Origin of the sequence: Staphylococcus sp. 8AQ (assembly GCF_902506595.1) — a bacterium.
Lineage (GTDB): Bacteria > Bacillota > Bacilli > Staphylococcales > Staphylococcaceae > Staphylococcus > Staphylococcus pasteuri.
On the sequence record NZ_LR733871.1, the window covers coordinates 1,499,461 to 1,557,131 of the forward strand.

The window sequence follows — 57,671 nt, forward strand, 5'->3', positions numbered from 1 at the left end:
CTATTAATATGCTCACACCCTTGAAATGCGAATGAAACACCTGTCTGTTGTTTCACTTTTTCTAACTCTTTAAATATTGATTCAGCCACTTCCATTGATCCAACAGAACCAATTCGCTGACCAATAACTTCAGAAGTTGAACAACCAATCAAGCATATCTCATTTTCATTAAAAAAGGACATTGCTTTTAATTCGTCTAACAACATTGAAAAATCTTGCATTTGAAACCCACCCCCCTAAAAAAATAAAAAGGAACATAGCAAAATTGCTATACTCCCTTATTATAACGTATTTAAAGCGTAACATATACTAATTATATATAATTCTCTAACAGAACTTTTGGGTCGATTTTCATAATTAAGTCATAAATTTGGTTAAATGTTTGTTGATAAGTAAACTTGTCTCCACCATAAGGATCATAAATATCATCTACTTCCCCTACAAATTCACTCAAAGTAAATACATTTGGAAGAGCATCAGTACCATATTGAGACAATATAATGTCCTTATGCGATTTAGACATTGTTAGAATAATATTAGCATCTATATCTTCTCTAGAAAAACTCTGTGTTAATGAAGGTTGAGGCAAATCATTTTCAGTTAATATTTCTTCAGATAACTTTGAAATAGGTTGTTGTTCCATAGCAAATATGCCTCTTGACTCAATGGTAATGTCTAATTTATTAAATACTGATTGTGCAGTACTTTCAGCCATGGGACTACGACAAGTGTTACCAGTACATACAAATATTAATTTCATAAAGACACCTCATTAACAATCTGATTTCCAGCAGCTTTTAACATTCTATTCATGATAGCTTCAGTGTTATCATTTTTTTCAAAACCAAAAATATATGCTTGAACAATATCATCTCGCTGATCTATATCATGTAAAATACTATATATTAAATGATTTGCTTGTTTGATATCATCTTTATCTTCACATAATTTAATAAAAATAGATTCTTTAGGTAAATAATGACTTAAACTTTTAGGAACAACGAAAGCTGTTTGATTCCATTTATCATTATCTGGAATTTTCTGGCTTAATCCTTCAAGAATAGTTATCGGAGTATCTGGTGAATAATGTTTATATTTCATACCAGGTGCGATAGGTTTAGCACTTTCATTAAAATCTGATTGTGCAATACTATGAGGTATAATTGTTTCAATCATAGATTGTGTAACTGATCCTGGACGTGCAATTCTAAAAGGATACTGTGTACAATCTAATACAGTGCTTTCTAATCCTTCTTCACTTTGATCACCATTTATAATGCCATCAATTCTACCATTTAAATCATTAAATACATGGTCAAAGGTTGTAGGAGATGGTCTACCACTAATATTTGCACTTGGTGCAGCTATAGGCTTATTAATTAATTGTAATAAACCCCTACCAATCAAGTGGCTAGGCATTCTTACAGCAATAGAATTTAGTCCACCTGTTACTTTTTCACATAAATATCCTGATTTTAGAGGTAAGATAAATGATATAGGTCCCGGCCAAAAAGCATCCATTAATTGTCGTACTTTTGGGTCTAACTTATCAATGAAACGATCCATTTGAGAAATATCATGTATGTGTACAATTAACGGATTATCTGATGGTCTTCCTTTAGCTTGATATATTTTACTAACCGCTTCTTGATTAGTAGCATCAGCACCTAAACCATATACTGTCTCTGTTGGTAGTGCTACAAGACCACCATTTAACACGACATCTTTGATCTCTTTTATATATGGATATTGTTCGATATTTTTACTATATTCTCTTAAATCCCATATCTTAGTTTCCAATTTCAAATCACACCTCTTTCCCATAGTTAAATTAAAAATAAAAAGGAGTGGGATAGCTTTATGTCTTTCATTTTATACATGAAAGAATGCTCATTCCCACCCCATTAATAACGACGTTTAATATACATCAAGTTTTGATTAACCTTGCATATTTATATTAAAACGAATAAAAATAACAACGAAACTTATCTATTATCACTTTTATTTACCATTTTATTTCTAAAATTCTATCAAGTTGATTGATATCTTGATAAACTGCTACTTCTTTATCGGGATACATGTTATGAACGATTTCTTTTAAAGTTTGCCCTTGATTATAGCCAATTTCAAAAACAACATGTGCCTTTGGAAGTAACACTTTAGGTAAATCTTCTAATATAGACTTATAAATTGCATAACCTTCACTTTTAGCAAATAAAGCTTGATGCGGTTCATAATCGACAACTGTTTTAGACATATCTTTTACATCTTTCACATCAATGTATGGTGGATTAGAAATAAGGCCGTTTAGTTTAATGTTTTGTTCAATCAATGGTTTCAAAGCATTTCCTTGCATTAAATTAATATACACATCAAATTGTTCTGAGTTACTGCGAGCTACATCTAGTGCATCCTCATATAAATCTGTAGCGATAACTTTTAAAGAAGGCTTTAACATTTTCAAACTAATGGCTATAGCACCACTACCAGTACCAATATCAGCTATAGTATCGTCATTTTGACATAAATTTAAAAAGTGGAGCATGACTTCTTCTGTTTCTGGTCTTGGGATTAAACATTGATCAGAAACTTTAAAACGTTGTCCATAAAACGATTGAAAACCAACAATATATTGTATTGGTTCACCTAATAACATTCTTTGTAAATTCAATCCGAATTTAGCTTTATCAGCCTCAGACATCTCATCATTCATATGTATGAGATAATCTGTTCGTGTCCAATTAAATGTATCTAATAATAACCACTCAGCTCGTGTCTGTTCAAAACCCTTCTCTTTTGCTAAAGAAATAGCGTTTGCCAAATAATCTTTATAACTCACCATTGTTTAATTCTTTCAATTTATCTGTTTGTTCAGACAATGTTAAAGCATCAATAACTTCATCTAAATTTCCTTCCATGATTTGACTTAATTTTTGTAAAGTTAAGCCAATTCTATGGTCAGTTACACGGCTTTGAGGATAGTTATATGTTCTGATACGTTCTGAACGATCTCCTGTACCTACTGCTGATTTTCTTTGTGAAGCATATTTTTGTTGTTCTTCTTGTAACTTCATGTCATATAATCTTGCTTTTAATACTTTTAAAGCTTTTTCTCTGTTTTGTATTTGTGATTTTTCTGAAGAAGTAGCTATAATACCTGTTGGTAAGTGAGTAATACGTACTGCTGAATCGGTAGTATTGACGTGTTGTCCACCTGCACCACTAGAACGATACGTATCAATTTTCAAATCTTCATTTCTAACTTCAATTTCAACATCTTCTACTTCTGGCAATACTGCAACGGTTGCTGTGGAAGTATGAATTCTACCACCTGATTCTGTTTCAGGTACACGTTGAACACGGTGTGCGCCATTTTCAAATTTTAATTTACTATACGCACCATTACCTGATACTGAAAAACTAACTTCTTTATAACCGCCATGATCACTTTCAGAAGCTTCAACAATTTCAGTTTTGAAGTTATGCATTTCTGCGTACTTAGAATACATTCTCATTAAATCACCAGCAAAAATTGCCGCTTCATCCCCCCCAGCTGCTGCTCTAATCTCAACGATAACATCTTTCTCATCATTAGGGTCTTTAGGAATTAGTAATAATTTAAGTTGTTCTTCCATTTCTGGTAATTCATTTTTCAATGTTGCACTTTCTTCTTTTAACATTTCAACTTCTTCTTTATCCGAAGTTTCATTCAACATTTCTTCAATATCACTTAATTCTTCTTTTTTGCTTTTGTAGCTTCTGTAAACATCTACAGTTTTTTGTAAATCTGCTTGTTCTTTAGAATATTTACGTAATTTATCTGAATCATTAACGACATCAGGGTCACTTAACATTTCATTTAATTGTTCATATCTTTCCTCTACAATTTCTAATTGATCAAACACTACATTTCCTCCTTCTCATTTTCACTTGGAGCCACTATGTGATGTGCTCTACATCTAGGTTCGTAACTTTCATTTGCACCGACTAGAATTATTGGATCATCTGCTTTAGCCGGTTGCCCATCTATAAGTCTTTGTGTTCTACTTGAAGGGCTACCACATACTGCACAAACAGCTTGTAATTTAGTCACGTGCTCACTTAAAGATAATAATTTAGGTATAGGTTCAAAGGGTTCTCCTCTAAAATCCATATCTAATCCGGCTACAATAACCCTGTGACCATTATCTGCAAGTTGTTGTATGATACTTACAATATTTTCATCGAAAAATTGAACTTCATCAATCCCTATAACATCTACGTGTGATACATCATGAATGAGTATTTCTCTAGCTGTTGCAATATTGATTGCTTCAATAGCATTTCCATTATGTGAAACTACCTTTTCTTTATGATAACGATCATCTATAGCTGGTTTAAAAACAATGACTTTCTGTTTAGCATAAATACCTCGTCTTAAACGACGAATAAGTTCTTCTGATTTACCACTAAACATACTTCCGGTAATACATTCGATCCATCCGGAATGATAAGTTTCATACATTAAACGTTCCACCTTTTTTCAAAACATAATCGCTTAATTATATCATATTTTGAAATTTCATAAATGCTATTTTAACAATTGATTCGTTAAATCATTTTTGAAAATTTGCTTATAACTTATTTACTGGACTGGCTTATTTAAATGTTATATTAACAATCATACTTTTTCACTCACTTTAAGTTATATATTAATTACGGTAAAAATGCATTATTAACATGATTGATTTCTCACTATAAAATAAAAAAACTGCCTACAAATCCATTACAATGGCGTAGACAGTCTAAACTTAAATTAGTTATTATTTGATTTAAGACCAAATTTTTTGTTGAAGCGTTCCACACGACCATCCGCAGCAGCGAATTTTTGACGTCCAGTATAGAATGGATGTGAATCAGAAGAAATATCTAAACGAATAACTGGGTATTCATTTCCATCTTCCCACTCCATTGTTTCTGAAGATGTTTTAGTAGAACCACTTAAAAATTTAAAATCTGTAGTAGTATCTAAAAAGATAACTTTATGATACTCAGGATGAATTCCTTGTTTCATTGTTTTCAGCTCCTTTGCCCTGAACCATCTGGAACAGAGTTATTTGTGAGTTTTTTACCCAATACTGTGTAATTATAATAGTATTTAATGTAAAACGCAACCCTTTGTAACATTAAATAATAGGTTTACCTGTTTTCGTACTTTCTTCAGCTGATTTTTGTAATTGTTCAAAGAAATCTTTATTATTTTTTGAACGTTTTAACTTACGAATAAATCTTTCTGTAAAATCAGTAGAATCAGTAAATAGATTTCGAAGTTGCCATAATGTATCTAGTTCTGCTTTGCTAATTAATAATTCTTCTTTACGAGTTGAGCTTCTACCAATATCAATGGCAGGGAAAATACGACGTTCAGATAATTTACGGTCTAGATGTAATTCCATATTTCCAGTTCCTTTGAACTCTTCATAAATCATATCGTCCATTCGTGAACCTGTATCTACTAGTGCTGTAGCTAAAATAGTTAAACTACCACCCGCTTCGATATTTCTAGCTGCACCAAAAAAGGCTTTAGGTTTGTGTAGTGAAGCTGGATCAAGACCACCAGATAAAGTACGACCACTTGGAGGAATAACTAAGTTATAAGCTCTAGCTAAACGTGTGATAGAATCCATTAAAATAATAACATCTTCACCAATTTCTACTAGACGCTTTGCTCTTTCTAATAATAGCTCTGCAACTTTAACATGATGTTGAGGTGGTTCATCAAACGTTGAATGTACAACTTCTGCAGATTCTACAGAACGTTCAATATCTGTAACCTCTTCGGGTCTTTCACCTACTAATAAAACAAATAATTTAGCATCTGGTTTATTTGTAATAATTGCGTTAGCTATTTCTTTTAGTAAGGATGTTTTACCAGCTTTTGGTGGCGCTAAAATAAGACCACGTTGACCTAAACCAATAGGCGTAACTAAATCCATAATTCGTGTGGAATAATTCTTAGGTTCTGTTTCTAGTAAAATTCTTTCATCTGGATACAAAGGCGTCAACGCTTGGAAGTGAGGACGTTTTTTTACTTCTTCAGCATTATGATCGTTTACAAAGTCGACCTGTAACAAACCATAATATTTTTCATTATCTTTTGGCTTACGGACTTTTCCTGTTACTTTATCGCCTCTTTTTATTTCAAATCGACGAATTTGACTTGCTGAAATGTAGATGTCTTTTTCACCCTTAGAATAGTTTACAGTTCTTAAGAAACCATAACCATCGGGTTGGATATCATCTAAAATACCCTCCATATAATAATTGCCATCTTTCTCCATTTGAGCTTCCATGATAGCTAGTACAAGTTCTTTCTTATTTAATTTGCTGTAATTAGTTAATTTTAAAGATTTCGCTTTTTGAGTGAGTTCTTTTGTAGTGTTGTTCTTGTATAGTTCGTGGAAAGATTCATATTGAGGAGATGTTCGTTCTCTTTCAGGCATAGACTTGCACCCATTTCCTTATTTTTTGTGGTAAAAAGATGATGATAGAACAGTGAACGAAAATGATTTCAAAGTTTTTCGTTAATGTAATTCATTACCTTCTAAATACTAGAATAACTATAGCAAATTTTTAATTTAAATACAAAATGATTTTTTGAAAAGTTAATATAAAAATGCCAATGCACAAATATTCTTCAATATTGTACATTGGCATGATTGATATTAAACCTTATTCAGATTTAACTTTATTTATTTATAATAACCTGCGATTGATTTAACTTCTAAGAATTCTTCGATACCATAGTCGCCCCATTCACGACCTAATCCAGATTGTTTATAACCACCAAATGGTAGATCTGGTTTACGACCTGCTTCGTTAATTTCCACTGTACCAGCTTCAATTGAACGAGCCACTTTGTGTAATGTGTCTTTGTCTTTACCAATAACATATCCAGCTAAACCATATTTAGTATCATTTGCAATTTCAATAGCTTCGTCTAAATCGTTATAAGTGATAACTGACATTACTGGTCCAAAGATTTCCTCTTGAGCTATAGTCATATTATTATCTACATTGATGAAAATAGTTGGACGTGCGAAATATCCTTTTTCTAATCCTTCTGGTTTACCAGGGCCACCATAGAATAATTCAGCACCTTCTTCAATACCTTTATCAATATATGATTGAACTTGGTCAAATTGTTTTTTACTAATAATAGGACCAACTTGAGTACCTTCTTCTCTAGGGTTACCTACTTTAACAGAACTGAATTGTTCTTTAACCGCTTTTAAGAAGTCTTCTTTAATACTATTAGGTACTAAAACACGTGTACCTGCAGTACAAACTTGTCCTGTATTATTAACAACTTTACCAGTAGTTGCTTTAGCTGCGGCTTCAATATCTACATCGTCTAATACGATATATGGTGATTTACCACCAAGTTCTAGTGATACTTTTTTGAAGTCTTTAGCTGCTTTTTCCATAATTTTTGAACCTGTAGGACCAGAACCAGTAAATGACATCATTCTTACTTTTGGATGTTCACTAAGTGGATTACCTACGCCTTCACCATCACCATTTACTAAGTTAAATACGCCTTTTGGCATACCTACTTTATCGAAAATTTCAGCTAAAATTACTGCTGCGAATGGTGTTTCTTCAGATGGTTTCAACACTACTGGACTACCTGCTGCAAAAGCTGCAGCTAGTTTAAGTGATGTTTGGTTTGTAGGGAAGTTCCAAGGTGTTACTAATCCTGACACACCAATCGCTTCTTTAACAACTAAATCATCACCACGACGTTCTTCAAATTCGAAATTATCTAAAGCGTCTCTTGCTGCTGTAAAATGGTTAAGACCCATTTGGTAGTGTACATTTTCAGAAACTGATAATGGTGCACCTAATTCATCAGTAATCGCTTGAATTATATCTTCTTTTCTATTTTCATATTCTTTAACGATTTTATCTAATAAATCTCTTCTATATTCAACCGTACTATGACGGAAATCTAAATATACATTATCAGCTGCTTCTACAGCTTTGTTGACATCTTCTTCATTACCTTTGGCTACTGAGCCAATAACTTCTTCAGTTGCAGGGTTAATTACATCTATTGTTTCACCGCTAGTACTATCAACCCATTCACCATTTATATATTGTTTAGTGAATTGTCTCATCAAACTTCACTCCTTAGAATTGTTATACAACTATTCTAACCACTTTTATTAAAAGTTAAACATATCTGCTCATCATATTAAATTGAACTTGATTTGTTTTGTTTTCACTTTTTATTTAAATTAAGTAACAAAAAAAGAGATAGAGACATAAAAGTTCAACACTTCAGACAACCAATCAATGCTTTCCGAAGCAGGATTTTTAACAAACACTCAATAATGTTGTTCTAATCCTAAACGTTTATGTCCCAATCTCTTTCAAAAATCAATCACACCATCAAATACTATATGCAATTAAGTATTTTAACGGTTTAGAAACTATACGTAGTACAATTTATAAGTACTATTTAACAGTTTCAGGTTCTGGTTCAAGATTTATATTATTTTGAGCCCATTCTTCAATTGGTTTTAAAGATGCGGCTAATGAACGTCCTTTATCAGTTAGTTCATAAATAATAGTAACCGGACTAGTAGAAATTATTCTTTTTTCTACTAAACCCCAATCTCCTAATTCAGTCAATTTTATACTTAGTGCACGAGGCGTGATTGTTTTTAAGTCTCTTTTCAAATCGGAAAAATGTGCAGATTGATCTTCACATCTTGATAAATAATTAATAATCAAGCCATTCCAACTGCGTCCTAAAATTTTAAAAGTTTCTTCTAAATAAGGACAAACTTCCATGATACTCACCTCTCACTCTAATATCTTAATACTAATGCACTTAAATAAGTGCTTATAATTTTAAGTATATTAATTATACCACATTTTTTAAATAGTTTCAGTCCAAATATCTGCACCTAATTGTTTTAAATGCTCAACGATTTGTGTATAGCCACGATAAATATGTTTCACATTATAAATAGTCGTTACACCTTCGGCAATTAAACCTGCTACTATTAAGCAAGCCCCTGCTCTTAGGTCACTTGCATATACTTCTGCTCCTTTAAGTTTTGAAGGTTTAATCGTCGCAGTACCATTATCTTTATTAATGTCCGCTCCCATATGTTGTAACTCCTCAACATGCTTAAATCTCTCAGGATAAATCGTATCAGTTACAAAAGATGGCCCTTTAGTCATAAATAATAAAGGTGTGATGGGTTGTTGTAAATCCGTTGCAAAACCAGGATATACTAATGTTTTAATATCAACGCTTTGGTAAGGTTCATTCTTTCTGATAATAACCTTTTCGTCGTTCAACTCAATATCGACACCCATTTCCTTTAATTTAGAAGTTAAAGCTTCTACGTGTCTTGGAACTATATTATTGATGACTACTTCTTCACCAGCAGCTGCTGCCATACACATATATGAGCCTGCTTCTATACGGTCAGGAATCACTTGATATTCAGTACCATGTAATGTATCAACACCAGTTATTTTAATTGTTGTTGTACCTGCTCCTTTAATTTGTGCTCCCATACTAATCAAGAAGTTAGCTACATCCACTACTTCTGGTTCTTTTGCTGCATTTTCTATAACCGTTTGCCCCTCTGCATGTACTGCAGCTAGCATAATATTAATAGTGGCACCAACACTTACCATATCTAAAAAGATATTTGCACCTTTTAATTGTTTAGCTTCAATTTTCATTGATGTATTACTTGATTCATCTATTTCAGCACCTAAAGCTTTAAATCCTTTTATATGCTGATCAATTGGACGGGGACCTAAAGGACATCCACCCGGAAGACCAATAACGCATTTTTTAAAACGACCGAGCATCGCACCCATCATATAATATGAAGCTCTTAAAGATTCAACTTTGTTATTTGGAAGTGGCGCGTTTTCTATTTCAGTGGTATCAATATCTAATTTTTTACCATTTAATTTAGTTTTAATATTTAAATCTTCTAGCAAGCTTACAAGTGTTTCTACATCAGAGATTTGTGGTAATCCATCTAAATTTACTTGCCCTTGAGCTAATAAAGTAGCCGGAATAATTGCTACTGCACTATTTTTCGCACCACTTATCTCTACTTCACCATTAAGCTTCTTTCCACCTCTAATTTTGATTACTTCTTGAGCCATATTTTTATCTCCTTTGTTTCTATCGTTTATTAAAATTTCACATTATTTGCATTATAAAATAGTTTTACTTTATTTGTAAAATAGTTCATAAATATTAAAACATCATAGCCATTTTATTCAATATACACCATTGAATATGATTAAAATGTTATTTACTTTTACCTCATGCGATTTACTTGTTTTTATTTAAAAATGACGTTTGCCTTATAAAATACGTAATAATTATAGCATAAAAAACAAGCCATTAAACCTAAGTTTAATGGCTTGTTCATTGATATTAATTATTTAGCACGGTTTGAAGTACCGAATTCTTTAATTTTACCTTTAACTGTTGCTTTAATAGCTTCACGAGCAGGTCCTAAATATTTACGTGGGTCGTAAACTTCAGAATCATTGTTTAATACATCGCGAACAGCTTTTGCTGAAGCAATTTGGTTTTCAGTGTTTACGTTAATTTTAGCTGTACCGTAAGGAATTGCTTTTTGAATGTCTTTAGTTGGGATACCAGTACCACCATGTAATACTAATGGTAATCCAGTTGATGCACCAATTTCTTCCATTTCTTTGAATCCTAATTTAGGTTCGCCTTTATATGGACCGTGAACTGAACCTAAAGCAGGTGCTAAAGTATCAATTCCAGTTTTTTCAACTAGTTCTTGACATTCTTTAGGGTCTGCGTAGATAACACCGTCAGCTACTACATCGTCTTCTTGTCCTCCAACAGTACCTAATTCAGCTTCTACTGATACGCCTCTTTCGTGAGCATATTCAACCACTTTAGAAGTGATTTCGATATTTTCTTCGAATGCACTATGTGAAGCGTCAATCATAACTGAAGTGAATCCAGCGTCGATAGCTTCTTTACATTTTTCAAAGCTTGAACCGTGGTCTAAATGGATTGCAACTGGTACTGTGATGTTTAAGTCATGCATTAATCCTTCTACCATTTTAACTACAGTGTAGAATCCGCTCATGTAACGAGCAGCACCTTCAGATACACCTAAAATAACTGGTGCATTTTCTTCTTGTGAAGCTTCTAAAATTGCTTGAGTGAATTCTAGGTTATTTAAGTTGTATTGACCAACTGCATAACCATTTTCTTTTGCATCGATTAACATTTCTTTCATTGAAACTAAAGGCATTATAGTTCCTCCTTGAGTGCTTATGCACGTATTTTTCAAACTCATTATAACAAACTTAATCCTTAATTGCATTCGAATAGATGATTTAAAATTTACAATTTTCACAATCCTTACTACATCTCATTTTGCAAACGTATACAATTAAAATTATTTTTAATCATTGCATTCAATGAGACGTTTATTTAAAATATTTTAATGAATAGAATGGAGGTTAATTATGTCAAAAATACTCAATACACAATTAATTGGCATCTTCGATAGGATCGAAAAACAGTCTTTAGATATACAAATGGGAGCTCAATGCTTAGTCCAAGCTATTGGTGGCGAAGGTCATGTATATATTAAAGGATATGAAGATTTAAAATTTTACGAAGACTTTATATTGAATAGTAATGAAAAATTAAAATCCAGTCGTGCATTAGCAGATTTAAAACATATGAATGATTTAGATACGACTGATAGAGTATTTTTATTTTCTCCTACATACAACGATGACGTTGAAAAAGATGTTCAACAATTAATTGATTTAGATGTTGATTTTGTCCTTATATGTAATCGCCCAAAAAGTGATGACTTTCCAGAGCATTTAATGCATTTCATCAATTTATCTACCCCAAGACCTATCGTTTACACTGAAGACTACGATAAAATTGTTCAACCTCACCCTATCGCGTTTAACTACATTTATTACGACATTTATACACAAATGATCGAAATGACACGTGATTTAGAATTATAAAATATTTATCAAAAAAACGCTGAACATAAAATTCTTCGACAAGTGAAAAAAGGTAATTTCTATTGAAATAATATAGAAATTACTTTTTTAGTATTTTAAATGTAAAGTTACTTATAAATACGTAGTATTTATGGCAAGACTCCTGAGGGAACAGTACTAGTTGAAGACCTTACAAATTCTCACAGATTTATCTGTGTAGTATTTCTGGCTGAAACTGTACCCTCGGAATGCGAAGCCATACAATACGAAGTATTGGGTATAAAGAAAGCACTAAGATGATTAAAATAAATCATCTTAGTGCTTTTATTTTGAGATTTATGTCCTGGCGTGTTTTTCGTATTATTTTTGTTGATGTTTTAATGATGCTTCAACAAAAGCTTTAAATATTGGTTGAGGTCTGTTAGGTCTTGATAAGAATTCTGGATGGAATTGACAAGCAATAAAGAAATCTTTTTCAGGAATTTCTACCATTTCTATTAATCTACCATCTGGACTAGTACCTGAGAATACCATGCCATTAGCTTCTAATTGTTCTCTATAATTATTGTTAAATTCGTATCTATGACGATGTCTTTCTTCAATATTATTTTCATTGTAAATAGAATGTGCTAACGTACCATCTTTAATTGCACATGGATATAAACCTAATCTTAATGTGCCACCTAAATCTTCAATATCTTTTTGTTCTGGTAATAAATCGATGATTGGATGTGGTGTACTTGGATCTAACTCTGCTGAATGTGCACCTTCTAAACCTAATACATTACGTGCAAATTCTACTGTAGCTAACTGCATACCTAAACAAATACCAAAATAAGGAACATTGTTTTCACGTGCATATTTAATAGCTGAAATTTTACCTTCACTTGCACGGAAACCAAATCCACCTGGTACTAAGATACCGTCTACATCTGATAAATAACTCTCAACATTATCATCTGTTACAAGACTTGAATCAATCCATTTAACAACGACATCTTTTTTGAAAGGATAGCCTGCATGTTTAAGTGATTCAACGACTGATAAATAAGCATCTTGCAAGCTTACGTATTTACCTACTAAACCGATAGTAATTTTACCATCTAAGCTATTTACAGTATCAAGTAAATGCTGCCATTCATCTAATTGAGTTTCATATTTAGCATTTAATTGTAAACGTTTGATGACAATGTCATCCATATCTTGTTTACTCAATTGTAACGGGATTTCATAAAGTGAGTCTGCGTCACGACACTCAATAACGCTTTCTTTATTAATATCACAGAATAATGCAATTTTATCTTTTAAATCTTGAGTCATTTCATATTCTGAACGAACTACAATTAAGTCTGGTTGAATACCTAAACCACGCAATTCTTTAACACTATGTTGTGTTGGTTTTGTTTTCATTTCACCGGCAGCTTTAATATATGGTAATAATGTACAATGTACATACATAACATTTTCTCTACCTAAGTCGCTTCTAATTTGACGAATTGCTTCTAAAAATGGAAGAGACTCAATATCACCTGTTGTACCACCAATTTCAGTGATAACTACATCTGCATTTGTACTTTCTCCAGCTAATAATAAACGTTCTTTAATTTCATTTGTAATGTGTGGAATAACTTGCACTGTTCCACCTAAATAATCACCGCGACGTTCTTTTTTCAGCACGTGAGAATATACTTTACCAGCAGTTACGTTTGAATATTTATTTAAATTAATATCAATAAAACGTTCATAGTGACCTAAGTCTAAATCTGTTTCAGCACCGTCATCTGTAACGAATACTTCACCATGTTGATATGGACTCATAGTACCTGGATCAACGTTTAAGTATGGATCAAATTTTTGAATCGTAACTTCAAGACCTCTATCTTTTAATAATCTACCTAATGATGCAGCAGTAATTCCTTTACCTAAAGACGAAACTACGCCACCTGTTACAAATATAAACTTTGTCATAATTTGACCTCCTGAATTTTTAATAAAGCATTTAAATTAAGTATGTATTTAGTTTATGAGGAACGATGTGTACGTGCGATTTACTTTGATTCGTTTTATATCATAGTCTATTTAATCATTCGTTTTAAATAATACTTATTCTACAATATTAATTACCTCATTGGAATCTTGTTTAATTAAAAATAAAAAAAGCTCCCTCTCACATATCAGTAAGGGGAGCGTATTACATTTATACACGTGTCCTATTTAAAGGAGCCCAAATAAAATTCTATCATTTTTAGGATAAAAGTCAATTAGAAATTTAACTTTGATATTCTTCGTCATCTTCCTCATCGTCGAAGTCATCTTCGTCTTCATCTTCTTCGTCAATGACAATATCATTTTCATTAATATCATCTTCAACTTGTTCATCTTCAGGATCATTTAATGTTTCTTGATCATCTGTGACTGCTGGAATATCATCATCGTCATCCGCTTCATCTTCACCTAATAATTTAAGGTTTTTATCTTCTTCATCGTCATCATCAAGAATATCAAATTTTTGAATAGTTGGCGCGATTTTTTCTTCAATATCATCTACTGAGTACCAATCACGAATACCCCATTGGTTTTCACCAACATTTAAAAATCGACCATCTGTATTTAAATCAGTATAGAATTGTACTACACGATTCTCGATTTCATCGTATTCATAATTACCTAATTCTCTAAATTTATCGATAATATCGTATAAATTCATTGTGTCGCCTTTTTCATTTAAAAGCGTATAAGCCATATCAATAAATGATTTCTCATCTACCATTTCTTTTGTGTAATCTTTAATTTTCATTATAAAATACTTCCTTTCAAAGGATTTTCATCTTAAATAAGTTGGTCAAATTTCATTAATTAATAGTAACAAAAATAAATTATAAATGACAATCGGTGTTTACGCAATCTCTGTTAATAATTTATATACTTTTCAAATAAAATATAATCTTCTGCTTGTTCTACTTCTACAAAATTACTATTAATACATAATGGACTTAATTCGTTATTTTCTCCATATAGTGTAATGGATAATACTTTAATATTATCAAAATGTTTACGTATATAGGTTGGTAATTGTCTTAACGCGCTTTCAGCAATTCCTTCATTTCGATGTGTCTTATTTACTTCAATGCCTGAAATACGCATACGGTCTTCAACTTGTTCAATACCTATGAAACCAACTTTTTCACCATCTTTAAGTAAGTTGATTAAATGAATATTCGCCTCTTCTGAAGACTCATTTTCTTCTAGTTTCAAAGAGGATACATGTTTAGAATCCAAGTCCAAATAATATAATCGTTCTTTTCCAATTGGCCCTTCCTCTTTAGTAGCTGCATGCATAAAACCTGCACGTTCATATACATTCCAAGCAGATTGATTTTCAGCATCGACCACTAAATATAAGTGGTTAAAATCTGGGAATAGTGTTTGGACATACTGAGGTAGATACATCATCATTTTAGTACCGTAGCCATGCCCTTGATAACGCTCATTTACTGATAATGATCGAACATAGACGACATTTTCTGGCGTATCATAGCCTTCATGTTGATAATATTGATGTAAAACAAAGAAACCGACAACTTCCCCTTCGCTATTTTTAGCTATATTAGCAACTCGGTCTTCATCATTAAGTGCCTCTTCTAATACTGATTTAGGCAATGAAGAATATATTTGTTGTCTTTCGCTCAATTCAAAATTTAATATATCTTCACGGTATCGCTCTTCAAAAACTTGAATTGTAATATCTTCAAATTGCTTTTTTGTAGTCATAAGTCAATCCCCTATTCATTTAATACTCACTTATTATATATTACTTTACCCTATTGTAATACTATTTCTCATATTAATCGAAATTACTTACACTTAAATTATCATTTTAAATATAACTGTCTTAATTAAACAATTCATTTAATAGGCCTAACTTCAACTTAATAAATAATGCAATACGTTTGATAAATTTGTATTTTAAGTTGAATATGAAATAAACTCTTGTATTTCGTTTAATTTATTATACTATTATGGGTGATGCATTTTTGATTTGAGGTGGGAGTAATATGAAAATAGGAATCGATGCTGGTGGAACGTTAATCAAAATCGTTCAAGAATCTGAACACCAACGTGAATATCACACTGAATTAACTGTCAATATTGATAAAGTAATAAAATGGTTAAATGAAATCGATTTTGAAAGTTTAAGCTTAACTGGAGGTCAAGCAAGTATTATTGCAGAACACATCTCCAAACCAACACAAATATATGTTGAGTTTGATGCTGCTTCAAAAGGGCTTGGAATTCTACTAAATGAACAAGGACATGACATCAATCAATATATTTTTGCTAATGTTGGAACAGGTACGTCTCTTCATTATTATGACGGTGAGCAACAACAACGCGTAGGCGGTATCGGTACTGGTGGCGGAATGATACAAGGTTTAGGTTATTTATTAAGCCAAGTAACAGATTATAAACAATTAACAGATTTAGCTCAAAATGGTGACAGGGATTCAATAGACTTGAAAGTAAAACATATCTATAAAGATTGTGAACCCCCTATTCCTGGCGACTTAACTGCAGCTAATTTTGGAAATGTCTTACATCATGTGAATGAAGATTTTTCAATTGAAAATAAACTCGCTTCTGTAGTTGGTGTTGTTGGCGAAGTGATTACCACAATGGCAATTACTGTTGCTCGAGAACATCAAACAGAAAATGTAGTTTACATAGGATCTTCATTTAATAACAACCCATTATTACGTAAAGTCATAGAAGATTATACTGTATTGAGAGGATTTAAACCTTATTATATTGAGCATGGTGCGTTCTCTGGAGCTATAGGTGCTTTACATTTAACATTAGATCATTAACTCATAAAAGGAGTGAATTGAAACTTATTTATTTCAATTCACTCCTTTTTATCTTAGCAAATATACTATTCAATTAGGTTGTCATTTCATTTGATAGTTTTTGTGCGGATACCACTGTACCAATCACACCAGGTTTTAAATCTATGCCTACCGCTTTGTCATCATCGCGTAATTTATCAAGCCAGTCGTCAAATACACTTGTCTCAATCTCAATTAAATCGCATTCTTCAAAATCTTCTTCTTTTACTTTTTGCGCTCTTTTCTTCAAGCTCCATACAGGCATAATTTGAGGTTTATTTTCTCTATCATCTTCAATTAAGATAAAATTCTTTTCACTTTTATTTGTCAGACCATAAACATGGTCATATTTAGCAACATCTTTAACAAATTCTTTAATTCTAATTTTATCAAGTTCAGACATTAACTCTCTCGAAATTTCATAAATATTGACTAGTTTTCCACTCTGTTCATTAGTTATATCTATGAGTACTTTATCTGTTTCATCAAATAATTCATCTAAATCATATGCGACAAAACGGTCTAAATCTATTTTCACTATCTTATCATAACTAATGTCATTATCATTTAAATATTGTTTCGCCGTTTCATCATCAGTCCAAACAGTTACATATAATTGTTCATTTTTCGTTAAACGTACTATTTTTTTATTTTTAGAAGCAAAATATAAATGTTCATTAATTAACATTTCTTTGAAAAATGGTTCTTCTTTGTAAGACATTTTACACCCTCGATTCATATATTATATTTTATCACTTAATAAAAATATTAAATGACTCATTTTCGTTAGTCAACAGAGCGATGATGCTATACCGTACTTATTCATTGATTAGATTAATCATTTATACTAATTAATGATATTATTAGTTTTTCTTTTTTATAAAATACCCTTGAAAATTAAGCTATTGTACTTAAAATTCAAGGGTCGCTATTTTATTTAACTTTTAAATCATTTAAAAATGCTTCTTCCATTTGTTGAATATATGCTTTATCTTTACCATGCCATATACATCCAAATCTTGAATTGACTTTATTGACGCCATACCAGTCACCATCGTAATAAGATAACGGATATAATACACCTTTTTTCACGTATTTAAGAATGGTGTTAAAGAAATGGTCATTATTACCATCAGAAAAGTAACTATAAAATTTATGGTATCCATTAGTTAATTCATCAGCTAGTAATAACATACTAGTAGAACCATTTTGTCTAAAGTTTAAATCTATTGCGTAAACATCATTATGTTCATCTAATAACAAGTCAAACCCTGCCACACCGAAGAAACCTAAACTTACTCCTATTGACATAATCTCTCTACCAGCATCAATGACGTGTTGTGGTACATCTTCAACGTTTTCATTACCATTATAAAAGCCATATTCATTGGTTAATTGTCTAGCTGTTCCTAAATATTGAATCCCTATATCTTCTGAATAAGCAAATTGAACACAGTAATTTTGAACAGCTTCAATTTTTTGTTCAATGATTAATTGTTCTGTAGCTTCAGTTGCATCTTTAATACGTTTTTTAGCCTTAGCTAAATCTTGATTATTATAACAGATCATCACTCCGTATCCACCAGCAGTTGGTAAATCGTCTCCCGGTTTAATAACAAATGGATAATTCCAATGTTCTATAGCTTCATCGAATTGCTCTATAGGTATAATTTCTCTTTGAGGAAGATATTTACCATTCGTCCATTCTGGTATTCTTGCTTTATTATTCAAAGCTACAAATACATCTTTGTTTAAAGCGTAGTATGATTTTTCAAGTACATCTTCGTCATGTATATATTGAAAATATATCTTTTTTCTTTCTTCATGTGCTAATTTTTTAATTAATGATTCATATGTTTGTTGATCACTAAACTTATAAATACTTGGTGGAATACGTTTTCCTACCTCTTCAAATAATTTCTCTAGCTTATCAGTTACACTTGCTTCATGCACTATAACGGGAAACTGATTCGCAATAAGTAATTCTCGCCCTGTTAAAAAATTAGACTGATGTTCATCTGGTTTAAGCCATGGGTTAGAAATGTATGAAGGTCTAGAAGTATATACTACATTATCCTGGTATAAATCACTTAAAGTTAATTTTGGACTATATACATTTTCACTCATTATTTCACATGTCCCTTCATATGATGATGTTCTTCAACAATTTCATTGAATAACGACGTATCATTTATTAATTCTAAACCCATTAATGCCATAATTTTTGCCCCTTTAATTAATGCTTGATCCCCTTGTAAACTTGCTGCCGCTTCTCTAAAACGATGCGTATGACCTACAAGATTTCTAGAACCAATTTTAATATGGGGATGTATTGTTGGAACTACATGGCTGACATTACCAGTATCTGTAGAACCATAACCAAAATCATCATCAATGACCGCTTCTCCCATTTCAGTTGCGTATTTCTCAAATAAATCATCTAATTTAGGAGATTTAATAAGTTCATTCACTCCATTTTGAATAGGACCAAATTCATAGTCGCAACCCGTTTGAATAGCAGCTCCACGTGCAATTTGTTTAACCTTTTCAGTTAATACGTCTAGCTCTTTTCTTGAAGTGGCTCTTGTATAAAATCGTGCATGTGTAAAGTCAGGGATGATATTGGCAGCTTTACCGCCATCTAAAATCACACCATGAACACGCTGACTTTTTTTAATATGTTGTCTAAGTTGCGCTACACCATTGAAATAAGAAATCATTGCATCTAATGCATTAAGTGCTTCATCTGTATTTTCAGATGCATGCGCGCTTTTTCCGTAAAATTTCACATCTAATACATCTACTGCAAGTGTATTAATCGTTCTATAAGTTTCGTTGCCAGGATGTACCATTAAAGCAATATCAATATCATCTATTATGCCTGCTTTAACGTAAGAGGCTTTGGCACTACCATTCTCTCCACCTTCTTCTGCTGGGCAACCTAAAACAACTACAGAACCACCTATATGATCAATAACTTGTTTTAAAGCAATACCACCTAATGTACTTGCAGTTCCTATAATATTGTGACCGCAAGCATGTCCTAAACCGGGTAATGCATCATATTCTGCTAAGAAACCAATCACTGGTCCTTCTTTATCAGATTCATATGTTGCTATAAAACCTGTAGCATGTCCTGCAATATCAGTTTCGATTTCAAAACCATTTGCTTTTAATGTATCAATCAATGTTCTAGATGCAAAAATTTCTTCATTTCCTAGTTCTGGTCTTTCATGTATGCGATGACTCATTTCTACATATTCGTATTTATTATTTTCAATATAATCTAATATATTTTGCTTTTCGCTCATATTACCAAACTCCCATTCTACTAATCCACTATCTTTCTAAAGATACCCATAAACTTTATCGTTCAATTAATTATTACTCATTTTATCGGATTTACTTTTAAATGTCATTACATTTATTAATGTTTACACAATTTTCTTACAATTCAAACTTGTAATTTAACCATTAATCATTCTTATCTTAAAATTGTAAAAACAAAATAGTATTGTTACAATTTAGTTATTCATTAAATGAGTTTGTACGTATATTCAAGGAGGGTAATATAATGGCAAAAATGAACGTAGAAAGTTTCAATTTAGATCACACTAAAGTGGTAGCACCATTTATTAGATTAGCAGGTACTATGGAAGGCTTAAATGGCGATAAAATTAATAAATATGATATTCGCTTCAAACAACCAAATAAAGATCATATGGAAATGCCTGGATTACATTCTTTAGAACATTTAATGGCTGAAAATATTAGAAATCATACAGATAAAGTTGTTGATTTAAGTCCAATGGGTTGTCAAACTGGTTTCTATGTATCATTCATTAATCACGATGATTATGATGATGTATTAAACATAGTTGAAAAAACATTAAACGATGTTTTAAATGCAACTGAAGTTCCTGCATGTAATGAAGTTCAATGTGGTTGGGCTGCAAGCCATTCACTTGAAGGTGCAAAAGAAATTGCACAAGCATTCTTAGATAAACGTGACCAATGGCATGATGTATTTGGAGAAGGTAAATAATAAACTTAATCATAAAAAAAAGACGTTATCCTAAAATGGATAACGTCTTTTTTTACATATTGCTATTATTATAATTTTTTAACTAACCCCATAATAACGAATTGTAGAGGTAGTCTTAACCATAAAGCCCATGCTGGTACTTGTTTATCTCCTAGTGGTAATTTCTTTCTAGCCATATAAACATTAGCTGGTAAAACTGCTAATAGGAATAAATTAATACCTTTTTTCAACCAACTTGCTGGGCGTTTAATTAATAAAGCTACACCAAAGAATATTTCAAATACACCAGTGACAAGAACCGCTGTCTTTTGTAATGGTAAATAATCAGGAACAATCGTTCTAAAATTTCTTTCATGTGTAAAATGTAGTACACCTGCTGATCCAAATACTAAACCTAAAGTCCATCTTAATAATTTCATTCGTGTTCCACTCCCATTTCTTTTAAATAACTTTTTCCATATTCGGGTAATTCTACGTTGAAATTATCTGCAATTGTAGCCCCAATTGAGCTAAATGTTGTATCACCTGGTAATTCATGATAGTCCTTAATTTTTGGACTAAACATTAATACTGGTATATATTCTCTCGTATGGTCTGTGCCGTCTGCTGTTGGGTCATTACCATGATCTGCTGTTATAATAACTAAATCATCTTCATTTAAATTTTCGATGAGTTCAGGTAATCTTTCGTCGAAGTCTTTAATCGCTTGAGCATAACCTGGTTTATCGCGTCGATGTCCATAAAGCGCATCAAAGTCAACTAAATTTAAAAAGCTTATACCATTGAAATCTTTTTTAACTACATTTATTAATTGATCCATACCGTCCATATTACTTTTAGTACGAATAGCTTCTGTAACGCCTTCACCATCATAAATATCATTAATTTTACCGATAGCGATAACATCGTAATTGTTTTCTTTCAATGAATTCATAACAGTTTTACCAAATGGTTTTAATGCATAGTCATGTCGATTAGAGGTACGTGTAAAGTTACCTGGTTCACCAACATATGGACGTGCTATAATTCTACCGATTAAATATTTAGGATCTTTTGTTAATTCTCTAACCTTTTCACAAATATCGTATAGTTCTTCAAGTGGGATAATATCTTCATGTGCAGCAATTTGAAGTACTGGGTCTGCACTAGTATAGACGATTAAATCGCCAGTTTTCATTTGGTGTTCTCCCCACTCATCAATGATTTGTGTACCTGAAGCGGGTCTATTGGCAACAACCTTACGACCAGTCATTCTTTCTATTTCTTCAACTAATTCATCTGGAAATCCATTAGGATATACTTTAAATGGTTGCATAATATTTAATCCCATAATTTCCCAATGACCAGTCATTGTATCTTTTCCAACTGATGCTTCACTTAACTTTGTGTAAAAAGCTTGTGGTTGGTCAACTTTAGAGACAACTGGTAAAGAATCAATATTGCCAAGACCTAATTTTTCTAAGTTAGGTAATGACTGATTAAATCCTTCAAGTGTATGTTTTAAAGTGTGTGAGCCTTCATCATTAAATGCTGCAGCGTCAGGTCCTTCTCCTATACCTACCGAGTCCATTACAATAAGATGAACCCTTTTAAATGGTGTAGTCATTATTTACATCTCCTACTCCGTAATTATTTTTTGAATTAATGTTGGTGTATGACTTTCACTATCAATTCTAATACTTTCATTCAATTTATCAAATATATCATCAATATTTTCTTTATTACTATGAATCGTCAATATAGATTCACCGGCTTTGACTTTGTCGCCAACTTTTTTATTTAATACTATGCCAACACTTAAATCAATCACATCTTCTTTAGTCTGTCTACCGGCACCTAACATCATTGATGCAACACCTATCTCATTTGCAATCATTTCTGTTATATAGCCATCTTGTTTTACAGCGTAATCAATTTTAAATTTTGCATTAGCAAGATTTTCTGGATGATCGACAATAGAAGCATCGCCACCCTGATTACTAATAAATGATTTAAATTTTTCCAATGCTTTACCGGATTCAATAGATTGTGTTAGATATTCACGTGCTTCATCAAGTGTTGATGCTTGTTTAGCAAGTACTACCATTTGTGATCCTAGAGTAAGTACTAATTCCGTTAAGTCATCTGGACCTTGACCTTTTAATGTTTCAATAGCTTCTTTTAATTCTAAACCATTACCAATAGCATTACCCAGTGGCTGGCTCATGTCTGAAATAATTGCCATCGTATTTCTACCTACATTATTTCCAATTCGTACCATAGCATGGGCTAAAGTTTCTGCATCTTCAATCGTTTTCATAAATGCGCCGCTACCAGTTTTAACATCTAAAACAATTGCATCGGCACCAGCCGCAATTTTCTTACTCATTATAGAAGATGCTATTAAAGGAATAGAGTTGACTGTTCCTGTAACATCTCTTAATGCATATAATTTTTTATCTGCAGGAGTCAAATTACCAGATTGTCCCATAACGGCTACTTGGTTTTCATTAACAAGTTTAACAAATTCATCTTCTGATAATTCAACATGGAAACCTTTTGCTGATTCAAGTTTATCAATTGTACCACCAGTATGTCCTAATCCTCGTCCACTCATTTTCGCGACTGGTACACCTACTGAAACCACTAAAGGAGCTAATACTAGTGTAGTAGTATCACCAACACCACCTGTTGAATGCTTATCTACTTTAATTCCATCAATATTTGATAAATCAATGACATCGCCTGAATTTACCATCGCCATAGTTAAATTTGCACGTTCTTCTTCAGTCATATCTTGGAAGAAAATAGCCATTGCCAAACTAGATGCTTGATAATCAGGAATATCGCCATTCGTATAACCTTTAATGAAAAAGTCTATTTCTTCTTTTGTTAATGCATACCCGTCACGTTTCTTTTCAATTATATCTATCATTCTCATAAACAAAGCCTCCTTTTAGATGGTTGTTTCTTGATTTAATATGATTTACTTTGCTGAAATGATTTAATAGTTTGAATCAGACTCTAAGCCTTGGATAATTTGTACACCAGCACTAGCTCCAATACGTGTAGCACCAACTTCTAGCATATTATTAAAATCTTCTAAATTTCGAACACCACCAGATGCTTTTACTTCTAATGCTTCTCCTACAGTATCTTTCATTAATTTAACATCAGAAGCTGTAGCGCCTCCACCAGCAAAACCAGTAGATGTTTTTACAAAGTCTGCACCAGCTTCTTTTGCAATTTTGCAAGCTGTTACTTTTTCTTCATCAGTTAATAATACAGTTTCAATTATGACTTTTACTGTTTTACCATTTGATGCTTTTACAACACTTTCAATATCATCCTTTACTTCATCTAATCGACAATCTTTTAATGCACCAATATTAATAACCATGTCTATTTCAGAAGCACCATTTTCAATGGCATTTTTAGTTTCAAACGCTTTTACTTCTTTAGTTGATGCACCAAGTGGAAAGCCAATTACCGTACAAACGAGTACGTCAGTTCCTTTTAATTGTTCAGCTGAATACTTAACATGTGTTGGATTTACACAAATCGATTTGAAGCCATATTCTTTTGCTTCATTAATAATTTTATCAATTTGTTCACGTGTTGATTCAGGCTTTAATTGTGTGTGATCTATAAATTTTGCATAATTCATTAAAAGGTCCTCCTCACTTATTTACATTGAATACAAACTCTATATTTTTCTATGTTAAGCGAATGTATTCAATAAACATACCCTTCATATATATAGTACAAAAATTAGCAAAAAAATTAAACAAATGTTATCTTAAATATGATTAAGTAATTAAGGAGAAGATGACAAATGACAAATGGTACACCTCATATTCAACCAAATGGAGTAAAAATCGCTAAAACTGTATTAATGCCCGGAGATCCTCTTCGTGCAAAATATATTGCAGATAACTTTTTAGAAAATGTTGAACAATTTAATGAAGTACGTAATATGTTTGGATACACAGGAACTTATAAAGGAAAAGAAATTTCAGTAATGGGTTCTGGTATGGGTATTCCTAGCATTGGAATTTATTCTTATGAATTATTCAATTTCTTTGATGTTGAAACAATCATTCGTGTAGGTTCATGTGGTGCCTTGCAAGAAAACGTTAATTTATATGATGTCATCATTGCACAAGCCGCTTCAACTAACTCAAATTATGTAGATCAGTATCACATTCCAGGTCATTTTGCGCCGATTGCTGACTTTGATTTAGTTACTAAAGCCAAACAAGCAGCTGACAAAATTGGTGCTGTATCACATGTTGGTAACGTATTATCATCAGACACATTCTATAATGCAGATGATAAATTTAATGATGCATGGAAGAAAATGGGCATTTTAGGTATTGAAATGGAATCAGCAGGTTTATATTTAAATGCTATTCATGCTGGCAAAAAAGCATTAGGCGTATTTACTGTTAGTGACCACATTTTAAGAGATGAAGCTACAACAGCTGAAGAACGTCAAACTTCATTTACTCAAATGATGGAAATAGCACTTGAAATTGCCGAATAATTAAAACATAAAAAAATAGAGATTAAGTGATGTCTTTCATAGATAACACTTAATCTCTTTTTATAACCTCAAGAATATTACTATTATTAGTTTAATATTAAAAAGCATGGTTCATCGTCAAACCATGCTTTTCTTAATCGTCATTATTTACCAAGGTAAGATTGTAACATCCAATTATGTTTATCTACTGAAGTTTGCATACCGATAAACATATCTTCAGAAACATCGTCACCAGCTTCACCAGCAACTTTTATAGCTTTTTCTAATTGATTAGAAATGTTTGTGAAGTCTTTAGATAATTCTTCTACCATTTGTTCAGCAGCATAACCTTTTCCTGCTTCATCAATAATTGACATATCTAAACTTTCTTTCATAGTACCAACAGGGTTACCGCCTACTGCTAAAATACGTTCTGCTAAATCGTCAACATATTGTGCTGCTTCATTATATAGTTCTTCAAATTTAACATGTAATGAGAAGAAGTTAGGTCCTTTTACATACCAATGGAAATTGTGAAGTTTAGTATACGCTACAGTCCAGTTTGCAACTTGTTGATTTAATTCTTTTACTACTTCTTGATTATTTGCCATATTAATATACGCTCCTTTGAGTTATCGTTTTATTGATTATACATACATTATATTAGAATTATTATAATCTGTAAAGGAATATGACACTTTAATTTATAATAATTCTAATCTAGTTCATAAACCTTTCACATTTATATTACCCCAATAAAACATATTTAAAAACTGAAAATACATTTATTTTTAATTTAACTAATATTTTCATTCTCAATTAGTCGTTTATAATTGAGAATTAACTAATTTAATCTTTTGATTATTATCTAAAAAGAATGATGCCTCATAATCATTTGGTTTATGCCAATGTGTCTTCCACATTTTATCTCTATTATTTGCAAATAATTGATAACCGAAATTCCTAATTGGTTTAGGAATAATACGCAATAGTACACCTAACAATTTATACTGATTTGGTAGAGATGTAATTAATGATGCTATTGCTGTTGATTGATATTCCAAATGATCACCATCTAGAACTATCACACTATTTCTATTTTTTGCTTCTGGATGTTTATCAAATAATTTTTGACCATAGTCACCTTCTAAAGTAGCAAATTCGTATTTATGTGATAATCCATTTTGGATTAGCCATATTGCATAGTTATAACAATATACACAATTGCCATCATAATAAATAATTGCCATATTAAACACCACTCCTTACTTTCTCATTATTCATTTTTCCTATTTGAAAATTTATAAACCAAATTAAGCCTTTCATATACAAAAAATAAGTTGATTTTATGAAAATCTACTAATTACCGTTACATAACTTGAATGGCAATAGTTGAACGACTTCATAAAATCAACTTATTATTAATCTTGGTTAACCTTCACAATTCTAGTATATTTTAAGAATTGTTGTGTATACTTCTCTTGTATTTCTTCTAAAGTGTCGTATGTGACACCTATAATATGCCAATTCGGGTTAAAATGATAAAATGAGTCTTTGTCTTTAGACCATTTAATCATATTACCTTCTTTATTATATCTAGGCAATGTTACTTCATAACCTTCTAGTACGTTAATATATGTTTGGAATATATCTGGATCGATTCTATTAAAGTTATCAATAACAAGGTAACTTTTATCTTTTTTAGGCATATTTTGAGTTATAAAACCTTCACGATAGTATAGAGCGCCACTTTCATTAGGTAAATACTTACCGTATAGCATATCTTCACTAAAATCCGGATGGCCTGTTGTAATGATAGGATTAGCATTTGTTTTTTGTAATAAATCATTAGCGGCTTTTAAGCCTTCTTCTTTTTTATCAACTACTAATAAAATAAATGGTTTAAGTGTATTTTCTTGTTGGTTTTCTTCTAATAAATGAGATTTTTCTACAGTTTCAAATGGATTTTTAATACCATTATTATCGCTCATTTCTAAAATAGCGTCATATTGTACTTGTGACATACTTGCAATAGCTTGTTTTGCATTTTCTTGAAGAAAATATAAGTTTTTAAGTTTAGGGTGTTTATTTAAATAACTCAATGAAATTGGCGTAATATGTTTACCAAACATGATTTCAATTGCCGTACTATTAGTTCTACCAGGAATTGGTGGCTTTTCATGTATGTGTCTAGAAACCTCACCAATACCTATAACAGATTGGTTTTGGTATTTATTGTAAATAATTACATTATCTCCAACTTCTAATTGTGTGTAAAAATGATATCCATTTCTTTTAATGCCATTATATGTATGAGTAAAAATAGTATAATTTTTACCAGGTTCAAAATCTTCAGTTTCAGACATAAAGAAATAACGCGGTATTTTTGTTTCGCCTTTTCCAAGTTGAATGATTAAATCAAATTCTTCTTTTCTAATTTGATTAAATAACGTTTCTTTCATATTACTCATACGAAAATCTAACGCTTCGCTTCGTTTTAAATAATCAGTTGTTAAAGGTTTTAGTACTTCATTAAAACGAAATTCAACTCTAATTTTATTTTGGGCGCCAGCTTGGACACTAATGATTTCACCAAAACCAAGTAGCCCTGTATCAGTTTGAACTTGATAAAAAATGACTTGGTCTCCAGCTTTAGCTTTTTTAAATGCTCTATATCCTTGAGTTGGATTAAATTGCGCACCTGATTCAAATAATGTCGTTTGACCTACTAAAGGTTCATTATGATTCCACCTATTATAACCACAATTTAACCAAAAGTAATTAATTTCTTCTGTCATCACGAATCTCCTCACCTTATTATATGTAAAATAAGTTTTTGTAATTACCTTATTATATCTAACAAAACGATGCTACTACAACTATTTTCACATATTTTATTAAAAAACAGACCAATGACACTTATCATTAGTCTGCGCATGTGTATACTATCAATAAAAATTATTATGCTATTTAATGTGTAGGTAGGAATGAGCCTAATAATGGTAACAAATTAATCATTATGCCGCCTATTGATAGCATAAAACTACTTTCTTTGTCTCGAATTGTAAGAATAGCACTAATAACTCCCACAATAGCAACTATTCTCGGTATTATAAATGATGGATAATGTGGCATATTAAAAAACACACCTGCACCTGAAATGACACCACATAATAAAGAAATATATAAAAATTGTTTCATAATTATGAACATCCTTTGTATTAAATATATAAGTTTATATATAACTAATAATTAAAGAAAAATCTCCTTCAAATATATTATCGAGATCTTCTGAAGTTAATACAAAATGACTTCCTTTTTGTATATTAAATACTTCACCATCTGTAATAAGTTTACCTTCGCCTTCAATTACTGAAACTAAGCAAAATTCACGTGGTTTCATATAATTTAATGTGCCAGAAATTTCCCATTTTACTATAGTAAAGAAATCATTAGATACAATATGCGTACATTGGTGACTTTCTATAATTTCTTTTTCTGGAATAATATTAGGTAAATCACTATTAAATTCCATCACATCTAAAGCTTTTTGTATATTTAACTCTCTAGACTCGCCTGTATGCTTGGCTCTTTTATAATCATAAATACGATAGGATATATCGGATGATTGCATCACTTCATATGCGATAATTCCTGATCCTATACTATGAAGTGTTCCAGCTGGTACAAAATAAAATTCGCCAGGCTTAACTGTTACTTTCTTTAAATCATTTTCAAATGTTCCTTGTTCTAGTTGTTGTTGAAAAACTTCTCTAGATTCTGCAGTCGTCCCTAAAACAATTTCAGAGCCTTCTTCCGCATCAATAATGTACCAAAACTCTGATTTACCATATTGGCCATTTTCATGTTCATAAGCATATGAATCATCTGGATGTACGTGAATAGATAAAGGCGATTCAGCATCTACTATCTTTGCGAGCAATGGAAAATCTTTACTTGGAAATTCACCGAATAATTCTCGATGCTCTGCCCATACTTTATCTAATGTTTGGCCTGCATAAAGACCATTGGTAATTTCATTGGTACCATTGGGATGTGCTGAAATACCCCAGCATTCTCCAATATGTTTGCTAGGAAGATTGTACCCAAATGATTCTAATTTATTACCACCCCATAATTTTTCATGAAAAATAGGTTTTAAAAACAGCGGCATTACTACACCTCCATTACTCTCGTTGTATATGTTAATCAATTGTTAGTGATATAAAAATCTCCTAACATAGGTTCTAATAATATGTATATGTTACTTTAGTTTGAAATGTTATAAACTCATTTCAACTCACTACATGTGATTGTATCATAATTCATAATTCAATGGTTATGTTGATTTTGATAAATATTTACAAGACAATATTATCTTTATATTTTAATTAACGATTCTATTATAAAATGATTGGTTCTCGTTATTATAACAATATCTTGCAATGATGATAAGTTATAAAATTCCTCATTTTAATCATAAAAATATTCCATGTTTATTATAAATAAAAAAACTTAGGAGACGATTGTAATATATCCCCTAAGTCATTTTATAATTTGAACTTATAATTAATTATTCATATGCTTTTAAAGCATCTTCAATTGTTGATTCTCCAGATAAAATTTGGAATTCTTGATTACTGAATTTATCTGAAGTTACAACATATTTTAGAACTCGTGCAACATCTTCACGTGGAATTGTGCTATAACTATCGAAATATAAATCCGCTTTAATTTTTCCAGTTCCTGCATCATCTTTGAGTCCACCTGGATGTACAATTGTATAATTTAAATCTGAATGTCTTAAATAATCATCAGCATAATGTTTTGCAATCGTATATGGTTTTAAATCCCCACTTGCGTCAAACGCTTCTCTTCTTGAATCATAAGTTGAGACCATAACATAATGTTTGATACCTGCTTTTTCACTTGCTTTGATTGTTTTAACAGCACCATCTAAATCTACATAAAAAGTTTTGTCTGCACCTGTACTTCCACCTGAACCAACAGAGAAAATCACTTTATCAAATGATTGGAATTTGTTTGTTAAGTCTTCGATACTATCATTTTCAACATCAATATTTAGAGCTTTAATGTCATTATTTTCTAATTCTGACACTTGCTTATCTTTTCTAACACCGGCAGTAAAGTCAACATTATCTTCTTTTAATTGATCTACTAATTTAGAACCTACGCCACCGTTAGCACCAATTACTAATATACTCATTCCAACGTCCTCCTTTTTTTTCTTGTAATAACTCATTTACCACTTAAATATCCAATTAAACTTCCATTATATTATTGACCTTAATTTCAAACCATTGTATATTAATATATGAACAAGTATTCATATATTAAGAGGTGTTCGTTTGACTGAAAGTAAACTTGAAACATTCCATCATCAAACATTAGAAAGAGTTACTGATATTTTCAAAGCTTTAAGTGATATAAATCGTATTAGAATCATGGAATTGTTAGCAACTGGTGAATCTAGTGTAGGGCATATTTCACACACATTAGACCTATCACAATCTAATGTTTCTCATCAACTTAAATTATTAAAATCAGTCAACCTAGTTAAATCTAAACGACAAGGTCAAAGTATGATTTATTCTTTAGATGATCAACATGTCTCTACCCTATTAAAGCAAGCTATTCATCATGCGAGTCATCCAATAGAAGGTGAAAAATAATATGACAACACAACATCATCATGATCATTCTCATGGTCATGTACACACAAATAATAAAAAAGTTCTATTTATCTCGTTTCTTATTATCGGACTATTTATGTTAGTAGAAATCATTGGTGGTTTTTTAGCTAATAGTCTTGCATTACTGTCCGATGGTTTTCATATGTTTAGTGACTCTTTATCACTTTTTGTAGCATTAATCGCATTTATCTATGCAGAAAAACATGCAACTACATCTAAGACTTATGGCTATAAACGTTTTGAAGTATTAGCAGCACTTTTTAATGGCGTGACGTTGTTTGTCATTAGTATTTTAATAGTGATAGAAGCAATCAAACGATTTTTCGCACCACCTGAAGTACAATCGAAAGAAATGTTTATTATTAGTTTAATTGGTTTAATCGTTAATGTTGCAGTTGCAATTTTAATGTTTAAAAGCGGTGACACGTCACATAACCTTAATATGAGAGGCGCTTTTTTACATGTACTTGGTGACTTATTTGGCTCTATCGGTGCGATTGTAGCAGCCATTTTGATTTGGACATTAGGTTGGACTATCGCTGACCCTATCGCTAGTATTTTAGTGTCCATCATTATTTTAAAAAGTGCATATGGTATAGCTAAATCTTCAATCAACATTTTAATGGAAGGAACACCTAGCGATGTTGATTTAGATGCAATTATACAGTTGCTAACAAATCATAGCGCTATCCAAAGTGTGCATGATTATCATGTTTGGACTATTTCTAATGATTTAAATGCCTTAAGTTGTCATGCAGTTGTTGCTGATACGTTAACTATCAAAGAAGGAGAACAACTACTTAAGCAAATTGAACATGACTTATTGCATTTAAATATCCAACATATGACGATTCAACTTGAAACAGCAAATCATGATCACGATGACGCGACATTATGTTCAGGCATTCATGGACAAGAACATCATCATTAAATAAAAAAATTGCCTCTCCAAGCTTTAAATTAACTTGTGGAGAGGCAACTTCTATTTTATATAAATTTATCAAATATAAAATCTCTAGCAGGTACTTGTTTAGCTTCAAATCCCTCTAAAAATTCTTCATTATCAAATGCAACTTTAACTCTTTCAATTGAAATATCAGTTTCTGTAATAGTAACAATACCATAAACAGCATTTGAACCGTTATTTAATCCAACAGAACCTGGATTAAAATACATTTTATTTTTATCGTCAAACATATGCAATCTGTGATTATGACCAAAAATAATTAAATCTGCATCTTTATCTGCAAATAATTGTGTCATTTCTTGTTCATCATCTTTGACTATAGGACTAAAAGGTACTTCATCTATAGGAGAAGATAATTTATCATTTTCAATCTCATAGTGTATAAATAACACTTTTTTACCGCAAATTTCTTTTTCGATAAATCGAGGTAATTGATTTAATTCTTCATAATATTCTTCATCTAAATGGCTAGCAATCCATTGATGATGTTCGTAAAACTTATCTTTTAAATCTTCCGGATAAGGAGTGCCGTTTACAACCGACATAATAGCTTCATCATGATTACCTGCAATCATTTCCATATCATCGCGATCGAAAATATGGTCTAATACTTTGTTTGTTTCATGTCCGATTCCGATATTATCTCCAAGATTATAAATTTTTTCAATATCTTCTCTACTATCAATATCATCTAATACAGTTTCTAATGCATCAAAGTTACCATGTACATCAGTTATAATTGCAAATTTCATGATGATATCTCCTTTCATATTAAATTCATTAGAACATTTTAACACTTAATACCCTATTATGTTAGATATTAATTTGAAAAAGTCCAAATTTTTGATATTGTATTTATATTAACGAAAAGGAGTGCTTAAAATTTGTTTAAATATTATAACTTAGCATTTAAGAATGCTAAACCCCAGAATCTTAAAGCAATATTATTTACATTAATAAGCTTTATCGTCATTTTCTTAGTCGGTAGAGTTGCAATGGCTATGATTGGCCAACAAATGATGCAATTACAAATGATGATGCAATTCGGTCAACCAGCAGGACCATTACTTATTCCAATTATTGGTGTAGCTGTATTAGTCATCTTATTATTTATATTTTTAGGTTATCAGTTATTAGCTGGTGCTATAAATGTTATTTCTAGAGCTATCAGAAAAGATAAAGTTAAATTCTCTGATTTATTTATCGCCTTTAAAAAAGGTCACTATGCTAAAAGTTTATTACTAGCATTAATTACAATATTAATGATTGTTATCATGTCAGTCATTTTATATTTTGTAAATAAATTATTAAACTTGGCACTTTCACCATTAGTTAGTGCTTTACAAGGTCCTTTAAGCAAAATGGATAATCCAATGCCAGCATATTTAACATTCCAAATTGCTGTAACATTAATCGTTGGATTTATCACATCTATCTTTTATTGGTTCTTCTTTGTTTTAATCATTAATTACACTGCAGCATATACTGAAAATCCAAAACAATCTGCTATGACAAGTGTTAAAGATGGATTTAAAGCAATTAAGAATGGTCATAAAACATGGTTGAAATTCTTTATTGGTATTTTATTAATTAATTTACTAATAACAATTATTACTCGTGTACTAGTAACGTTAGTACAAATGGCAACTGGTAGTATGTCACAAACTGTTGCTCAAATCTTATTAGTAACACTTCAAATCATTGTTATTTTAGTAACACTATTTATCTACTATGCTTTACTTATGGGTATCGTTCAATACTTTATTCGCCGTGGCGAAAAAGTTACAACTAACTCTAAAAAGAATAAAGCTAATAAAGCAGTTGCAAATAAAGACACAAATAATAAAACTACAAAAACACAAGATTTACAAGATACAACTAAAGATAAAGTTGATCAACATTCATCTGATTTAAAAGATAACGCAAAATCTACTACTCAAGATTCTAAAAAAGAATTAAACGATAAAGCTACTCAACACAAAGATGATTTATCAAATTCTACAACATCTCATAAAGATAATTTAGAAGAAACAGCTAAAGATACAATTGATAAAAATAATCCTAATAATAAATAATTAATAATAAAGGTCGAAGTACAAATATTTAAAATTGTACTTCGACCTTTTTATTATATCTATTTCAATCAATATCTTAACTTAGAAAATGTTTTTTTAAGTATTTGGCTGCGCCATCTTCTTCATTAGTATATTCAGTTACATCGTCTGTTAATGATTGAATTTCTGTACGAGCATTTTTCATTGCAACTGTATAATGTCCAAATTCAAACATAGCTCTATCGTTATCACTGTCACCTATCACAAGTGTTTCTTCTTGTTTAATATTAAAGTATTCAATCATTTCTTTGATACCTGTACCTTTATCAGTATTATAAGCCATTGTTTCAGCGTTATAACGTGAAGAGTTAGATACACTAATATTTAGTAATACTTTATTTTGTTGAAGTTCATCACGAAAACGACTAATTTTATCTAAGTTTGTATTAAATAGATATATTTTTGAATAATCCTTTTCAGGAAATTGATCTACCCATTGAATTTTATCTTTTATGGCTTCTCGTCTTGATGCCCATTCGCTTTGTCCTACATTATTAGGAGGCGTTTCACTGCCACTCACCATTTCACTCATCCAAGATTGATCTTCTTTTAATACTAGGCGTTGTTCACCAAATGGGAATACTTCATAATAAATGTGATGTTGTTGTGCTAATTTCACAATTTGATTCACAGAATCTAAAGACATACTATGCTTAAATATATTTTTATCATTAACTTCACCAGTTGTACCGTTGGAACTTATAATACCATCAACTAAAAAACCTTCTGGTACTAGTTGATGAATTTCAGAATATGAACGCCCAGTCGCTAAGAATACTTTGAATTCATTATCTCTTAGTGAATTAATGACGTCTCTAGTATATTCAGATGCTCTATTATCTTCATGTAAAATTGTACCATCCATATCTAAAAATATCGCTTTTATGTTGTCCATATAATCCTCCAATATGTTAAGTTCTATATTACTTAAAATTTTGTCACTTATTTAAGAAAAGTGCAATAAAAATAATCCCTTTTTAGTCAACTCATAACTAAAAGGGATTATCCTTATATCAACATGTTAAAGTTTCTTAATACCAAAATTATGGTATTCATCACTTTTAATTTTTAAATTTATTCAACTGTAACTGATTTTGCTAAGTTACGTGGTTTATCAACATCAAGATCTCTGTGTAGCGCTGCATAATAAGAAATTAATTGTAGTGCTACTACTGAAACTAATGGTGTTAATAATTCATGAACATGAGGAATGACATACGTATCTCCCTCTTTTTCTAAACCTTCCATTGAGATAATACAAGTACTAGCACCACGTGCAGCAACTTCTTTAACATTACCACGAATAGATAAGTTTACATTGTCTTGAGTAGCTAAAGCAATAACTGGTGTACGATCTTCAATTAATGCAATCGTACCATGTTTTAATTCACCGCCAGCAAATCCTTCAGCTTGAATATATGAAATCTCTTTAAGTTTTAATGCACCTTCTTGACTGACATTATAATCAATAGTACGACCAATAAAGAATGCATTATGTGTTGTCTCAAGGAAATCAGTAGCAATTTGTTCCATTACAGGTGCATCGTCTACGATAGATTCGATTGCAGTAGTAACTTTCGCTAATTCTCTTAATAAATCAATGTCTGCTTCACGACCATGTGTTTTAGCAACTATTTGAGCTAAAATAGATAATACAGCAATTTGTGCTGTATATGCTTTAGTAGAAGCTACGGCAATTTCTGGACCTGCGTGTAATAATAATGTGTGATCCGCTTCACGTGATAATGTTGAACCAGATACGTTAGTTATTGTTAGCGCTTTATGACCTAATTTTTTAGTTTCAACCAATACGGCACGACTATCTGCAGTTTCACCAGATTGTGAAATATAAATGAATAATGGTTTTTCAGATAATAAAGGCATGTTATAAACAAATTCAGAAGCTACGTGTACTTCTGTTGGTACACCTGCCCATTTTTCTAAGAATTCTTTACCAACTAAACCAGCATGATAGCTAGTACCAGCAGCGATAATATAGATACGATCAGCTTGTGCAACATCATCTACTATGTCTTTATCAATTTTTAGATTACCTTCGTCATCTTGATATTCTTGTATAATTCGACGCATAACAGCTGGTTGTTCGTGAATCTCTTTTAACATGTAGTGATCGTAAACACCTTTTTCAGCATCTGATGCATCAATTTCAGCAGTATAAGCGTCACGTTCTTGAACTTGACCGTTAATATCCTTGATAATAACTTCATCACGTTTAACGATAACAATTTCATGGTCATGAATTTCTTTATATTGATTAGTTACTTGTAACATAGCTAATGCATCTGATGCAATGACATTAAAACCATCACCAACACCGATTAAAAGTGGTGATTTATTCTTAGCTACATACATAGTATCTTTATCTTCTTCATCTAATAAACCTAAAGCGTATGAACCATGTAATAATGAAACAACTTTAGTAAATGCATCTTCTGTTTCAAAACCTTGTTTAGAGAAGTATTCAATTAATTGAACGATAACTTCTGTATCTGTTTCAGAAACAAATTTAACATCATTTAAATATTCATCTCTTAATTCTTCATAGTTTTCAATTACACCATTATGTACTAGTGTAAAACGACCAGTAGTTGATTGATGTGGATGTGAGTTTTCATAGTTAGGTACACCATGTGTTGCCCAACGAGTGTGACCGATTCCAACAGTGCCATCAATATCACTACTATCCGCTACTTTGCGTAATTCTGCAATACGACCTTTTTCTTTAAATACTTTAGTGCCTTCGTCGTTTGCTACAGCAACACCAGCTGAATCATAACCTCTATATTCTAATTTTTCTAAACCTTTTAATAATAATTCTTTGGCATTATCATAGCCAATATATCCTACTATTCCGCACATATTTACTTTTCCTCCAGTTATTGAAATAACGTTAGTAGCAATGATTTATTACTTATAATTTAGTTTAGTAATCTACTATCATTAGCGTTCATATTTGTAGTAACTTTTATCTTAGTTTAACCACACTTGAAAATAAGCGTGATAAATTATCACACTTAAACTTCTAACGTTTTTCATTTTATATAATATTAATTGGCGATCTTATTAACTTTGTCCAATAGGTTACCCTACTGTTTTACTTAATAAGCTAACGAATGAGCCACATCCGGGATAGCATCCGCCGATCTATTCGATCACTATCCTCCTCGTCTACAAGTTATAAATGTACGCTATAGAAATTTATACAAATAGATTTAATTTCTAATCCTCACATGTCATTAATAGCTTGCACAGGCGCTTTGTAATATTGTTTTACTATCCTCCCTTCCATTAGAACCTATTGTACAATGTAGTTTGTCTTAATTGCAAATATTTTCACAAGGTTTTTGTAAAAAATATGTACTACCATTTCCATTTAAAATTCATTGTAATAAAGCTTTTAATTTACATTATCTTTACCTATATATTATAGAATGATTGTTGTCATGATTATTATGACAAATTTGAATTTTGTTCTTGTTGTAGTAATTGTCTACTTAGATTTACAATAAATATAGTCAAATACTAATTAAAAAAGAGGTGTAGATATGGCTCAGAAACAAGAAAACAAAGGTTTTGGCCGTAAAGTTCAAGCATTCGGTTCTTTTCTTAGTAGTATGATCATGCCAAACATTGGCGCGTTCATCGCTTGGGGATTTATCGCTGCTATATTTATAGACAATGGATGGATGCCTAATAAAGATTTATCTCAATTAGCTGATCCTATGATTAAATTTTTAATCCCATTATTAATCGCATTTAGTGGTGGACGTTTAATCCACGGATTACGTGGTGGTATCATTGCTGCTACATCAACTATGGGGGTTATCGTAGCATTACCTGACACACCAATGTTACTTGGTGCAATGATTATGGGACCATTAGTTGGTTGGTTAATGAAAAAAACTGACGAATTTGTTCAACCTAGAACACCACAAGGTTTCGAGATGTTATTCAATAACTTCTCTGCTGGTATCCTAGGTTTCATCATGACAATTTTAAGTTTTGAAATTTTAGCTCCAATCATGAAATTCATCATGCATATATTATCAGTTGCAGTTGAGGCTTTAGTTCATGCTCATTTACTTCCAATCGTAAGTATTTTAGTTGAACCAGCTAAAATTGTATTCTTAAATAACGCTATCAACCATGGTGTATTCACACCACTTGGTGCTGACCAAGCTGCTACAGCAGGTCAATCAATACTTTATACAATTGAATCAAACCCTGGACCTGGTTTTGGTATTTTACTTGCATATATGTTCTTTGGTAAAGGAACTGCAAAAGCTACTTCTTACGGTGCAGGAATCATCCACTTCTTAGGTGGAATTCATGAAATTTATTTCCCTTACGTATTAATGAGACCAATGTTATTTATCTCAGTTATTTTAGGTGGTATGACTGGCGTTGCTACTTATCAAGTAACTGGATTTGGATTTAGAAGTCCAGCGTCACCAGGATCATTTATCACTTATTGTATTAACGCACCTAAAGGTGAATTCCTTCATATGTTATTAGGTGTAGTATTAGCGACATTAGTTTCTTTCGCTGTTTCAGCAATTATTCTTAAGTTCACTAAAGAACCTAAACAAGATTTAGAAGCTGCTACTGCTCAAATGGAAGCAACTAAAGGTAAAAAATCAAGTGTGTCTTCAAAATTAACTAATAAAGATAATAATGACTCATCAGCTAAAGCTACTACTGCTGGTGCTGCAACAGGTGCTGGCGCTGCAGGTGCTGCTACTTCAACAGAACAATCTGATGATGAAGATAATGCTTATCAATTATTAGATAATTATAATACTAAAGATGTTGATGCCCACGATTACAGTAATGTTGACCATGTTATCTTTGCATGTGATGCGGGTATGGGTTCTAGTGCAATGGGTGCTAGTATGTTACGTAATAAATTCAAAAAAGCTGGCATCTCAGATGTAAATGTTACAAACACAGCAATTAACCAATTACCAAGTGATGCTCAATTAGTTATCACTCAAAAAACATTAACTGACCGTGCAATTAAACAAGTACCAAATGCAATTCACATTTCAGTTGATAACTTCTTAAACTCACCAAGATATGAAGAATTACTAAATAACCTTAAAAAAGAAGAACAATAATTTTTAAATATTAATATTAATGGAGGATACCGCCATGTTATTGAGTACACGTGAAAAAGAGATTATAGAACTTTTAATCAAGTATCACGGACAATATGTCACTATATATGACATTGCTCAACAACTGGCAGTGTCCTCTCGTACTATTCATAGAGAATTAAAGCACGTTGAATCATATATAGATACCTTTTCAATTCAACTTGACCGAGTTAACAAAAAAGGTATTCGTTTAAATGGGGATCAACAAGCTATTCAAAGCTTAAAATATGAAATGACGCAACAACAAACTATAGACTTATCAGTTGAAGAACAAAAGGTCATTATTTTATATGCTCTTATTCAATCTAAACATGCCGTTAAACAGTATAGTCTTGCTCAAGAAATCAGCGTTTCTATCCAATCATTAGCTAAATTATTGGATGAATTAGAACATGATTTAGAATCATATCAATTATCCTTAACACGAAAACGTGGCGAAGGTGTTATGTTAAATGGTACTGAATCTAAAAAAAGAGAGTTCTTAAGTCAGCTAATGGTAAATAATTTAAATAGTACAAGTGTTTATTCAGTTATTGAAAATCATTTTGTCTATCAATCATTACATCAATCTCAACAATCACTTGTGGATTTAGACCGAATATTTAAAGTTGAGAGAATTCTAATGGATTATTTAGGAGAGCTTCCCTATTCACTAACAGAATCTAGCTATCTCACGTTAACCGTTCATATTGTACTAAGTATTACTCGTATGCAAAACAATGAATATGTATCACTTAATGAAGATATTTATCAATCGGTAAAACATACATTTGAACATGAAGTAGCTAGTGAAATTGCTAAACGTCTAGAAGATTTATATGATGTCCAATTCAACCAAGCTGAAGTCACATTTATTACCATTCACTTGCGGGGTTCAAAACGTAAAGATACTAAAGATACTTTATTTGAAGATAAGAAAAATGAACAAAAAATAAAATCTTTCGTGCAAAACGTAGAAGAGATTTCGGGTCAATACTTTGATGAAAAAACTACTCTAATTAATGGATTATCATTGCATATTAATCCAGCAATTAATCGTTTAGAATCAAATATTGAAACATATAATCCTTTGACCGATATGATTAAGTACAAATATCCAAGACTATTTGATAATGTGAGCAAAGCATTGCATGTTGTTTGGCCAGAGTTAATCTTTCCTGATAGCGAGATTGCTTTTATTGTCCTTCATTTTGGAGGATCAATTAAAAACCAAGGACATCAATTTTTAAATATTTTAGTCGTCTGTAGTAGTGGCATAGGTACAAGCCGTCTATTAGCAACTAGACTTGAACAAGTGTTTAGTGAAATTGAACGAATTACACAGGCTTCTGTAAGTGATCTAAACGTGCTTGATTTATCTCAATACGATGGTATTATATCCACCGTAAATTTGGATATAGATAGACCATTTTTAACAGTTAATCCTTTACTCCCTGATTCTGACATAGGATATGTCGCTTCATTTTTAAATACTAAAGAAGCACACCATATGAATCAAAATGAAGGAAAAGAATTAATTAATTATTCACCTGAAGATATTATGGAAACAATACGTCAAGGTTTAAAGTTAGTTGATTCCGTGAAAATAGAATATAAATCAGTAGATAATTGGAATCAATATTTATCTGATTACCTAGTAAGTCATCGTATTATTGATGATGGTCAGTCATTCGCTGAATTATTACAACATCGGTTGGAGGAAAATCCTAATTGGATACTAAGCCCCTACCCTATAGCTATTCCTCATATGAGAGATTCAATGTTTAAAGAACCATGTATCCTCATAACTATTTTGGAGGAACCTATAAAGATGAGTAATATTCAAAATGACAATGACTACATTAATTATATGTTAAGTATGTTTATTCCAGATAATGCAATCATGGTAGATCTTGTTAGTACAATTTCCGAAACACTAAGCAACCATTTGGAAAACTTAGATGATTTTATGAAAAATCCACATGACTTTAAAATTATACTGGAAAAGCAATTTTTAAAACGAATTAAAAAACAATTAATTTAGGAGTGTATTTATAATGAGCGAATTATTCAGTAATGAAAACATTTTTATTAACGTATCAGTAGCAAGCCAAAACGATGCAATCGAGAAAGCAGGACAAGCTCTAGTTGATAGCGGAGCTGTAACTGAAAATTATATTCAAGCAATGAAAGATCGTGAAGATGTTGTTTCAACATTTATGGGTAACGGTTTAGCAATTCCTCACGGTACTGAAGAAGCTAAAGGAAATGTTATTCAATCAGGCTTAAGTTTATTACAAATTCCTGAAGGTGTTGATTGGAATGGCGAAGAAGTTAAAGTTGTCGTTGGTATCGCTGGTAAAGACGGAGAACACTTAGACTTATTATCTAAAATTGCGATTACTTTCAGTGAAGAAGAAAATGTAGAACGTATTATCAACGCTAAATCAGCTGACGAAATTAAACAAGTCTTTGAGGAGGCTGATGCATAATGAAAGCAGTACATTTTGGTGCCGGTAATATTGGTCGTGGATTTATTGGATATATTTTAGCTGATAATAATATTAAAGTTACATTTGCAGATGTAAATGATGAAATTATTAATGCATTACAAACGGAACATGAATACGATGTTATTTTAGCAGATGAAGCTAAAACAACTACAAGGGTAAACAATGTTGATGCGATTAATTCTGCTAAACCTTCAGATGAATTGAAACAAGCTATTTTAGAAGCTGATTTAATTACAACTGCTGTTGGTGTTAACATTTTACCTATTATTGCAAAATCATTTGCTCCATATTTAAAAGAAAAAGAAAACCATGTTAATATCGTTGCTTGTGAAAATGCTATTATGGCTACAGATACACTTAAAAAAGCTATTTTAGATATTACTGGTCCTTTAGGCGACAATATTCATTTTGCAAACTCTGCAGTTGATAGAATTGTTCCATTACAAAAAAATGAAAATATTTTAGATGTTATGGTAGAACCTTTCTATGAATGGGTTGTTGAAAAAGATGCTTGGTATGGCGAAGAATTAGACCATATTAAATATGTTGATGATTTAACACCTTATATTGAAAGAAAATTATTAACTGTTAATACAGGACATGCTTTCTTAGCATATGCTGGTTATAACGATAATAAAGCAACTGTTTTAGATGCAGTTCAAGATAGCACTATCGAAGCTGGTTTAAGACGTGTACTAGCTGAAACAAGTGATTATATCACACGTGAATTTGATTTTTCTAAATCAGAACAATCTCAATATGTAGAAAAAATTATTGAACGTTTCAATAACTCTTATCTATCTGATGAAGTAACACGTGTTGGTCGCGGAACTCTACGTAAAATTGGTCCTAAAGATCGTATTATTAAACCATTAAATTATTTATATGAACATAATTTAGAAAGAGATGGCTTAGTTAAAGCAGCTGCCCTACTTTTAAAATATGATGATAAAGCTGACCAAGAAACTGTTGAAAAGAATAATTATATTCAAGAACATGGTGTAAAATCATTCTTACAAACGTATGCTAAAGTTGAAGGACCATTAGCAGAAGAAATTGAAAAAGAATATAATGAACTTATTTCAAAATAATATTTGTTGAATAAAAAATGGACCAGATGTAAGCTTCTGGTCCATTTTTATTATATATATTTAAAGAACGTGCCTTTTCATTTATGGCACGTTCTTTATTTGAATTATTTATCTAAACCCATTTTGTCTTCTACGACATCAGCAATTTGTTGGGCATATCTTTTTGCATCTTCATCTGTTGAAGCTTCAACCATTACTCTTACTAATGGCTCTGTTCCAGAAGGACGTACTAAAATTCTACCTTCTCCATTCATTTCAACTTCAACTTTAGTCATTACTTCTTTAACATCAATATTTTCTTCAACGCGATATTTATCTGTTACTCTTACATTTATTAATGATTGAGGATATGTTTTCATTTGTGAAGCTAACTCACTTAATGATTTACCTGACATTTTGATGATAGCTGCTAATTGTACACCAGTTAATAAGCCATCACCTGTTGTATTATAATCCATTAATACGATATGACCTGATTGCTCACCACCAAGATTATAATTTCCTCTTCTCATTTCTTCTACAACGTAACGGTCTCCAACTTTAGTTTTATTAGATTGAATGCCTTCATTTTCTAAAGCTTTATAAAAACCTAAATTACTCATTACAGTTGAAACTATCATATTATTATTTAATTCTTGGTTTTTATGCATTTCTTGACCAATAATAAACATAATTTGGTCTCCATCAACGATTTTACCATTTTCATCAACAGCAATAATTCTATCTCCATCTCCGTCAAATGCTAAACCAAAGTCACTTCCAGTTTCAAGAACTTTTTTTGCAAGAGCTTCAGGATGTGTAGAACCACAATTTTCATTAATGTTGTATCCATCTGGACTACAACCCACTGTTTCAGTATCAGCTTCTAAATCGCCGAATAAAAATGGTGCTAAAGAAGATGTAGAACCATTTGCACCATCTAAAACAATTTTCATACCTTCTAAATTAACATCTACAGTAGATTTTAAATAACTTAAATATTTTTGTGCACCTTCAAAGTAATCTGAATAATGAACGATTTCTGTACCAGTTGGTCTTGGTAAACTTGGATTTTCTTGATCAAGTAATTCTTCGATTTCATTTTCTTGATCATCTGATAATTTGAAACCATCAGAACCAAAGAATTTAATACCATTATCTGCAACTGGATTATGTGATGCAGAAATCATTACACCTAATTCTGCGTCCATTTCTCTCGTTAAATATGCTACACCTGGCGTTGAAATAATACCCAATCGCATGACTTCAGCTCCAATAGATATAAGTCCTGCAATGAGTGCTGATTCTAACATTTCTCCTGAAACTCTTGTATCTCTACCAACAAGGACTCTAGGGTGATTTTCCCCTTTATTATGTGCTAATACATAACCACCATATCTACCTAGCTTAAACGCTAGTTCAGGTGTTAATTCTTCATTTGCTACACCTCTGACACCGTCAGTACCAAAATATTTTCCCATGTTTTACTCTCCTTTTATTTCTTTCAATTATTTAACTGTGATATAAGCTTTTGTTTCTTCAGGGTTAACCCTACTTACACTTTTAGGTAAATCAAATTTTACAGTTTTCTCAGTGGACTCTGAAATATCATCTAAGTCTATTTCAGCTGTAATATTATTTATACCCTGTATATCTTCTCTACTACCATAAATTTCAACTTCATCGTCATCTAATTTAACATTATCTACCTTTTTATTGTCTTTTAATTTTCCAGTCGTCTTTGTGTTAACTTTAACCTTTTTACTATAAGGTTTAACAGACACTTTCAAATCAACTTCATCTGGGTTAATAGAAACATTCATTTTATTTAAATCTTTGTCATAAGCATTTACTGTAGCAATATCTTTAGTATCTTTACTTATTTTACTAGAATTTTTGAATGTTGCTTTTAAGTAAGCAATTTGTTTTAATTGTTCTTCTCCACCAGTTACTTTAACTGTTTCAGGTGAAATTTTTTGATTATCAATTTGGTAACCATCTGCAATATCACTTTGACTTACATCAGGCTCTACATGCATTGTTTTAGTTATTTTCTTTTCTAATGTGATGTTGGCTGATTTAGGTTTAACATTATAATTAATGCTATTATTTAAACCTTTAACTTGAAATTTCTTTTGATATTTACCAGCTTTTTCACCTGATAAATCTACAACAACTTTTAAATCATCGGGATCTTCAATTTTTAATAACTTTGATTGTGGACCAGAAATATTTACATCTACTGTGTCTGGTACATGTGTAGCGTGTAAATCTTTATGGTTATATATCGCTTCTACTGGAACATCTTGTATTGTTTTTGTTGATTTCTGTGATATATCATCAGAGTTAAAGATATTCCCAAATACATTATTCACTGATAAGAAGAAAAATATAGCTAATATCAGTGCAACGAATCTTAATCCCCATTTACTTTCTAACATATTAATTCACACCTTTCTTTTGAAAGTGTGTGCCAAACCAATGTTCAGATAATAGCTCTTCAAACACTTCATTTGAAATATCTCTTCTTAACTTACCATCAAAAGTAACTGAAATATCACCAGTTTCTTCTGACACAATAACTGTAAAAGCATCAGATACTTCTGAAATACCTACAGCTGCTCTATGTCTTGTACCTAAACTTTTAGATATTTTAACACTATCTGATAATGGTAAATAACTTGCTGCTGCTGCTATTTTAGTTCCTTGAATTATCATTGCACCATCATGTAATGGTGTATTAGGTATAAACACATTGGTTAATAATTCTTGAGAAATTTTAGAATCCATAGGAATACCTGTTTCAATATAATCTTGAAGACCAGTTTCCTTTTCAAAAACTATAAGTGCTCCAATACGACGTTTAGCCATATATTGAACCGCTTTTGATACAGATTGAATTAATTTCTCTTCATCTTTAGTATAGGCGTTGGTATAACGTTTTAAGAAACTACCTCTACCTAATTGTTCCAAAGCTCTTCGAATTTCTGGTTGGAATATTACAATTAATGCCAATACTCCCCATTGAATCACAATGTCAAACAATTTTGAAGTTGCAGTCAAATTTAGTATTTTACTGATTTGTTGACCGATTACTATTACAACAATACCTTTTAATAATTGTATTGCTTTTGTACCTTTAAAAACTGTAATCAGTAAATAAAGAACATACCACACAATCAATAAATCGAGGACACTAGTTATGACTTTTAAAGTACTAAAATTTTGAAAAAAATTGGAAAAATCCATAACATCTCCTCCGATAACATTTTCCATATTATTCATTATATCAATCATTAGAACACGTGTCATATGAACACTAATAAAAATGAAAAAAACTTGCATGTCGATTAACATGCAAGTTACATAAATTAAATTATAGTAGTGTTTCTCCAAAAAATGTACCAAGTAATGAAACAGCTTGTTCCGCTGTATTGTTATGTAAATCAATTAATGGGTTAACTTCAACTAAATCCATAGATGTAATCATTTTGCTTTCATGAAGTAATTCAAGCGCAAAATGACTTTCCCTATAACTTAAACCACCTAACACTCTTGTACCGGTTCCTGGTGTTTCTGTAGGGTCTAATGCATCAACATCTAAAGATAAATGTAATCCATCGACATTTCTATTTTTTAAATATTGTACAGACTCATTTATTACAGACTCAATACCTAACTTATCAATATCAGCCATTGTATAAGTTTTAATATTTTGTTCTTTAATATAATGACGTTCCCCTTTATCTAAATCTCGCATACCAATAAGAACAACATTTTCAGGTTTTAGTTTAGGTTGAAAATCATTTAAATTCACAAGTTCACTTGGCCCTTCTCCAAGTAATATTCTTAATGGCATACCATGTATATTACCAGATGGAGATTCATCAGGAATATTTAAATCACCATGTGCATCATACCAAATTACCCCTAAATTAGAGTAGTGTTTACTTATTCCAGAAATAGAGCCTACTGCAATAGAATGATCGCCACCTATCACTAGAGGAAAACTATTATTGGATATAGTTTGATCAACTTTATCACTTAAAGTGTTTGAAACTTGAACAATTTCATCATAGTTTCTTAATCCTTCTTGCTCAGAGTTGAATTTTTTTAAATCTATTGTCGGTACATCAATATTACCTCTATCACTAACATTTAGACCAATATTTTCTAATCTATCTTGTAAACCAGCATACCTTATTGCATCTGGACCAAGATTGACTCCTAATTTTCTTTGACCAAATGTTGAAGGTACCCCAATAATATCTATATTTTTCATCTTATTCTCCACCTCTTTTAAGTATTAGTTATAGAATAATGTATTCGTTTACATAAAACAATAAAAAAAACATCTTTCCTAAGAAAGATGTTTTGAGTGAGCCATAGAGGATTCGAACCTCTGACCCTCTGATTAAAAGTCAGATGCTCTACCAACTGAGCTAATGGCTCTTATGGCTGGGCTAGCTGGATTCGAACCAGCGCGTGACGGAGTCAAAGTCCGTTGCCTTACCGCTTGGCTATAGCCCATTAAGATGGTGGAGGGGGGCAGATTCGAACTGCCGAACCCGAAGGAGCGGATTTACAGTCCGCCGCGTTTAGCCACTTCGCTACCCCTCCGACATATTTATTTAAACAAAATAAATGGTGGAGAATGACGGGTTCGAACCGCCGACCCTCTGCTTGTAAGGCAGATGCTCTCCCAGCTGAGCTAATTCTCCATTAAAATGACTCCTACGGGACTCGAACCCGTGTTACCGCCGTGAAAGGGCGGTGTCTTAACCGCTTGACCAAGGAGCCATGGCTCCACAGGTAGGACTCGAACCTACGACCGATCGGTTAACAGCCGATAGCTTACCGCCGTGAAAGGGCGGTGTCTTAACCGCTTGACCAAGGAGCCATGGCTCCACAGGTAGGACTCGAACCTACGACCGATCGGTTAACAGCCGATAGCTCTACCACTGAGCTACTGTGGAATAATTATATATTTGCCTGGCAACGTCCTACTCTAGCGGAACGTTAGTCCGACTACCATCGGCGCTAAGGAGCTTAACTTCTGTGTTCGGCATGGGAACAGGTGTGACCTCCTTGCCATTGTCACCAGACAAATGGAATGTATTATACATTCAAAACTAGATAGTAAGTAAAATGATTTTGCGTCGCAAAACATAAAATTGATTAAGTCTTCGATCGATTAGTATTCGTCAGCNATTTGCCTGGCAACGTCCTACTCTAGCGGAACGTTAGTCCGACTACCATCGGCGCTAAGGAGCTTAACTTCTGTGTTCGGCATGGGAACAGGTGTGACCTCCTTGCCATTGTCACCAGACAAATGGAATGTATTATACATTCAAAACTAGATAGTAAGTAAAATGATTTTGCGTCGCAAAACATAAAATTGATTAAGTCTTCGATCGATTAGTATTCGTCAGCTCCACGTGTCACCACGCTTCCACCTCGAACCTATTAACCTCATCATCTTTGAGGGATCTTATAACCGAAGTTGGGAAATCTCATCTTGAGGGGGGCTTCATGCTTAGATGCTTTCAGCACTTATCCCGTCCATACATAGCTACCCAGCTATGCCGTTGGCACGACAACTGGTACACCAGAGGTATGTCCATCCCGGTCCTCTCGTACTAAGGACAGCTCCTCTCAAATTTCCTACGCCCACGACGGATAGGGACCGAACTGTCTCACGACGTTCTGAACCCAGCTCGCGTACCGCTTTAATGGGCGAACAGCCCAACCCTTGGGACCGACTACAGCCCCAGGATGCGATGAGCCGACATCGAGGTGCCAAACCTCCCCGTCGATGTGAACTCTTGGGGGAGATAAGCCTGTTATCCCCGGGGTAGCTTTTATCCGTTGAGCGATGGCCCTTCCATGCGGAACCACCGGATCACTAAGTCCGTCTTTCGACCCTGCTCGACTTGTAAGTCTCGCAGTCAAGCTCCCTTATGCCTTTACACTCTATGAATGATTTCCAACCATTCTGAGGGAACCTTTGAGCGCCTCCGTTACCTTTTAGGAGGCGACCGCCCCAGTCAAACTGCCCACCTGACACTGTCTCCCACCACGATAAGTGGTGCGGGTTAGAAAGCCAACACAGCTAGGGTAGTATCCCACCAATGCCTCCACGTAAGCTAGCGCTCACGTTTCAAAGGCTCCTACCTATCCTGTACAAGCTGTGCCGAATTTCAATATCAGGCTACAGTAAAGCTCCACGGGGTCTTTCCGTCCTGTCGCGGGTAACCTGCATCTTCACAGGTACTATGATTTCACCGAGTCTCTCGTTGAGACAGTGCCCAAATCGTTACGCCTTTCGTGCGGGTCGGAACTTACCCGACAAGGAATTTCGCTACCTTAGGACCGTTATAGTTACGGCCGCCGTTTACTGGGGCTTCGATTCGTAGCTTCGCAGAAGCTAACTACTCCTCTTAACCTTCCAGCACCGGGCAGGCGTCAGCCCCTATACATCACCTTACGGTTTAGCAGAGACCTGTGTTTTTGATAAACAGTCGCTTGGGCCTATTCACTGCGGCTCTTCTGGGCGTTAACCCTAAAGAGCACCCCTTCTCCCGAAGTTACGGGGTCATTTTGCCGAGTTCCTTAACGAGAGTTCGCTCGCTCACCTTAGAATTCTCATCTTGACTACCTGTGTCGGTTTGCGGTACGGGCACCTGTTATCTATCTAGAGGCTTTTCTTGGCAGTGTGAAATCAACGACTCGAGGAAACAATTTCCTCTCCCCATCACAGCTTGACCTTATGAGTGCCGGATTTGCCTAACACTCAGTCTTACTGCTTGGACGTGCAATCCAATAGCACGCTTCGCCTATCCTACTGCGTCCCCCCATCGATTAAAACGATACTAGGTGGTACAGGAATATCAACCTGTTATCCATCGCCTACGCCTGTCGGCCTCAGCTTAGGACCCGACTAACCCAGAGCGGACGAGCCTTCCTCTGGAAACCTTAGTCAATCGGTGGACGGGATTCTCACCCGTCTTTCGCTACTCACACCGGCATTCTCACTTCTAAGCGCTCCACATGTCCTTGCGATCATGCTTCAACGCCCTTAGAACGCTCTCCTACCATTGTCCTACGGACAATCCACAGCTTCGGTAATATGTTTAGCCCCGGTACATTTTCGGCGCAGTGTCACTCGACTAGTGAGCTATTACGCACTCTTTAAATGATGGCTGCTTCTAAGCCAACATCCTAGTTGTCTGGGCAACGCCACATCCTTTTCCACTTAACATATATTTTGGGACCTTAGCTGGTGGTCTGGGCTGTTTCCCTTTCGAACACGGACCTTATCACCCATGTTCTGACTCCCAAGTTAAATTGATTGGCATTCGGAGTTTGTCTGAATTCGGTAACCCGAGAAGGGCCCCTCGTCCAAACAGTGCTCTACCTCCAATAATCATCACTTGAGGCTAGCCCTAAAGCTATTTCGGAGAGAACCAGCTATCTCCAGGTTCGATTGGAATTTCTCCGCTACCCTCAGTTCATCCGCTCACTTTTCAACGTAAGTCGGTTCGGTCCTCCATTCAGTGTTACCTGAACTTCAACCTGACCAAGGGTAGATCACCTGGTTTCGGGTCTACGACCAAATACTCAACGCCCTATTCAGACTCGCTTTCGCTACGGCTCCACATTCACTGCTTAACCTTGCATCAAATCGTAACTCGCCGGTTCATTCTACAAAAGGCACGCCATCACCCATTAACGGGCTCTGACTACTTGTAAGCACACGGTTTCAAGTTCTCTTTCACTCCCCTTCCGGGGTACTTTTCACCTTTCCCTCACGGTACTGGTTCACTATCGGTCACTAGAGAGTATTTAGCCTTAGGAGATGGTCCTCCCAGATTCCGACGGAATTTCACGTGCTCCGTCGTACTCAGGATCCACTCAAGAGAGTATATATTTTCGACTACAGGATTATTACCTTCTTTGATTCAACTTTCCAGATGATTCGTCTAATATATACTTTTGTAACTCCGTATAGAGTGTCCTACAACCCCAACAAGCAAGCTTGTTGGTTTGGGCTCTTCCCGTTTCGCTCGCCGCTACTCAGGGAATCGATTTTTCTTTCTCTTCCTCCGGGTACTAAGATGTTTCAGTTCTCCGGGTCTGCCTTCTGATATGCTATGTATTCACATATCGATAACATGACATAACTCATGTTGGGTTTCCCCATTCGGAAATCTCTGGATCAACGCTTACTTACAGCTCCCCAAAGCATATCGTCGTTAGTAACGTCCTTCTTCGGCTTCTAGTGCCAAGGCATCCACCGTGCGCCCTTAATAACTTAATCTATGTTTCCATCCTACAGGAAACGCGTTATTAATCTTGTGAGTGTTCTTTCGAACACTAGCGATTATTTCTTATGAATTCAAGCTTTAAAACTCTAATTCACTCGGTTTTGCTTGGTAAAATCTATATTTTACTTACTTATCTAGTTTTCAATGTACAATTCTTGTGAGTGTTCTTTCGAACACTAGCGATTATTTCTTATGAATTCAAGCTTTAAAACTCTAATTCACTCGGTTTTGCTTGGTAAAATCTATATTTTACTTACTTATCTAGTTTTCAATGTACAATAAATGTTTGAATGTTGTATAAACATTCAAAACTGAATACAATATGTCAATGTTATTCCTTCATCTTCTACGAAGATGTTCCGAATATATCCTTAGAAAGGAGGTGATCCAGCCGCACCTTCCGATACGGCTACCTTGTTACGACTTCACCCCAATCATTTGTCCCACCTTCGACGGCTAGCTCCATAAATGGTTACTCCACCGGCTTCGGGTGTTACAAACTCTCGTGGTGTGACGGGCGGTGTGTACAAGACCCGGNACTGAATACAATATGTCAATGTTATTCCTTCATCTTCTACGAAGATGTTCCGAATATATCCTTAGAAAGGAGGTGATCCAGCCGCACCTTCCGATACGGCTACCTTGTTACGACTTCACCCCAATCATTTGTCCCACCTTCGACGGCTAGCTCCATAAATGGTTACTCCACCGGCTTCGGGTGTTACAAACTCTCGTGGTGTGACGGGCGGTGTGTACAAGACCCGGGAACGTATTCACCGTAGCATGCTGATCTACGATTACTAGCGATTCCAGCTTCATGTAGTCGAGTTGCAGACTACAATCCGAACTGAGAACAACTTTATGGGATTTGCTTGACCTCGCGGTTTAGCTGCCCTTTGTATTGTCCATTGTAGCACGTGTGTAGCCCAAATCATAAGGGGCATGATGATTTGACGTCATCCCCACCTTCCTCCGGTTTGTCACCGGCAGTCAACTTAGAGTGCCCAACTTAATGATGGCAACTAAGCTTAAGGGTTGCGCTCGTTGCGGGACTTAACCCAACATCTCACGACACGAGCTGACGACAACCATGCACCACCTGTCACTTTGTCCCCCGAAGGGGAAAACTCTATCTCTAGAGCGGTCAAAGGATGTCAAGATTTGGTAAGGTTCTTCGCGTTGCTTCGAATTAAACCACATGCTCCACCGCTTGTGCGGGTCCCCGTCAATTCCTTTGAGTTTCAACCTTGCGGTCGTACTCCCCAGGCGGAGTGCTTAATGCGTTAGCTGCAGCACTAAGGGGCGGAAACCCCCTAACACTTAGCACTCATCGTTTACGGCGTGGACTACCAGGGTATCTAATCCTGTTTGATCCCCACGCTTTCGCACATCAGCGTCAGTTACAGACCAGAAAGTCGCCTTCGCCACTGGTGTTCCTCCATATCTCTGCGCATTTCACCGCTACACATGGAATTCCACTTTCCTCTTCTGCACTCAAGTTTTCCAGTTTCCAATGACCCTCCACGGTTGAGCCGTGGGCTTTCACATCAGACTTAAAAAACCGCCTACGCGCGCTTTACGCCCAATAATTCCGGATAACGCTTGCCACCTACGTATTACCGCGGCTGCTGGCACGTAGTTAGCCGTGGCTTTCTGATCAGGTACCGTCAAGACGTGCACAGTTACTTACACGTTTGTTCTTCCCTGATAACAGAGTTTTACGATCCGAAGACCTTCATCACTCACGCGGCGTTGCTCCGTCAGGCTTTCGCCCATTGCGGAAGATTCCCTACTGCTGCCTCCCGTAGGAGTCTGGACCGTGTCTCAGTTCCAGTGTGGCCGATCACCCTCTCAGGTCGGCTACGTATCGTTGCCTTGGTAAGCCGTTACCTTACCAACTAGCTAATACGGCGCGGATCCATCTATAAGTGACAGCAAGGCCGTCTTTCACTATTGAACCATGCGGTTCAAAATCTTATCCGGTATTAGCTCCGGTTTCCCGAAGTTATCCCAGTCTTATAGGTAGGTTATCCACGTGTTACTCACCCGTCCGCCGCTAACGTCAAAGGAGCAAGCTCCTTATCTGTTCGCTCGACTTGCATGTATTAGGCACGCCGCCAGCGTTCATCCTGAGCCAGGATCAAACTCTCCATAAAAACTTGTGAGTGTTCTTTCGAACACTAGCGATTATTTCTTATGAATTCAAGCTTTAAAACTCTAATTCACTCGGTTTTGCTTGGTAAAATCTATATTTTACTTACTTATCTAGTTTTCAATGTACAATATCCTATTTTCAGTCAAGCGTTTGCATTCGGCTTTGTTTTCATCATTTTAAATACTCATTTACAAAAGTAAACTCCGTTTTAAAATGACTCAACGCATTGCCTGCGAATCGCTTTCTTTGAAAAAGGCTGATTTGAATGTTATATGAACATTCAAGACTGAATACAATATGTCAATGTTATTCCTTCATCTTCTACGAAGATGTTCCGAATATATCCTTAGAAAGGAGGTGATCCAGCCGCACCTTCCGATACGGCTACCTTGTTACGACTTCACCCCAATCATTTGTCCCACCTTCGACGGCTAGCTCCATAAATGGTTACTCCACCGGCTTCGGGTGTTACAAACTCTCGTGGTGTGACGGGCGGTGTGTACAAGACCCGGNCCACGTGTTACTCACCCGTCCGCCGCTAACGTCAAAGGAGCAAGCTCCTTATCTGTTCGCTCGACTTGCATGTATTAGGCACGCCGCCAGCGTTCATCCTGAGCCAGGATCAAACTCTCCATAAAAAATTATGATGTTTGATTAGCTCATAAAAACTAAATTAATTGTTGTAACTTTCGTTACATTATTGGAATTAACGTTGACATATTGTCATTCAGTTTTCAATGTTCATTTTGTCGCAATCTCTTACATTGTATTACTTTCAAAATCGAAAGTCAACATTTAATTAAGATTACTTTTATAAGTTTAATTGATTTAATTCATCTTCGCAATAGTAAGTTTTACACTTTTTTAACGAAGTTTTAATAAACTTAACTTGCCGTTTTTAACGACTTTTATATAATATCAACTTTAAGATTTAAAGTCAATAATTAATTTAAATCTTTTTGAATTGCTATATGTGAATTAATAACTCACAAGAAATTATTCTAACAGGATTTTTCTAAAATGCAATAGAAAAAGCGCATAAAATCTTTATTAATTTTATACGCCTTTTTACAATTGATTATTTTTGTGTAGTTGCTATTACTTTTTGTGCTATAGTTTGGTAAATTTTACCTAAACGATCTTCAGGTTGATAAATAGATGGAGAAAAGTCATTTGGATTCCAGGTTGGCTGTTCTAAAGGTAACTCTCCGAACAATTGTGTATTTAGCTCATCAGCTAATTTAGTACCTCCGCCTTTACCAAATACGTATTCTCTGTTACCTGTTTCTTTACTTTCGAAGTAACTCATATTTTCAATTACACCTAAAATTGAGTGATCAGTGTGTTTAGCCATAGCACCTGCTCTTGCGGCTACGAATGCTGCTGTTGGGTGTGGAGTTGTTACTATTATTTCTTTACTTGACGGTAACATCGAATGAACATCTAACGCTACATCTCCTGTACCAGGTGGTAAATCAAGTATTAAATAATCTAAATCTCCCCATCTTACTTCAGTGAAAAAGTTAGTAAGCATTTTACCAAGCATAGGTCCTCTCCAAATAACTGGAGCATTTTCTTCAACAAAGAATGCCATTGATATAACTTTAACGCCATATCTTTCTACAGGAATCACTTCTTTACCTTCTATACCTGGTTTTTCATCAATACCCATCATATCTGGAACACTAAATCCATAAATGTCAGCATCTACTAAACCTACTTTTTTACCTTCTCTTGCTAAAGCAACAGCTAAGTTAACTGCAACCGTTGATTTACCAACGCCGCCCTTACCAGAAGCAATTGCAATAAATTCTACTGGGTTATTTTTAGATAATAGTCCTTCTATTGTTTTAGGTTTTTCTGTGCCTTTGCCTCTATATTGTTCTACTGTATCAGCAGGTAATTCTTCAAATCTAATTCCAACAGTTTTAGCGCCGTTTTCTTTTAATACTTTAACTATTGCCATTTGAAGGTCTAATTGAGGTTGACCTCCTAATTGAGCCATAGCAATTTTGACACTTACATGTTCAATTTCTTCTTTAATAGAAACATCTACTATACCGTCTGTTTCTTTTAAAGGTACATCAATAATTGGATCTTTTAACTCTCCAACTAATTCTTTGACTTGATTTACCGTTAACAAAGTAAATCCCCCTTATTTATATTGTCTTAACTAAATAAACATATTTTGTCATTACCTAGTCTATCTTTTTTAGTATAAGACTTTTTTTAAAATAAAAAAAGAAGTTAGCTTAATTTAATAACTAACTTCTTAATAAAACTAATCCTATTAAATATCTCTAATATTTTTTGACTTATTTCTTGATTCTTTAATGAATAAAGCAAAACAGAATGCAATAACTACAAAGACTGTAACAAGTGCAAATGACACATCTACACCAGCAGCAACAGTTTGACGTTGTATCATTTCTTTACTACCTGATGTAGCAATTGTTGATCCTAACCATTTTGAACCCATGCTCATAAAGGTTACCATTAAAGCCGTACCTAAAGAACCTGCCATAACTCGTCCAAAGTTCATGATAGCTGTACCATGTGAAATATCGCTGTTTTTTAACGCATTTATACCGGCAGTATTAATAGGCATCATAAGTAATGAAACTGCAAACATTCTAATAGCATAAATCACAATCAAATACGTATATGATGTGTCCGCTTTTAGGAAGCATAATAAGAATGTACATATAGTTAATATTATAAATCCTGTAATAATTAATGGTCTTGGTCCATATTTATCATAAAAACTACCAGTAAATACAGACATTAACCCATTAATAATTGCACCAGGCATAATCACTAATCCTGATAATAATGCAGATAATGCTAATGCGTTTTGTACATATAATGGAATAAGTAATGCTGGGCCAACCATGGACATCATCACAATCATTGAAGTAATTGTACTAAAACAAAATACTTTGTTACTAAATACTTTCAAATTTAATAATGGATTAGATATAGATAATTGTCTCCTAACAAATACTAATATAATTAAAACACTAATGATTAATGTACAAATAATAACCGGGCTACTAAAGCCTAAACTACCTGCACTACTAAATGCATATAACATCATACCGAATCCTAATGTTGAATATACAATTGAGCGTTTATCAAGTTTCGTTTTCTTAGTATCGTTATAGCTTGAGATAAAAATAAAACCAAAGATAAGTGCAACTAAAGCAATACCTACAATAATAATGAATGGTACTCTCCAACTCACATGATCAATAATCAAACCTGTAAATGTAGGTCCAATCGCTGGCGCAAACTGAATAACTAATCCAGCAAGCCCCATTGCAAATCCACGTCTTTCTCTTGTGAATAACGTAAATAATGTAAATTGCATTAATGGCATTAATACGCCAGCACCTATAGCTTGAATTACTCTTGCAGTCATTAAAACACCAAAGTTAGGTGCTATAGCAGCTACTATTGAACCAATCAAGAAAGTTCCCATTGCTGACAAATATAATGGTCTCGTTTTGATTCGATCCATTAAATATGCAGTTAAAGGAATCATGACCCCATTAACTAGCATAAAACCAGTAATCAACCATTGTGATGTATTCTCATCAACTTTTAACCCTCTCATAATATGGGGTAATGCTGTATTAAGTAATGTTTGGTTAAGGATTGCCACAAAAGCACTAATCAGCATTACAGAAACAATTAAATTCCTACGTCTTTTACTAATTTCTATATTGCTCACGTACATAATCTCCTTTATTCAGTAATAGTATACAATTCAACCAAACTTTAAATAATTATTCAAATATACTGCTTACTATTTTTTATTATTTAGATTAGTACTATCAGGATAAAATATTTCCTTACATATATATAAGAAGCCTATTATAATCATAATTACCCAAAATTTAATATCAATATAAGTGTAATGCACGTGAATAATGAAATAAAACAATACTGTAGTAACTGAGTAGGCAATTAAATGATATGTTATTCCTTGAAAATACGGATTTTGTGGGAGACGTTTTCTAAAATAGTCCATTAGATGTTCAACTGCAAATAGCGTGAAATATCCTAATACGATATAACTACCATAATAAAAAATATTGTCATAAAAGCTTTTATTATATCCAAAGTAGCCTAACTTGAAATATATGAGTAACCTACTTAACCCATATAACCCAAAT

At 33.2% G+C, this 57,671-nt stretch carries 49 protein-coding genes, 6 tRNA genes, 4 rRNA genes and 1 other annotated feature (2 of these 60 only partly in view); of the genes, 11 read left to right on the plus strand and 48 right to left on the minus strand.

Annotated elements, in window-relative coordinates:
• The 12 genes from GVY01_RS07455 to fdaB form a co-directional block, all read right to left on the minus strand.
• A protein-coding gene (locus tag GVY01_RS07455; protein WP_017636776.1) for a TIGR01440 family protein crosses the window boundary here: on the minus strand, positions 1-221 show its start. It extends 304 nt beyond the left edge of the window; only the first 221 of its 525 coding nucleotides appear in the window; its start codon is at positions 219-221; the stop codon falls past the left edge of the window.
• Between the two features lie 92 nt (positions 222-313).
• Positions 314-760 (minus strand): low molecular weight protein arginine phosphatase, encoded by a 447-nt coding sequence (locus tag GVY01_RS07460; protein WP_159333697.1) that lies wholly within the window; start codon positions 758-760, stop codon positions 314-316.
• A complete protein-coding gene (locus GVY01_RS07465) occupies positions 757-1,800 on the minus strand; it encodes an L-threonylcarbamoyladenylate synthase (RefSeq protein ID WP_046466900.1) in 1,044 nt (347 codons plus the stop codon). Before GVY01_RS07465 ends, GVY01_RS07460 begins: the two co-directional genes overlap by 4 nt.
• Before the next feature lie 205 nt (positions 1,801-2,005).
• Positions 2,006-2,842: a peptide chain release factor N(5)-glutamine methyltransferase gene (gene prmC, locus GVY01_RS07470; RefSeq protein WP_108016981.1), complete on the minus strand. Its 837-nt coding sequence runs from the start codon at positions 2,840-2,842 to the stop codon at positions 2,006-2,008.
• On the minus strand, positions 2,829-3,905 hold the full coding sequence (gene prfA, locus GVY01_RS07475; RefSeq protein WP_017636780.1) for a peptide chain release factor 1: 1,077 nt from the start codon (positions 3,903-3,905) through the stop codon (positions 2,829-2,831). Before prfA ends, prmC begins: the two co-directional genes overlap by 14 nt.
• The gene (locus tag GVY01_RS07480; RefSeq protein WP_017636781.1) at positions 3,905-4,504 is read right to left on the minus strand and encodes a thymidine kinase; all 600 of its coding nucleotides are present in this window, start codon (positions 4,502-4,504) and stop codon (positions 3,905-3,907) included. Before GVY01_RS07480 ends, prfA begins: the two co-directional genes overlap by 1 nt.
• Positions 4,505-4,795: 291 nt before the next feature.
• A complete protein-coding gene (locus GVY01_RS07485; protein WP_017636782.1) occupies positions 4,796-5,053 on the minus strand; it encodes a type B 50S ribosomal protein L31 in 258 nt (85 codons plus the stop codon).
• A 112-nt stretch (positions 5,054-5,165) separates the two neighbouring features.
• A complete protein-coding gene (gene rho, locus GVY01_RS07490; protein WP_159333698.1) occupies positions 5,166-6,482 on the minus strand; it encodes a transcription termination factor Rho in 1,317 nt (438 codons plus the stop codon).
• 249 nt (positions 6,483-6,731) lie between these two features.
• Positions 6,732-8,159: an aldehyde dehydrogenase family protein gene (locus tag GVY01_RS07495; RefSeq protein ID WP_108016980.1), complete on the minus strand. Its 1,428-nt coding sequence runs from the start codon at positions 8,157-8,159 to the stop codon at positions 6,732-6,734.
• 340 nt (positions 8,160-8,499) lie between these two features.
• Positions 8,500-8,838 (minus strand): winged helix-turn-helix transcriptional regulator, encoded by a 339-nt coding sequence (locus GVY01_RS07500; protein WP_017636785.1) that lies wholly within the window; start codon positions 8,836-8,838, stop codon positions 8,500-8,502.
• Between the two features lie 87 nt (positions 8,839-8,925).
• Entirely contained in the window at positions 8,926-10,185 is a 1,260-nt protein-coding gene (locus GVY01_RS07505; protein WP_017636786.1) for a UDP-N-acetylglucosamine 1-carboxyvinyltransferase, read from the minus strand.
• Between the two features lie 281 nt (positions 10,186-10,466).
• Complete coding sequence (fdaB, locus tag GVY01_RS07510) at positions 10,467-11,327, minus strand: class IIb fructose-bisphosphate aldolase FdaB (RefSeq protein ID WP_017636787.1); 861 nt, start codon at positions 11,325-11,327, stop codon at positions 10,467-10,469.
• 217 nt (positions 11,328-11,544) lie between these two features.
• Here fdaB and GVY01_RS07515 point away from each other — a divergent pair, with 217 nt between their 5' ends.
• Positions 11,545-12,066 carry a DUF2529 domain-containing protein gene (locus GVY01_RS07515; protein WP_017636788.1) on the plus strand — a complete coding sequence of 174 codons (522 nt, stop codon included), beginning with the start codon at positions 11,545-11,547 and terminating at the stop codon, positions 12,064-12,066.
• 339 nt (positions 12,067-12,405) lie between these two features.
• Here the strand turns inward: GVY01_RS07515 and GVY01_RS07520 are convergent, their stop codons facing one another.
• The 3 genes from GVY01_RS07520 to GVY01_RS07530 form a co-directional block, all read right to left on the minus strand.
• Positions 12,406-14,013: a CTP synthase gene (locus GVY01_RS07520; RefSeq protein WP_017636789.1), complete on the minus strand. Its 1,608-nt coding sequence runs from the start codon at positions 14,011-14,013 to the stop codon at positions 12,406-12,408.
• Between the two features lie 301 nt (positions 14,014-14,314).
• Complete coding sequence (gene rpoE, locus GVY01_RS07525) at positions 14,315-14,842, minus strand: DNA-directed RNA polymerase subunit delta (RefSeq protein WP_017636790.1); 528 nt, start codon at positions 14,840-14,842, stop codon at positions 14,315-14,317.
• A 113-nt stretch (positions 14,843-14,955) separates the two neighbouring features.
• A complete protein-coding gene (locus GVY01_RS07530; RefSeq protein ID WP_017636791.1) occupies positions 14,956-15,816 on the minus strand; it encodes a GNAT family N-acetyltransferase in 861 nt (286 codons plus the stop codon).
• Positions 15,817-16,100: 284 nt separating this feature from the next.
• Here GVY01_RS07530 and coaW point away from each other — a divergent pair, with 284 nt between their 5' ends.
• Complete coding sequence (coaW, locus tag GVY01_RS07535; protein ID WP_017636792.1) at positions 16,101-16,910, plus strand: type II pantothenate kinase; 810 nt, start codon at positions 16,101-16,103, stop codon at positions 16,908-16,910.
• Positions 16,911-16,983: 73 nt separating this feature from the next.
• On the opposite strand, the gene GVY01_RS07540 is transcribed toward coaW, so the two are convergent.
• The 3 genes from GVY01_RS07540 to GVY01_RS07550 form a co-directional block, all read right to left on the minus strand.
• Complete coding sequence (locus GVY01_RS07540; RefSeq protein ID WP_017636793.1) at positions 16,984-17,649, minus strand: DUF2750 domain-containing protein; 666 nt, start codon at positions 17,647-17,649, stop codon at positions 16,984-16,986.
• A gap of 212 nt (positions 17,650-17,861) precedes the next feature.
• A complete protein-coding gene (gene ldmS, locus GVY01_RS07545; protein ID WP_017636794.1) occupies positions 17,862-19,055 on the minus strand; it encodes an L-aspartate--L-methionine ligase LdmS in 1,194 nt (397 codons plus the stop codon).
• On the minus strand, positions 19,055-20,239 hold the full coding sequence (locus GVY01_RS07550; protein WP_159333699.1) for a M20 family metallopeptidase: 1,185 nt from the start codon (positions 20,237-20,239) through the stop codon (positions 19,055-19,057). The genes ldmS and GVY01_RS07550 overlap by 1 nt, the downstream gene beginning before the upstream one ends.
• Positions 20,240-20,502: 263 nt before the next feature.
• Between GVY01_RS07550 and GVY01_RS07555 the strand changes: the two genes are divergently transcribed.
• Entirely contained in the window at positions 20,503-20,973 is a 471-nt protein-coding gene (locus tag GVY01_RS07555; protein ID WP_017636796.1) for an S-ribosylhomocysteine lyase, read from the plus strand.
• Positions 20,974-21,041: 68 nt separating this feature from the next.
• On the opposite strand, the gene GVY01_RS07560 is transcribed toward GVY01_RS07555, so the two are convergent.
• The 4 genes from GVY01_RS07560 to deoC form a co-directional block, all read right to left on the minus strand.
• Positions 21,042-21,392 carry a DoxX family protein gene (locus GVY01_RS07560; protein ID WP_017636797.1) on the minus strand — a complete coding sequence of 117 codons (351 nt, stop codon included), beginning with the start codon at positions 21,390-21,392 and terminating at the stop codon, positions 21,042-21,044.
• Complete coding sequence (deoB, locus tag GVY01_RS07565) at positions 21,389-22,579, minus strand: phosphopentomutase (protein WP_017636798.1); 1,191 nt, start codon at positions 22,577-22,579, stop codon at positions 21,389-21,391. Before deoB ends, GVY01_RS07560 begins: the two co-directional genes overlap by 4 nt.
• 12 nt (positions 22,580-22,591) lie before the next feature.
• The gene (locus GVY01_RS07570) at positions 22,592-23,893 is read right to left on the minus strand and encodes a pyrimidine-nucleoside phosphorylase (RefSeq protein ID WP_017636799.1); all 1,302 of its coding nucleotides are present in this window, start codon (positions 23,891-23,893) and stop codon (positions 22,592-22,594) included.
• 63 nt (positions 23,894-23,956) lie between these two features.
• Positions 23,957-24,619: a deoxyribose-phosphate aldolase gene (gene deoC, locus GVY01_RS07575; RefSeq protein WP_017636800.1), complete on the minus strand. Its 663-nt coding sequence runs from the start codon at positions 24,617-24,619 to the stop codon at positions 23,957-23,959.
• Between the two features lie 168 nt (positions 24,620-24,787).
• Between deoC and deoD the strand changes: the two genes are divergently transcribed.
• Positions 24,788-25,498, plus strand: a complete 711-nt coding sequence (gene deoD / locus GVY01_RS07580; RefSeq protein ID WP_017636801.1) for a purine-nucleoside phosphorylase — start codon at positions 24,788-24,790, stop codon at positions 25,496-25,498.
• A 143-nt stretch (positions 25,499-25,641) separates the two neighbouring features.
• Here the strand turns inward: deoD and GVY01_RS07585 are convergent, their stop codons facing one another.
• The 6 genes from GVY01_RS07585 to GVY01_RS07610 all read right to left on the minus strand — a co-directional run bounded on the left by GVY01_RS07585 (position 25,642) and on the right by GVY01_RS07610 (position 30,704).
• On the minus strand, positions 25,642-26,088 hold the full coding sequence (locus GVY01_RS07585; RefSeq protein WP_017636802.1) for a Dps family protein: 447 nt from the start codon (positions 26,086-26,088) through the stop codon (positions 25,642-25,644).
• A 216-nt stretch (positions 26,089-26,304) separates the two neighbouring features.
• Positions 26,305-26,727: a thiol-disulfide oxidoreductase DCC family protein gene (locus GVY01_RS07590; RefSeq protein ID WP_029056167.1), complete on the minus strand. Its 423-nt coding sequence runs from the start codon at positions 26,725-26,727 to the stop codon at positions 26,305-26,307.
• 171 nt (positions 26,728-26,898) lie between these two features.
• A complete protein-coding gene (locus GVY01_RS07595; RefSeq protein ID WP_017637006.1) occupies positions 26,899-28,275 on the minus strand; it encodes an EVE domain-containing protein in 1,377 nt (458 codons plus the stop codon).
• A 172-nt stretch (positions 28,276-28,447) separates the two neighbouring features.
• Positions 28,448-28,678, minus strand: coding sequence for a hypothetical protein (locus GVY01_RS07600; RefSeq protein ID WP_017637005.1), 231 nt, complete (start codon positions 28,676-28,678; stop codon positions 28,448-28,450).
• A gap of 34 nt (positions 28,679-28,712) precedes the next feature.
• Positions 28,713-29,651, minus strand: a complete 939-nt coding sequence (locus tag GVY01_RS07605; protein ID WP_017637004.1) for a type I phosphomannose isomerase catalytic subunit — start codon at positions 29,649-29,651, stop codon at positions 28,713-28,715.
• Positions 29,652-30,050: 399 nt separating this feature from the next.
• Entirely contained in the window at positions 30,051-30,704 is a 654-nt protein-coding gene (locus tag GVY01_RS07610; protein ID WP_017637003.1) for an NAD(P)-binding oxidoreductase, read from the minus strand.
• Positions 30,705-30,846: 142 nt separating this feature from the next.
• Here GVY01_RS07610 and GVY01_RS07615 point away from each other — a divergent pair, with 142 nt between their 5' ends.
• Together GVY01_RS07615 and czrB are read left to right on the plus strand one after the other, a co-directional pair.
• A complete protein-coding gene (locus GVY01_RS07615; RefSeq protein WP_017637002.1) occupies positions 30,847-31,170 on the plus strand; it encodes an ArsR/SmtB family transcription factor in 324 nt (107 codons plus the stop codon).
• Position 31,171: 1 nt separating this feature from the next.
• Entirely contained in the window at positions 31,172-32,122 is a 951-nt protein-coding gene (gene czrB / locus GVY01_RS07620; RefSeq protein WP_017637001.1) for a CDF family zinc efflux transporter CzrB, read from the plus strand.
• A gap of 56 nt (positions 32,123-32,178) precedes the next feature.
• Here czrB and GVY01_RS07625 read toward each other — a convergent pair whose 3' ends face one another.
• Complete coding sequence (locus tag GVY01_RS07625; RefSeq protein ID WP_017637000.1) at positions 32,179-32,910, minus strand: metallophosphoesterase family protein; 732 nt, start codon at positions 32,908-32,910, stop codon at positions 32,179-32,181.
• A gap of 132 nt (positions 32,911-33,042) precedes the next feature.
• On the opposite strand from GVY01_RS07625, the gene GVY01_RS07630 reads away from it, so the two are divergent.
• Positions 33,043-34,233 carry a lytic transglycosylase gene (locus GVY01_RS07630; RefSeq protein WP_046466889.1) on the plus strand — a complete coding sequence of 397 codons (1,191 nt, stop codon included), beginning with the start codon at positions 33,043-33,045 and terminating at the stop codon, positions 34,231-34,233.
• 76 nt (positions 34,234-34,309) lie between these two features.
• Here GVY01_RS07630 and GVY01_RS07635 read toward each other — a convergent pair whose 3' ends face one another.
• Together GVY01_RS07635 and glmS are read right to left on the minus strand one after the other, a co-directional pair.
• The gene (locus GVY01_RS07635) at positions 34,310-35,167 is read right to left on the minus strand and encodes an HAD family hydrolase (protein WP_017636998.1); all 858 of its coding nucleotides are present in this window, start codon (positions 35,165-35,167) and stop codon (positions 34,310-34,312) included.
• 179 nt (positions 35,168-35,346) lie between these two features.
• Positions 35,347-37,152 (minus strand): glutamine--fructose-6-phosphate transaminase (isomerizing), encoded by a 1,806-nt coding sequence (gene glmS, locus GVY01_RS07640; protein WP_017636997.1) that lies wholly within the window; start codon positions 37,150-37,152, stop codon positions 35,347-35,349.
• 686 nt (positions 37,153-37,838) lie between these two features.
• Here glmS and GVY01_RS07645 point away from each other — a divergent pair.
• From GVY01_RS07645 to GVY01_RS07660, 4 genes are read left to right on the plus strand one after another with little or no spacing between them, the layout of a single operon-like run.
• Complete coding sequence (locus GVY01_RS07645) at positions 37,839-39,410, plus strand: PTS mannitol transporter subunit IICB (protein ID WP_159333700.1); 1,572 nt, start codon at positions 37,839-37,841, stop codon at positions 39,408-39,410.
• Positions 39,411-39,444: 34 nt separating this feature from the next.
• Entirely contained in the window at positions 39,445-41,472 is a 2,028-nt protein-coding gene (locus tag GVY01_RS07650; protein ID WP_017636995.1) for a BglG family transcription antiterminator, read from the plus strand.
• A 13-nt stretch (positions 41,473-41,485) separates the two neighbouring features.
• The gene (locus GVY01_RS07655) at positions 41,486-41,920 is read left to right on the plus strand and encodes a PTS sugar transporter subunit IIA (protein ID WP_017636994.1); all 435 of its coding nucleotides are present in this window, start codon (positions 41,486-41,488) and stop codon (positions 41,918-41,920) included.
• Positions 41,920-43,032, plus strand: a complete 1,113-nt coding sequence (locus GVY01_RS07660) for a mannitol-1-phosphate 5-dehydrogenase (RefSeq protein WP_017636993.1) — start codon at positions 41,920-41,922, stop codon at positions 43,030-43,032. The genes GVY01_RS07655 and GVY01_RS07660 overlap by 1 nt, the downstream gene beginning before the upstream one ends.
• A 104-nt stretch (positions 43,033-43,136) precedes the next feature.
• Here GVY01_RS07660 and glmM read toward each other — a convergent pair whose 3' ends face one another.
• The 17 genes from glmM to GVY01_RS07745 form a co-directional block, all read right to left on the minus strand.
• On the minus strand, positions 43,137-44,492 hold the full coding sequence (gene glmM / locus GVY01_RS07665) for a phosphoglucosamine mutase (protein WP_017636992.1): 1,356 nt from the start codon (positions 44,490-44,492) through the stop codon (positions 43,137-43,139).
• A gap of 27 nt (positions 44,493-44,519) precedes the next feature.
• Positions 44,520-45,452, minus strand: a complete 933-nt coding sequence (locus tag GVY01_RS07670) for a CdaR family protein (RefSeq protein WP_017636991.1) — start codon at positions 45,450-45,452, stop codon at positions 44,520-44,522.
• A gap of 1 nt (position 45,453) precedes the next feature.
• The gene (gene cdaA / locus GVY01_RS07675; RefSeq protein ID WP_026083467.1) at positions 45,454-46,260 is read right to left on the minus strand and encodes a diadenylate cyclase CdaA; all 807 of its coding nucleotides are present in this window, start codon (positions 46,258-46,260) and stop codon (positions 45,454-45,456) included.
• Between the two features lie 127 nt (positions 46,261-46,387).
• Positions 46,388-47,293 (minus strand): arginase, encoded by a 906-nt coding sequence (rocF, locus tag GVY01_RS07680; RefSeq protein WP_046466886.1) that lies wholly within the window; start codon positions 47,291-47,293, stop codon positions 46,388-46,390.
• Positions 47,294-47,390: 97 nt separating this feature from the next.
• Positions 47,391-47,463 (minus strand) — tRNA-Lys (locus tag GVY01_RS07685).
• Positions 47,464-47,466: 3 nt separating this feature from the next.
• A tRNA-Gln gene (locus tag GVY01_RS07690) sits at positions 47,467-47,541 on the minus strand.
• A gap of 6 nt (positions 47,542-47,547) precedes the next feature.
• Positions 47,548-47,631 (minus strand) — tRNA-Tyr (locus tag GVY01_RS07695).
• A gap of 25 nt (positions 47,632-47,656) precedes the next feature.
• A tRNA-Val gene (locus tag GVY01_RS07700) sits at positions 47,657-47,732 on the minus strand.
• Positions 47,733-47,739: 7 nt separating this feature from the next.
• A tRNA-Glu gene (locus GVY01_RS07705) sits at positions 47,740-47,811 on the minus strand.
• A gap of 101 nt (positions 47,812-47,912) precedes the next feature.
• A tRNA-Asn gene (locus tag GVY01_RS07710) sits at positions 47,913-47,987 on the minus strand.
• A 14-nt stretch (positions 47,988-48,001) separates the two neighbouring features.
• Positions 48,002-48,116: ribosomal RNA gene (gene rrf / locus GVY01_RS07715) — 5S ribosomal RNA — on the minus strand.
• Between the two features lie 109 nt (positions 48,117-48,225).
• Positions 48,226-48,340: ribosomal RNA gene (rrf, locus tag GVY01_RS07720) — 5S ribosomal RNA — on the minus strand.
• Positions 48,341-48,409: 69 nt separating this feature from the next.
• Positions 48,410-51,331 (minus strand): 23S ribosomal RNA (locus GVY01_RS07725).
• A 610-nt stretch (positions 51,332-51,941) separates the two neighbouring features.
• Positions 51,942-53,494, minus strand: a 16S ribosomal RNA gene (locus GVY01_RS07730).
• The 16S, 23S and 5S rRNA genes sit together here with 6 tRNA genes alongside, the layout of an rRNA operon.
• 349 nt (positions 53,495-53,843) lie before the next feature.
• Positions 53,844-54,131 (minus strand) — a sequence feature (16S ribosomal RNA rRNA prediction is too short).
• A gap of 440 nt (positions 54,132-54,571) precedes the next feature.
• Positions 54,572-55,636 carry a P-loop NTPase gene (locus GVY01_RS07735; protein WP_017638499.1) on the minus strand — a complete coding sequence of 355 codons (1,065 nt, stop codon included), beginning with the start codon at positions 55,634-55,636 and terminating at the stop codon, positions 54,572-54,574.
• Between the two features lie 147 nt (positions 55,637-55,783).
• Positions 55,784-57,175, minus strand: coding sequence for an MDR family MFS transporter (locus GVY01_RS07740; RefSeq protein ID WP_421673583.1), 1,392 nt, complete (start codon positions 57,173-57,175; stop codon positions 55,784-55,786).
• A gap of 126 nt (positions 57,176-57,301) precedes the next feature.
• On the minus strand, positions 57,302-57,671 hold the 3' portion of the coding sequence (locus GVY01_RS07745; protein WP_017638497.1) for a SepA family multidrug efflux transporter. The gene runs 98 nt beyond the window's last position; 370 of the gene's 468 nt are visible here — the last part of the coding sequence; its start codon lies off the right edge, out of view; it ends in the stop codon at positions 57,302-57,304.

Excerpts from the sequence above, each read along its gene's own strand:
- GVY01_RS07460 (WP_159333697.1), bottom strand. The coding sequence starts at position 760 with ATGAAATTAATATTTGTATGTACTGGTAACACTTGTCGTAGTCCCATG.
- prmC (WP_108016981.1), bottom strand. The coding sequence starts at position 2,842 with ATGGTGAGTTATAAAGATTATTTGGCAAACGCTATTTCTTTAGCAAAA.
- GVY01_RS07480 (WP_017636781.1), bottom strand. The coding sequence starts at position 4,504 with ATGTATGAAACTTATCATTCCGGATGGATCGAATGTATTACCGGAAGT.
- GVY01_RS07485 (WP_017636782.1), bottom strand. The coding sequence starts at position 5,053 with ATGAAACAAGGAATTCATCCTGAGTATCATAAAGTTATCTTTTTAGAT.
- rho (WP_159333698.1), bottom strand. The coding sequence starts at position 6,482 with ATGCCTGAAAGAGAACGAACATCTCCTCAATATGAATCTTTCCACGAA.
- GVY01_RS07495 (WP_108016980.1), bottom strand. The coding sequence starts at position 8,159 with ATGAGACAATTCACTAAACAATATATAAATGGTGAATGGGTTGATAGT.
- GVY01_RS07500 (WP_017636785.1), bottom strand. The coding sequence starts at position 8,838 with ATGGAAGTTTGTCCTTATTTAGAAGAAACTTTTAAAATTTTAGGACGC.
- GVY01_RS07505 (WP_017636786.1), bottom strand. The coding sequence starts at position 10,185 with ATGGCTCAAGAAGTAATCAAAATTAGAGGTGGAAAGAAGCTTAATGGT.
- fdaB (WP_017636787.1), bottom strand. The coding sequence starts at position 11,327 with ATGCCTTTAGTTTCAATGAAAGAAATGTTAATCGATGCAAAAGAAAAT.
- GVY01_RS07515 (WP_017636788.1), top strand. The coding sequence starts at position 11,545 with ATGTCAAAAATACTCAATACACAATTAATTGGCATCTTCGATAGGATC.
- GVY01_RS07520 (WP_017636789.1), bottom strand. The coding sequence starts at position 14,013 with ATGACAAAGTTTATATTTGTAACAGGTGGCGTAGTTTCGTCTTTAGGT.
- rpoE (WP_017636790.1), bottom strand. The coding sequence starts at position 14,842 with ATGAAAATTAAAGATTACACAAAAGAAATGGTAGATGAGAAATCATTT.
- GVY01_RS07530 (WP_017636791.1), bottom strand. The coding sequence starts at position 15,816 with ATGACTACAAAAAAGCAATTTGAAGATATTACAATTCAAGTTTTTGAA.
- coaW (WP_017636792.1), top strand. The coding sequence starts at position 16,101 with ATGAAAATAGGAATCGATGCTGGTGGAACGTTAATCAAAATCGTTCAA.
- GVY01_RS07540 (WP_017636793.1), bottom strand. The coding sequence starts at position 17,649 with ATGTCTTACAAAGAAGAACCATTTTTCAAAGAAATGTTAATTAATGAA.
- ldmS (WP_017636794.1), bottom strand. The coding sequence starts at position 19,055 with ATGAGTGAAAATGTATATAGTCCAAAATTAACTTTAAGTGATTTATAC.
- GVY01_RS07550 (WP_159333699.1), bottom strand. The coding sequence starts at position 20,239 with ATGAGCGAAAAGCAAAATATATTAGATTATATTGAAAATAATAAATAC.
- GVY01_RS07555 (WP_017636796.1), top strand. The coding sequence starts at position 20,503 with ATGGCAAAAATGAACGTAGAAAGTTTCAATTTAGATCACACTAAAGTG.
- GVY01_RS07560 (WP_017636797.1), bottom strand. The coding sequence starts at position 21,392 with ATGAAATTATTAAGATGGACTTTAGGTTTAGTATTTGGATCAGCAGGT.
- deoB (WP_017636798.1), bottom strand. The coding sequence starts at position 22,579 with ATGACTACACCATTTAAAAGGGTTCATCTTATTGTAATGGACTCGGTA.
- GVY01_RS07570 (WP_017636799.1), bottom strand. The coding sequence starts at position 23,893 with ATGAGAATGATAGATATAATTGAAAAGAAACGTGACGGGTATGCATTA.
- deoC (WP_017636800.1), bottom strand. The coding sequence starts at position 24,619 with ATGAATTATGCAAAATTTATAGATCACACACAATTAAAGCCTGAATCA.
- deoD (WP_017636801.1), top strand. The coding sequence starts at position 24,788 with ATGACAAATGGTACACCTCATATTCAACCAAATGGAGTAAAAATCGCT.
- GVY01_RS07585 (WP_017636802.1), bottom strand. The coding sequence starts at position 26,088 with ATGGCAAATAATCAAGAAGTAGTAAAAGAATTAAATCAACAAGTTGCA.
- GVY01_RS07590 (WP_029056167.1), bottom strand. The coding sequence starts at position 26,727 with ATGGCAATTATTTATTATGATGGCAATTGTGTATATTGTTATAACTAT.
- GVY01_RS07595 (WP_017637006.1), bottom strand. The coding sequence starts at position 28,275 with ATGACAGAAGAAATTAATTACTTTTGGTTAAATTGTGGTTATAATAGG.
- GVY01_RS07600 (WP_017637005.1), bottom strand. The coding sequence starts at position 28,678 with ATGAAACAATTTTTATATATTTCTTTATTATGTGGTGTCATTTCAGGT.
- GVY01_RS07605 (WP_017637004.1), bottom strand. The coding sequence starts at position 29,651 with ATGCCGCTGTTTTTAAAACCTATTTTTCATGAAAAATTATGGGGTGGT.
- GVY01_RS07610 (WP_017637003.1), bottom strand. The coding sequence starts at position 30,704 with ATGAGTATATTAGTAATTGGTGCTAACGGTGGCGTAGGTTCTAAATTA.
- czrB (WP_017637001.1), top strand. The coding sequence starts at position 31,172 with ATGACAACACAACATCATCATGATCATTCTCATGGTCATGTACACACA.
- GVY01_RS07625 (WP_017637000.1), bottom strand. The coding sequence starts at position 32,910 with ATGAAATTTGCAATTATAACTGATGTACATGGTAACTTTGATGCATTA.
- GVY01_RS07635 (WP_017636998.1), bottom strand. The coding sequence starts at position 35,167 with ATGGACAACATAAAAGCGATATTTTTAGATATGGATGGTACAATTTTA.
- glmS (WP_017636997.1), bottom strand. The coding sequence starts at position 37,152 with ATGTGCGGAATAGTAGGATATATTGGCTATGATAATGCCAAAGAATTA.
- GVY01_RS07645 (WP_159333700.1), top strand. The coding sequence starts at position 37,839 with ATGGCTCAGAAACAAGAAAACAAAGGTTTTGGCCGTAAAGTTCAAGCA.
- GVY01_RS07650 (WP_017636995.1), top strand. The coding sequence starts at position 39,445 with ATGTTATTGAGTACACGTGAAAAAGAGATTATAGAACTTTTAATCAAG.
- GVY01_RS07655 (WP_017636994.1), top strand. The coding sequence starts at position 41,486 with ATGAGCGAATTATTCAGTAATGAAAACATTTTTATTAACGTATCAGTA.
- GVY01_RS07660 (WP_017636993.1), top strand. The coding sequence starts at position 41,920 with ATGAAAGCAGTACATTTTGGTGCCGGTAATATTGGTCGTGGATTTATT.
- glmM (WP_017636992.1), bottom strand. The coding sequence starts at position 44,492 with ATGGGAAAATATTTTGGTACTGACGGTGTCAGAGGTGTAGCAAATGAA.
- GVY01_RS07670 (WP_017636991.1), bottom strand. The coding sequence starts at position 45,452 with ATGTTAGAAAGTAAATGGGGATTAAGATTCGTTGCACTGATATTAGCT.
- cdaA (WP_026083467.1), bottom strand. The coding sequence starts at position 46,260 with ATGGATTTTTCCAATTTTTTTCAAAATTTTAGTACTTTAAAAGTCATA.
- rocF (WP_046466886.1), bottom strand. The coding sequence starts at position 47,293 with ATGAAAAATATAGATATTATTGGGGTACCTTCAACATTTGGTCAAAGA.
- GVY01_RS07740 (WP_421673583.1), bottom strand. The coding sequence starts at position 57,175 with ATGCTGATTAGTGCTTTTGTGGCAATCCTTAACCAAACATTACTTAAT.